The organism is Hyphomonas atlantica corrig. (genome assembly GCF_000682715.1).
In the GTDB taxonomy this organism is placed as follows: Bacteria; Pseudomonadota; Alphaproteobacteria; order Caulobacterales; family Hyphomonadaceae; genus Hyphomonas; species Hyphomonas atlantica.
The window spans coordinates 1-56,903 of record NZ_AWFH01000003.1; the positions used below are offsets into that span (position 1 = coordinate 1).

Here is a 56,903-nt window from a genome sequence, read left to right on the forward strand (position 1 = left end):
CGGCGGGCGGTAACGCTCCATTCCGTAGCCACTACAAATCATCAGGCGGAGCGCCACGGGGCCCGCCGCGCTGTCGGTTCCGTGAGGGGCCGAAAACACGAGATACCCGGATGGTTGCGGCCAGTCCGGATGTTTGTGCTGGAAGCGACAGGACAAGACGTGCGCATGCCATCAGGCATGGTCGCAATCGGCGGAACGCGCTAAAGCGCGCAGATGAGCGACGCAAACCAGTTTGACACAATCGTGCTTGGCGCGGGGGCGGCCGGCCTGTTCCATGCGGGCCTTGCCGGCCAGCGCGGGCGGCGCGTGCTCGTTCTGGACCATGCGAAACGCCCCGCTGACAAGGTCCGGATTTCGGGCGGAGGCCGGTGTAACTTCACCAATCTGGAAACCCGCGCAGACCGGTTTCTTGGGCAGAATCTGCATTTTGCGAAATCAGCGCTTGCGCGCTACACGCCCTGGGATTTCATCTCTCTCATGGCCGCCCACGGCCTGACCTATACGGAGAAACACAAGGGGCAGCTATTCTGTGACCAGAAATCCGGCGCGATCATCAAGATGTTGCTGGACGAATGCGAAAAGGGCAGCGCCGAAATTCGCCTGTCTACGGAGATTTCCGGCGTCACCCACCAGGACGGCCGTTTCCTCGTGGAGACACGCTCTGGCGCCGTCAGCGGCCAGCGCCTGGTCGTCGCCACGGGCGGGCTGTCCATTCCCAAAATGGGCGCGACCGCCCTTGCCTATGATATCGCCCGCCAGTTCGGCCATGACATTGTCGAGACGCGCCCCGGCCTTGTGCCGTTTACGTTTTCGGGTGAGCTGGGCGAGAAATTCGCCGCAATTTCCGGCGTTGCCGCGCCTGTCATCGCCTCTGTGCCCGGCGCAAGGTTCGAGGAAGACCTGCTGTTCACCCATCGCGGCCTCTCCGGCCCGGCCGCCCTGCAAACCTCCTCTTACTGGACAAGCGGAGAGCCCCTCTCCCTCTGCCTTCAGACCTCGGAAGACATGAACGCCGCCCTGCGCGCCGCAAAGCAGGACAGCCCGAAACAGACTTTCGTGAAAGCGCTCGAAGCGCACGTCCCTGCCCGGCTCGCAGCACTGCTCGCAGAAGTCGGTCCCATCGCGCAGGATGCCCGGCTGGCGGACCTTTCCCACGCCGCCATCGACGAGTTCGCAGCTTTCCTGAAGGATTGGCGCGTCACCCCGATGGGCACCGAAGGATATCGCACCGCCGAAGTCACCGTCGGCGGCATCTCAACCGATGGCCTCAACCAGAAAACAATGGAAAGCCGGCACGTGCCGGGGCTCTACTTCATTGGCGAATGTGTCGATGTCACTGGCTGGCTTGGGGGGTACAATTTCCAATGGGCCTGGGCAAGCGCCCACGCCGCCGCCCTTGCCTGATCAGGGTGTCCAGCGCGGGCGCGGCAGCAGCCAGTCCCGCTTGCGTTGAGAAACAAGGTCCGGATGGTCCAGCGGAACGGGCTTGCCGCCAATAGGTGTATCTATTGCCTGCATCGCCTCGGCAAGGCGCTGATGAAACAGGGCATCTGTTTCAACACGTATCGGATACGGATGGTCCAGAATCCGGGAATTGTTCGGATTGGTGTTGATCTCGTAGACCTCCACCCGACCTCCAACAAGCGTGAAATCCGCCCGCCCGTATGAAATTCCTGCAGCCTCAAAATGTTTCTTCAGCGCGTCGGAATAGCGATTGTCCCGAACGGCTTCGTATTCGTCCTGATACAAATCGGCATCCGCCGCCCCTTCCTTGCCGAACTTTGCATGCCAGCTCTCATCATGCACCGACATGCCGGTGACAATTTGCCCATTCACACAATAGGCCGCCAGTTTGCGAAACAAGCCGTCCTTGATCGGTTCCGCGCAATACTCAACAAACATCAGGTCTGACTTGCAAAGGCCTGACGCAACCAGACGCTCCAGCGCCATACTGGCCTGCTCTGCATTTCCGAGCAGTTCAGTCTGCGTTCCGCGATGTGCAGAGCGCGTGCGCAGGAAAACCGGGTATCGGTCAGGCAGAGAATCGGTTTCGGCATCCCAGACGGCAAAACTGTTCAAGCCCCTGCGGTTCAAAACCTTCAACAAGGGAAGCCGCGTCAAGGCCGTAGCCGGATCGTTCAGAACCCGAACACCCGCGTCTGACAGGCACCGGAATGCCTTGGCTGCAAGCTCCCTTTGCCAGAAATCGAGCCGGTCGAAATCCGTGAACACATAAGTTGCTCTGCGAAGAGATTTGGACCGGAACATCTGATTGTACGAGAGCAAGTCGACCTTCGGCATTCCCGGAACGTCGCGAAGCTCCCTGACCGCATATTTATGCGAACCCGACGTCACAAAACAGATCATACGCGTCCCTCTTGCAATCCCCCTAGGCGGGCTCGACTGCACCGTCATGATGATTGCGGAACCAGCCTATTCCCTCCCGGATTTCACGAACCTGCCCGGCTCCAACCACGAACATGAGGCCAGTATAAGAAAGTATGCCTGAAATGATCATTACCGCTACGCGTGCAATTTCAGACCAGTGCGCTGGCATATGGAAATTCACCAGCAACACGATCGCAACCATTCCAAGAGAGGCGATAAGCGCGCGCCATCCAATTACAATCTGGCGAATTGCAGAGTACCCAGCCGCTCTTTGAACCAACCATGCCGAGACCGGCCATGTCAGGAATGTACGCAAAGCGATCAAAGTCGCGATCCCTGCAACTCCGTACGGCAAGAGCAAAGGTGCCAGAATGAAGAGAAACAGGATTCCGAGCGACAGGATGATCAGGGGAGACCGGCTGTCTCCCACCCCTCTGAGAATGGCGATGTTGAACGTGCCCGTTGCATCCCGAATTCCAAGCACCAGGAAAATCTGCAACGGCACCACCGCCGCTATCCACTCGTCCCCGATAACGAGCGGGATCAGGAGTGGCGAAACAATAGCCAGTCCCAATGTCGCCGGATAAATCACTGCGGTCGTCATTGCGAATACGCGGTCGAGCAATTCGTGAACTGTCCTCCGACTGGATTGCAGACGCGCAACCACATTCATCGCGATTTCGTTGAACGGCCCCATCAGGAGACCTGTCAGGCTTCCGGAGATTGTGCCCGCGATAGACAGCAGCCCTACAGCCCGCTCTCCCCCAACGAGGCTCAACAGGAAACGCGGGATGGCATCGTCCACATAGCCCAGGAAATAGGTTCCCACCGTATCGCGATTGAACGCGAACAGCTCTCGGAAAGCAGTCACGCTAACCGAAAATCCCGGCCGCCATTTCGACGCGTAGAAGCACCCTGCGACCGAAATGAGCGTACCCGCTGCCATGGAAATCACCAGCGACCAAACACCAAAGCCGAGAAGGGCCAGTACGAGAGCCAAACCCGTCGTCAGAAGTTCAGATGCAGTCTCAATCCAGACCAGTTTGTCGTTCTCAAGCTCTCGCTGCAATAGCGCGCCCGGCACGCCTTCGAGGCTACTGAAAAGCATGATCACGCTAAGCGCGGGCAAAACCTCCGCCACCGCTGGCGCACCTATCAGCGCGGAGATTGGCTCTGCGAGCAGGGCAATCACGACTGCGAAAACCAAGGTAAGCCCTGAATTCAACCAGAATGTCGTATCAAGGTGTACGTTCGTTATCTCGTCTCTCTGCTGAATGCTTTCGGTAAGGGGGGCCCCGACGAATACACCTGCAACTCCGAAGACCAACGCGGCCAAGGCCATGATGCCGTAGGGCTCCGGGCCCAGTATTCGCGCCATGACAGCGAACGTTGCAAGGCCAAATACGGCCGAGGCCCAAGAGTGCGCGAACATCCAGACGAGATTTCGAATGGCGCGTCGAATGATTTGAGACGTGCTCATGTCAGACGGGCTTCAACGCCCGGCCCAACCCATCCATGAACCCCATCATGGCTTCAAGGACAGCCCGGCCCGTTTCTGTCAAACGGCCCTCTCGCTGCACAATCTCTGCCGAGTCTTGCTGAATCGCGTGAGCTTCCTTGAGAATTTTCTTCAACCGGCGGCGTTCCAGCCAGCCAAAGTCGCCCGTCTCAAGCATTTTCCCGATCACCCAGACCATTCTTGCCGAGACAAACGACGCATGGAAGATTCCCTCCAGAGGTCGCTCGGTCTTTCTGATTGGCGACCAATATAGCTCCGAGTCCGGATTCTCGACGAGCATCTCACGCGTGCAGGCGCCGAACAGAGCGGCATGGCCCTCTTCATGCGCCAATGTGACGATCAAATCAGCAACAGACGCCTTACGCTCTGCGTTGAGTGCAACCGCGCCCCACAGGCGAAAGCACGTCCCTCCCTCGAATTCGAGCGCACCTTCTGCGGGGCCAACGAGGATAAGTTCGCCAAGCAAGGCGTTCATTTCATCATGAAGCTCAGGAACGTGAATCTGGATCCAGTCGATTGCTGCGGATAGCTTTGTTTCGAACTGGGTCGCCAGAACGCGATCTGGCTGGGTTACGCCCGCTGCACCTGTTTCAGGTGCTCCCATGAAGCGCTCAATCCGGCGTGTGTCAGTCTCTGAATGATCGCGACCAAGCACCGTAATCCGAGTTTTTTCAGGAATGCATTCCGATGACGCAATACGCTTCACTAGTTCAGACGCTGTTGCGATATCCGTCGCCTGCAACGCCTCCACTGCATCGTAATATGCGCCAAACACCGCCGCGGGAACTCGCATTCCTGACCTGGCTGATTGTGTCCAATTTTTGAGGTGCCGGGATAGTTCTGGATCCTCTGATTTCAGAACATCCGCAATATGTTCAAGGCTTTCGAACAAGCCCTCATGCATGACCTGATTGGTTCTGATCGCATCTGCCTTGTGTGGGATAAACCGGAACTGCGCCATGCTTGCATCTCCCGTCCTGCGGATCAGAGTGAGGTGTGCACCGCCTGCGAACAGGCAGTGCACCAATGTTCGTTCCGGAAAACTACCAGAACTTGAAGAAGAACTTCTTACCGCCGCGCTTTTTATTGCGACGACCGCCGCCCTTGCAGCCGACCATCGTGTCGTTTTTCTCGTCACGACGATTGCTGAAGCCAAGCAGCATTTCAGTCTTAAGGTTCATTTTCTACTCCCTAGAGTCCCACCACCATTGGCGGTGCCAACCATCTTGCAGATTCCATGCAAGTTTCCGATCTGATTCTACTAATTCGCGAATTTCCATTCGCGCGACTTCGCCCGACGCACGATTGGGCGAGGAAAATCAAGCGTCGGCAGGGAGATTGCCGAGCCTGGCGTCCGGAAAAGTCGAATACACTCTAGGTTTGGATTACTTCAGCAGGCCCAAATCAGGACATGAAAACCCGGCCTGGCTCGAATTGGCCGGCCCGAATTTCCCCCAGTGCAACCGCCTTGCCCTCGCACACCGCGATTGCAGACCGATCTTCAGGGTCTTCTGATTTCTGTCCCTGCCAAGCCTCGATGAGATGCGGGAGCAAAACAATGGAGCGGCCATGTCTAATGTGTCCGGCTTCTTCGCGCGTGATGTCCACACTTGGCACACCTTCAAGCACAGCATGGATTGGCTGCAGAAAGCCCATCAATGTCTCAGGATCTTCCGTTTCCTCGATGCGCGACAAGGGTATCGCTGTTGCTGCACCGAACTGTCCGACCCGCGTACGGCGCAGCTGACTGATATGACCTTCGCATTCAAGATCAAACGCGAGATCCCGTGCCATGGCGCGTACGTAAAAGCCTTTGCCGGACGTGACGTGAATAACGGTATGGTCTGCATCAGGCATACCGATGACATCTGCTGTAAAGACATCCACTTCGCGTGAGGTCAATTCAAACTCCTCGCCTTCCCGCGCGAGGTCATAGGCGCGTTGGCCATCTACCTTAATCGCTGAAAACCGCGGCGGAACCTGTTCGATTGTGCCAATATAGCCTTTCAGCAACTCTTCGACTTGCTCCCGTGTGGGACGAGCGTCAGACGTTCCCGTGACGTCTCCTTCGGCATCCTGGCTCTCGGTCGATACGCCCCAGCGAATGGTGAAGACATATTCTTTCCGGGCGTCCATTGCCCACTGCACGGTTTTGGTCGCTTCCCCGAATGCTATCGGCAGAATGCCATCGGCCAGTGGATCGAGCGTCCCGCCGTGTCCGACTTTTTGGGCGTTGTACTTTTTCTTGAGGATGGCCACCGCTTGGGTGGAGGTGATGTCGACTGGTTTGAAAAGGTTCAGCCACCCGGTGACCGGGTCGCCTTTGCGTTTTCTTTGACGGGCCAAGATACGAGACTTTCAGATTGCGCGGCCCGGCGGTTCGAACGCGGACGGCGGAGAGAGATTGAGATTAAGGCGGGGCCATACGAAGCGGGGTCAAACCCGTCAAGGCGAGAGGGTCAGCCCGAAATGTCGCGGATCAGGTCACGCTACGCAGATCACCTGATGGCTCGTCAAACAGAACTTCAGCTTCAGCCTTTGACGAGCCTCCCACCTCTTCTGACGACGTTACCTCGGAGGTAAGCTCGCGCGTCTCGTTTGGCTTGCTGATGTTCACGAGATCCAGGTCCAGATCGAAATCGCCTTGAACCTCCCGGTCACCGGAATCCATTTTGCGTCGCACAATGTCGCGAATGCGCAGCAGTACAGCGCGATTGTCATCCACCAGAGGAATCTGTCGCCCATCGGATGCGCCAATCACGAGCCGATAGTAGGGCTGCCGCTTCTTCATCCGGCGCGCGAACATTGCAGCACGAACACCGAGGATCACCGCAAGCACGGTCAGCACGCATCCGACGATCAGCGCGATCATGCTGGAGCCGCTACCGGGAAACAAACCTCCCCATGCAAGCGCGAGCAGACCAAAGAACAGGCTGATCACAAAGAACGACGCGTAGAGGCTCTTCGTGCGGCGGTTCGTTTCCGTATCCCAAGGCGCAAATTCCATAGATTCCACAGACATCGTCGCGATGCGCTGAATAGCAATCGTATCATCGCCGAGCTGTAGAGACGCTGGCGTGATTTCACCACGCCGCGCGCCTTCCATGTCCAAGGTCTGACGGTCCATCACGCTTGCCCTTGATTAAACTCAGAAAACGCTCGCAGCACGTGCTGAGTGAGTCAACTTACAACCTGTCCAGAGGCGTAGATTCGACTGTTATTCCGGATCGAGATCGCGCCTTACGCGAGGATCTGCCAGCAAGCGGTCGATTGCGGTGGCCTCATCGTAGGATTTGTCTGCGATGAAATGCAGTTGAGGCGTGAACTTCATGTCAATCTCGCGGCCGAGGCGCCCGCGCAAGAAACCCGCTGCGCGATTCAGGGCTTCGGCCAGTTTGCCGCGCCCGGCTTCACTATCATCACCCAGTGGGGAAACGAAAATATTGGCATGGCGCAAATCAGGAGAACATCGCACCTCCCCGACCGTCACGATGACGCCGACAAGATCCGGATCACGCAAGTCTTCCCGCGCAAGGATATCCGACACGGCATGCCGGATCAGTTCGCCTGCACGCAATTGGCGTTGACTGGGAAGTCCAGGAGCATTTGTTTTACGTGCCATCAGACACCTGCTTTCTGTTTCAGACGCTCAACAAACTGTTTGCGCGCCACTCTATCATTATCGAACCACGCGTCCGGGATCAGCAAGGGCTCTGCCCCCTGCACTTCAACGGTCGTGTATCCTCGGCGGGTTTTGACCGACACTACGTTTGCCCAGTCGATCCGAATTTCTACGCCACCGCGACGCACTTGCATGCGCTCCTCCAGCAGCTGGACGTCCATCTCCGCTCTGCCATCGCCCACAACGTCCCTTGGCGACCGATACGACCATCGAATGAAGATCAGATACCATGATATCCCGGCAAGGGCCGCCACGAGCGCGGACAAGAACCATTGCCAATAGGCGCTCAGGCCCACCATCTCTATCGCATTGCGCACCATCACCGACATGCTGGCAGAAATGATTGGCGCCGTAACGCCCGCATAATAAATCGCAGTCGGACCGACCGTCCCGCGTCTGGAAAGACGGATCAGGCGCTTCTGGTCTTTTTCGTCCAGAAAGCCGGAGATCTTGTCAGACACGGGCCTTCACCGCCGTCCTAGTCGAGCGACCTGGCGATCTCTTCAACCTGGAAGCACTCGATCTTGTCGCCGGGGCGAATATCATCATAGCGCTCAAACGCCATGCCGCATTCCATTCCGGCGTTCACCTCGTTCACTTCGTCCTTGAAGCGCTTCAGCGTCTTCAGATTGCCTTCATGGATCACAACGTCGTCGCGCAGCAGGCGTACACCACAACCACGAAGAACCTTGCCTTCGCTGATACGACAGCCAGCGACCTTGCCGACCTTCGTGATGTTGAACACTTCGAGGATTTCGGCGTAACCGATGAAGGTTTCGCGTTTCTCCGGTGCGAGCATGCCCGACAGGGTTGCCTTCACGTCGTCAATCAGATCGTAGATCACGGAATAGTAGCGGATCTCAACGCCTTCTTTCTCCGCCAGATCACGTGCTTGCTTGTTGGCACGCACGTTAAAGGCAAAGATTGGCGCTTCAGACGACTGGGCCAGAAGAACGTCGCTTTCCGAAATACCACCAACCGCGCCATGAATGACGCGTGCACGCACTTCTTCAGTTGAAAGCTTGTCCAGAGACTGGCTGATCGCCTCGACTGAGCCTTGAACATCGCCCTTGACGACAACTGGCAGCTCGGAAGTCTCAACCGAGCCATCCTTCAGCTTGCTGAGCAATTGATCGAGCGACGCGCGCGCTGCCGCGCCGGCCTTACCAGCAACCTGGCGCTTCTGGCGCACGCGGTACTCGGTAACTTCCCGAGCACGCGCTTCACTGTCGACAACAACAAACTCATCACCAGGCTCCGGCGCACCGTCCAGACCGAGCACCTCGACCGGAAGGGCTGGACCAGCCTCCTTGAGTTGTTGACCGCGCTCGTCGACCAGAGCGCGGACCTTGCCCCACTGAGCGCCAGCTACGACGATGTCGCCGCGCTTGAGCGTGCCGCGTTTAACCAGCACGGTGGCAACCGGACCACGGCCCTTGTCGAGTTGGCTTTCAATCACGGATCCGTCTGCCGGACGGCTTGGATTGGCTTTCAATTCGAGAAGTTCGGCTTGCAGAGAAATAGCATCCGTCAGCGCGTCCAGCCCCTCACCCGTCAGCGCAGACACCTTCACGGACTGGGTTTCGCCGCCCATGCTTTCGACCTGAACATCATGTTGCAGAAGATCGGTCAGCACCTTGTCCGGATTGGCATCCGGCAGGTCGGATTTGTTCACCGCAACGATGATCGGAACACCCGCCGCCTTGGCGTGATTGATGGACTCGATCGTCTGCGGCATGACGGAGTCATCTGCCGCGACAACAAGGATAGCAATATCTGTCGCCGTGGCGCCGCGTGCGCGCATGGCGGTAAAGGCCGCGTGGCCAGGCGTATCAAGGAACGTAATCCGTTCGCCAGATTTCAGTTTCACCTGGTACGCACCGATGTGCTGGGTAATGCCGCCAGCCTCGCCGGACACAACGTCCGTCTTGCGAAGGGCATCCAGAAGCGAGGTCTTGCCGTGGTCAACGTGGCCCATGATCGTCACGATCGGCGCACGTGGCTTCAGATCCTTTGGATCATCCTCAGCGCCTTCCAAGCCGATTTCAACGTCGGATTCGGAGACGCGCTTCACCGTGTGGCCGAATTCCTCGGCAATCAGTTCTGCCGTGTCAGCATCGATGATGTCGTTTCCACGGAGCATCTCGCCCTGCTGGATCATGAACTTCACGACATCAGCGACGCGCTCATTCATCCGCTGGGCAAGATCCTGCAATGTAATGGTCTCTGGCAGGGTGACCTCAATCGAGACTTTCTCACGCTGGTCGTTGCCGCCGGTGCGGCGCTCGCGCTCGCGTTCCCGCGCGCGGCGAACCGATGCCAGCGAACGCTGACGATCCGCATCATCGCCCAAAGCGGAAGAGATGGTCAGCTTGCCGCGGCGACGCTCACCGCCACCACCGCCGCGTGAGCCACGGCCCTGAGAATCCCGACCGGAGCGATCCCGATCGTCGCGGCCAGACTTGCCACGTTTGGCACGGCTTGGCGCCTCTTCAACCGGTTGTGCAGCCGCTGGCGACGCATCAGCCTTGGTGCGTGTCTTCTGTGACCGTTCGGCGCGCTCCTTGGCAGCAGCTTCCTCAACCTTGCGGGCTTCCTCTTCGGCCTTGCGACGGGCTTCGGCCTCTTCGCGTTCCTTGGCTTCCTGAAGCTTTTTCTCCTGTTCGGAGCGCAGGCGATCTTGCGCTGCTTTCTGGTTCTCTTCTTCCTTGGCGCGCGCGGCTTCTTCCTGCTTGCGCTCATAGAGCGCTTTCTGACGAGCTTTCAGCTCGTTGACCGTAATGCCAAGTTTCTTGGCTGTTGCGATCAGGCGCGCTTCCATCGAGTCCGCAGACGGTTTCGCTTTCGAGGTATCCCCTGCTGGCGCAGCAGACGAACCGCTCGGCCCAACTGACCGACGTTTCTTGGTTTCAACAACCACCTGCTTGGAGCGGCCATGACTGAAGCTCTGCTTCACCGTACCGGAAGATTTCCGAGAAACGGTGAGCGGCTTGCGTCCGCCCGTATTACCACCAGTGTCTTTCGTATCGCTCATACGTTCTTCATACCACGTTTCTTGCCGATGTGCGCCAATGCACTTCGGCTTTGTTTTCCGCTACCGATCCTGATCCGGGAACCAGTCCAGTTCGGGTCTTGCTCGAAATCCGGCCAGCCGCTGATAGGCCAGCTCTATCGTCTTCGCAAACGGACCCTTGCGGACGAGACCGTGTATCACACGCTCACGTCCAAACGCCATGCCCAATTCTTCGGAACTGAGCGCACCGGCAATTTTCACGTTGCTATATAATGCTTTGGCGAGAAAATACACCTTTGAACGGCCATCTTCTGCACCATCAGTGGCTTCCAGCAGCAAACCGGGCCGCTTCTTCTGCAGGGCTTCTCGCACCTGATCGAAGCCGAGAACAATGTCCCCCGCTTTCCTCGCCATCCCCATCAGGCTGATCACCCGCTGAAGCAGCAAATTCTCCACCAGTTCCGGCAAATCTGTCGGGACCGTGGCTTGTTGCTTGAATCCACGGGCGAAAGCGCCCTTGCGCATGGCAATCTCAAGCGTATCCCTGTCGGCCCGCAGCCAGACACCCCGGCCCGGCAGCTTGCCAAGAATATCTGGCGTCACAACCTGATCAGGTGACAGCACGAAGCGAACCATCTCCTCCTGTGAGAGATGGTCTCTGGACACAATGCATTGCCGGACGGGGCCTGCCCCGTCCGCAACACGGCCTTCAGTGTCGGTTACCCGCGCTTCACTCTTGCGGTGCGGCCTCGTCATCGCCGCCCTCCGCTGCCAGGGCATCGAGATCAAACTCGAGCTCTTCGAGGGCCTCATCCACCGCGTCCGGAGACGGGTTGCTGCCAAGTTCGCCGAGCGCCAGCAGCGCGCGTTCCTCTTCGGTCAGCTCAGGCTCTTCTTCCTTCGCTTGTTCAGCCAGCATCTGCTCAAGGGCGTCCGGCTCGATCCAGCCTGCGGCGACACGCGCGCGCATGATGAACATTTGCGCGTCATCCTTGCGCATTTCGCCCTTCTTCAGAACGCCTTCGACCCAGACCGGCTTTCCATCCGGGCCCGGCTCGCGCCAACCCGTGATGTCATCCGGCACGAGACCAGCCACATCGTCCAGCGTCTGCACGCCTTCTTCACCAAGACGCACGGCGAAAGATGGCGACATGCCTTCCAACTCCATGACAGCGTCTTCAACACCCAGTTCACGGCGCTTGGCATCGTTTTCGGCAGCCAGTCGCTCAAGGAATTCGCGAGCACGTTCCTGAAGTTCTTCGGCTACGTCCTCGTCAAAACCTTCAATCGTGATGAAGTCTTCCGGCGCCACATAAGCGATCTCTTCGACCGTCTCAAAGCCTTCCGAAGCCAGCAGCTGAGCCAGCGTCTCGTCGGCATCCAGCGCCTTCATGAAGAGGTCCGTCCGCTCCTGGAATTCGCGCTGGTAGCGCTCGGAGTCGGCGGTCTCTGTCACCAGGTCGATCTGCCACCCCGTAAGCTGGGACGCGAGACGCACATTCTGACCACGGCGGCCAATCGCCAGAGGGAACTGGTCGTCCGCCACAACAACTTCGACGCGGCGCTCTTCCTCATCCAGCACGACTTTCGACACTTCGGCCGGCTGCAGTGCATTCACAATGAAGGTCGCATCGTCATAATTCCACGGAATGATGTCGATCTTCTCGCCCGACAGTTCGCCGACCACAGCCTGAACACGCGCACCGCGCATACCGACACAGGCGCCGACGGGATCAATCGAGGAATCATTGGAGATCACACCGATCTTCGCACGGCTGCCCGGATCGCGGGAACATGCCTTGATCTCGATGACACCTTCATAAACTTCCGGCACTTCCTGCGCGAACAGGCGCACCATGAAATCCGGTGCGGCGCGGGACAGGAAGATTTGCGGACCCTTGGTCTCGCGGCTCACCTTGTAAAGATAGGCACGAACGCGGTCATTGGTTTGGAAATTCTCGCGCGGGATGCCGTCATTGCGACGGATGATGCCTTCGGCGCGACCCAGATCGACAATGACGTGACCGTATTCCACACGCTTTACAACACCGGAGATAACTTCGCCGACGCGATCCTTGTATTCGTTGTACTGGCGCTCGCGCTCGGCATCGCGCACCTTCTGCATGATGACCTGTTTGGCGGTCTGCGCTGCGACACGGCCAAAATCGAAGGGCGGCAGCTCTTCTTTCAGCTCGTCGCCAGCTTCCAGCGTTTCGTCCAGCTTCTTCGCTTCGGACAGACGCAGCTCCTTGGCCTCATCCTCGAACGCGTCGTCAGCGACAACGGTCTGAACACGCCATAGCGTCTGCTCGCCGGTCGTTGCGTCGATCTTCGCACGGATGTCGTGCTCTTGGCCGTATTTCGCTTTTGCGGCCTTTTCGATCGCTTCCTGCATGGCCTCGATGACAATCGTCTGATCGATTGCCTTCTCTTCGGCGACCGCTTTCGCGATCTGCAGGATTTCCAGCCTGTTGGCTGAAACGCCGATGGTGCTCATTTGACGTCTCCCGTCTCTTCGTTTGTATCGGTGTCTTCGTCTGTCTCGTCGATCTCAAGATCGCCGAGGTCATCTTCATCCGGCTGTGGCGGCAATGTGCCGTCTGCGCGAGCCGCCTCAATCAGTTCGTCCGTCAGGATCAGGCTGGCCTTACTCATCTCGTGAACGTGAGCCACCAGCTCGGTTTCGTCATCCAGCTCCAAATGCGCGCCGTCTTCATCCTCTCCGGTGATCATTCCGGAGAAGCGGCGACGGCCATCAATCGGTCGCACAAGTTCCACTTTGGCAGCATGGCCCACCCAGCGGCCAAAATCACCTTCCCGGGTCAGTGGACGGTCAATGCCCGGCGTGGAGACTTCCAGCGTGTACGCCTCCTTGATGGGGTCTGCCTCATCCAGCATCGGCGCGATGGCCCGCGAAAGGCTGGCGCAATCTTCGACATTCGTCGGGGCGCCCCCTGCCCTCTCAGCCATGATCTGGAGGTGCGGACGCCGCCCACCCTGAATGCGCAGGCGAACGATTTCCATGCCAATCTGCTCGGCCACCGGCGTGACGAGCGAAAGAATTTGGCGTTCCTGTTCGGTCAGAGCAATCATCTGAGGTGCGGACTATTCCAATAAAGAAAAGCGGCGGCCCCGTTTCCGGAACCGCCGCCGATATGTTTCGACTTGAGAGACGTATACCCCTGCGTGCGGCAGATGTCGAGCGTCGCTTGCTGTAGAACGAAAGACGGCGACTTCGTTCCCAAAGCCGCCGTCCTGAATCCTGTACGGATACGCGTCTTAGAGAATCTTCAGATCCACAGCCGAGGTCTTGCCGCGGCGTTCGTCCTTGTAGAGTTCGTAAGAGATAGCCTGGTCTTCTGCCAGTGTGCGAAGGCCGGAGCGTTCAACGGCCGAAATGTGCACAAAAACGTCAGAGCCGCCCTCATCAGGTTTGATGAAGCCAAAGCCTTTCTGGTCATTGAACCATTTCACTTTGCCAGTTGCCATTACTTGTAGTCCTTTACGTTAAGTAGAAGCGTCCCGGTTCGGGATTTGAACCAGATCCGCCTATCGAAACGGGAGGGAAGGAAAGTCATGGCCGCCGGTCTGACGGGGTCTTGATATTTCAGACCGACCGAATTCGATGCCGCTATTAAGCGCATGGGTGCGACAATCGGTCAAGTGAATGTCTTGTGTCAGCTGCGCACGAAGTCGAACCAGACCGGTGCACAATCACCCAATTGCTTGCTTTCGTACCGTGTCGTCAGATGGTCACCGGGAGGGCAGCGCCAGTCATCCGCCGTGTTCGCGTGCCACTCGAAACCGCCCTGCCGGAGGAACCGCAACAGCGCCTCATCTGCATAGGATTTCACATCCGTCGCAAACCGGACACGCGCGCCCGGACGGCAGATGCGATGGAGACTCTCGAGAAACTCCGGCTGGATCAATCGACGCTTCTGCTGGCGTTTCTTTGGCCACGGATCTGGAAACAGAATAAAGGCCCGCGCAATGGACTGATCCTGCAAAGACGCCATCACGGGCCGCACATCGTCCATGACCAATCGCACATTCTGCAGCTGGTCTGCTTCAATTCCTGTAAGAGCCTTCGCCATGCCTTCAATGAATGGCTCGCAGCCAATGTACCCAATATCTGGATTTCGCCCTGCCTGACCCACCAGATGCTCTCCACCGCCGAAGCCGATCTCCAACCAGACATCACGATCATCACCGAACAGGTCTCTGCCAGACAGTGTCCCGTCTGCAGCCGTTGGGACGGCCAGTTCGGGTAGGCGTGTATCGATCAATGATTGCTGGCGGGCCGACAGGCCACGGCCCCCGGTGCGGCCGAATGTGCGCAATGGGCGAGACTTGTTGGCGGCGTTTTCTTCGGTCATGGCGCTGTCAGATGCACCAGCACCGGGGCGGGATCAATCCTCGTCCTGCTGCTTGCCTTCAAAGGCTGTCGCGGCGGCCTGCACTGTCGCCAACAGCGATTTCCGGAGAGAATGATCTTCAATCTTCTGGAATGCGGCAATCAGGTCGAGAACTTCAGACGTCATGACAGGCGCGTGAACACCTTCGCTGTCTTCGGCCACACCGGAATCGCCCTTTGCGAAGAACGTCTCCGCGCCGTCAAAGAAATAGGTTATGGGCACGCCCATGGCACTCGACATCTCGAACAGGCGGCCAGCCGAGACTCGATTGACGCCTTTTTCGTATTTCTGGACTTGCTGAAAGGTCAGGCCAAGCAGATCCCCAAGTTTCTCCTGGGTGAGCTTCAGCTCCTTGCGTCGCCACCGGATGCGCTGGCCTACGACCCGATCAATGCCGCTAGGAAGCTTGTTATCGGCCATATTCCCCCTTCCTGTCTGGGTATTCTCCGTGTGCTCTGTCTATCTTCGCCACGTAACGAAGGCCAGACCCGCAAATAAGAACAGGCTGAGCCAGAAGAGCATAAGACCGATTCGGGTTTGAAACAGGGTTACCCTCTCGGGGAGGGGCAGCTTTCCACGGCCGAAGCTGGTATCCCAACCGCTTGGCGCATCCGCCACAGGCGCTGCGCGCAACACCTCGCGTCCTCGACCGTCCACAATGCCCGACGCGCCGCGACTGGCAACGCGTGCAAGCGGCAACCCCGTTTCGATCGCGCGGTATCGGTTCTGCGCATAGTGCTGTGCGGGGCCCATCCCACCGCCGAACCAGGCGTCATTCGAAATCAGGACCAGCCAATCGGCCCGCGCGCCAATATTCGCGCTGCGTGGAATGGAGGGGTAGAGCCCCTCATAGCAGATCATCGCCACGAATGGGGGAATGTCCTCCGCGAAAATAACGGCCGGCCCCGGACCTGGTCGGAAGCCATCGCTCGCCATGCGCTGGATTGCGCCAGGCAAAATGCCGGACAAGGCCTCCCCGAAAGGAATGATCCGCGTTGCCGGCAACTCACCGAAAGGTACCAGACGATGTTTGTCGTAAAGCGCGATAGGGCCAGACCGGATCGCGTTCTCATCCATGACGGTCAGGCTGTTGTAATAGTCGCGCGTGTCCTTGCCGGTTATCTCGTATCGCGTCGTCCCGGCGATCAAGTCGCGACTGCCAAGATAGGCTCCCACCGCGTCCAGCGCATTCGCATCCTGCAGGAGTGTTGTTGGCAGCGCGCCCTCTGGCCAGAGGATAATATCGCCCGGCTCACCTTCCTGATTTGCCAACATGCGCAAATATTCGATGAGGATCGGGTCGGGGCCAATCTCCCATTTCTCATCCTGTGGCACGCCGGAATCCATCAACACAACTGATTGCTCTGATAGCTCCGCTGGCTGCGCTATGCGCTGTGCGCCCCAGGACCATCCAAGCGCAACAAGGATCACCGCCGCAAAGGATGGTGCAATGCGGACAGCCAATTGACGAGACTCGCGCGTATCCACCAGAGCGGCGGGCGCAGACATAACAAACACGGTCAGCAAGGTCAGCCAATACACGCCGCCTATCGACGCGCTCTGAGACAGGGCCCCACCCGGCACCCAAGTCGTACCCGGCAGGTTCCAGGGAAACCCTCCAAACAGGTGTCCTCGCACAAATTCTGCCAAAGCGAAGAAAAGCGCGAACACAAAAATGCGAGAGGGCGACGACGACCAGAAGGCCCCCGCCATGGCGCCGAATACTCCCCAGATGATCGCCATGCCACCGGGCAGCAGGATCAACGGCATCCATAGGAAAATGGCGTGCTTTTCAGGCTCCACCAGGAAGGGAGCGGCCGTCCAGTGCATGCTGATGAGGAAAAAACCCGTTCCGAAAGCCCAGGTGCGCAGGAACACAGCCCTTCCCCACCGGCGATGACCGCGCGCGCCATCCAGCATCCAGATCAGACCCGTGAATGAAATCACCAACACGGCGCTGAAATGAAACGGCGCAAACGCAACAGCCGAAAAGGCACCCAAAAGCAGGCTGGTGATCACGGCCAGCCAGCCTGTCAGGCGCGCAAAGGCTTCATGCAAGGGTCCAAGCGCCGTGAACCCATGGCTACGCACAGCGTGGCTCATGATTTACTCCTGCGCAGCAGGCGCGGGCTGTTCGGGCGTTCGCAGCCGCACACGACGAATGCGCCGGGCGTCTGCATCCATGATCTCGATTTCGACACCGGCCGGGTGCTTGAGCACTTCTCCGCGCACCGGCACTTTCCCGGCCAGCGCGAAGGCGACACCGCCGAGCGTGTCGAAATCCGTGTCGTTGTCCTCAATGGCGAGATCAATGCCCGTTTCCTCTGCAAAATCGTCGATTTCCGTCCGGGCGTCCGCTTCCCAGATTCTCTGGCTGCGGCGAACGAACATAGCCTCTTCATCATCGTGTTCGTCTTCGATGTCACCGACGATTTCTTCAACCAGATCTTCCAGACTGACGAGACCATCCGTTCCGCCGTACTCGTCTACGACAAGCGCGAGGTGAATACGGGTGGACTGCATTTTCACAAGCAAATCAGTCAATTTCATGGAGGGCGGCACATACAACACGTCGCGGTGCAGCCGCTCCAGCGGACGCTTGGCTGGCTCCTCCCCCTTGGCCAGTTCGCTGACCACATCCTTGATGTGTACAAAGCCAATCGGATCATCGAGAGATTCACGAAACACTGGCAGGCGGGAATGCGTCACTTCCGCGAAGTATTTCAGCAGCTCCGGAAACTCCATCCCGACTTCAACAGCCTTGATTTCAGCACGCGGCACCATGACGTCGTCCACACGCAGGTCTTGGAACTCTGCGAGCCGCAAGCGCATCTCGTTCGGATTGTGCTGGGGCATCTCACCATTTGCCTCGGGAGACACCGCCTCCACAGGATCAGTTTTCCGGCCGAAACCGAAAAGGCTACGCAATCGGCCGCTTGGCGGCGCATTAGAAGGGTCGGGGTCGCTCATAGCCTCAGATGATTCAGTCGGTCGAATATGGATTATCTATGCCCAGCGATGCAAGCGCCTTTATTTCCAGACCCTCCATCTTCTCGGCTTCGTGATCGGTTTCATGATCATGGCCCAGCAAATGCAGATAGCCATGAATGAGAAGATGCGTCAGGTGATCGGCAAGTGTCTTGTTCTGCGCAGTAGCGTCTTCTTTCGCAACACCCAGAGCGACGGCAATATCCCCCAGCATGGGTCGGTCCATGGGATCCGCTGGAAAGGACAGCACATCCGTCGGCTTGTCCTTGCTTCGGAACTGGTGATTCAAGCTGTGAAGCACATCATTGTCAGCCAGCAGAAGCGCAACGATACCCTCGGCCGGCTCCACCTTCACGGCAGCATCGAAGGCAGTCTGGCAGACAGATTCCAGATCGGGAATCTCTGACCACGCGTCCTCTTCGACTATCAGATCAAGTTCGACCATGCGCCCTGCGCTCAACCCTCGCCATGCGCGGCATATGCATCAATGATGCGGCTGACGAGGCCGTGACGCACGACATCCGCTGCCGTCAGCTTGTGCACATTCACACCCTCGACATCCGACAGGATCTCAAGTGCGTGGCGCATGCCAGATGGTTGGCTGCCTTGCAGATCCACTTGCCCCGGGTCTCCTGTGATCACCATTCGGCTGTCCCGACCCAGGCGCGTCAGCACCATCTTCATCTGCGGAATGGTCGTATTCTGAGCTTCGTCCACAATGACAAATGCATTCTTTAGTGTGCGTCCACGCATGAAGGCGAGCGGCGCGACTTCAATCTCCCCGCGCGCCATGCGGCGCTCCATCTGTTCCTGCCCCATCAACTCGCGAAGCGAGTCCCAGATCGGCAGCATGTAGGGATCGACTTTCTCTTCAAGTGTCCCCGGCAGGAAGCCCAGCTTTTCCCCCGCTTCCACTGCGGGTCGTGTCACGATCAAGCGCTGACGCGCCCCGGACAGAAGCTCTGAAACACCGGCAGCAACTGCCAGGAATGTCTTGCCAGTACCCGCCGGCCCGACACCAAAGATCATTGCATTGTCAGGATTTGCCAACAAATCGATATAGCGTGATTGTCCACGCGTCTGCGGTGTTATCGGCTTCTTCAGGGAGCGGAATGTACCGAAGGTCTGTTGCGGTGTTCTCGCGGCTTCCAAAGCGCCATCCACATCCATGTCCGAGATGTCGGCACCTTTTCGCAGGCGCCGCTCCAGCTCAGCCAGAACTGCCTCAGCGATGGATACGCCTTCGGCTTTCCCGACCAGGAGAATACCGCCACCCTGACTTTCCGCTTTCAGCCCATATTCATCCAACCGCGTCTCCAGCAATTGGAGATGACGATGATGCGGCCCGCACAAATCACGCAGGGTTTCTGCGTTGCTGACCTCATAGATACGGCTGACCGGCGCCTCGGGCGAGGCAGATGGACGACGTTTCACGCTCAAAGGGCAACCTCTCTTGCCCGGATCAATTCACCAGATAGCGAACTCATCGTCGCGCCGTTAACTTTCACATCCACAATCTTCCCCGTCAGTTCAGCTGGCCCATCGAAATGCACCGCCTGCATCCAGGGCGAGCGACCATGCGCTTGGCCTTCCAAGCGTCCCCGTCCAGTTACCAGAACTGGCACGGTCTGTCCGATCTTGGACTTGTTGAATGCGGTCTGCTGCTCACGCAGCAATTTCTGAAGCGCCTGCAGGCGGGCGTCTTTGACGTCTTCTGGTACGTGTCCAAACATTTCCGCCGCCGGGGTGCCGGGGCGGGGGGAGTATTTGAAGGAATATGCAATCGCGTAGTTCACATCACGCACCAATTGCATCGTTGCTTCAAAATCTTCGTCGCTCTCGCCTGGAAATCCGACGATGAAGTCAGACGCCAGCGCAACATCTGGCTGAGCTTCGCGCACCTTGCGAATAATTTCGCGATACTCGTCTGCCGTGTGGCCACGGTTCATGGCTTTCAGAATCCGGTCCGAGCCGGACTGCACCGGCAAGTGCAGGAAAGGCTGCATTTGTGCCGTGTCACCATGCGCCGCGATCAGGTCATCATCCATGTCACGCGGATGGCTGGTTGTATAACGAATACGTTCAATGCCGCCGATCTTGGCAAGGTGCCGGCAAAGCTGTCCCAAGGTCCAGTCTTCCCCGCCCTCTACCTGAGGAGCTGCGCCATGAAACGCATTGACGTTCTGACCGAGCAACGAAATCTCGCGAACACCTTGCGCCGCCAAATTCCGCGCTTCCATCACGATATCGTCGACCGGGCGCGACAGCTCAGCGCCGCGCGTATATGGCACAACGCAGAAGGTGCAGAACTTGTCGCAACCCTCCTGCACCGACAGGAAGGCCGTCGGCCCATCGGCTTCACGCGTCTTCGGCAAAGCGTCGAATTTTTCCAGAGTCTCGAAATCCGTTTCGAGACGATCCCCAACAGCGCGGCTGGCCCGCGCGATCATCTCAGGCAATTTGTGATAGGCTTGTGGGCCCAGAACCAGATCGACAAGCGGTTGGCGACGCATGATTTCCTCGCCTTCGGCCTGTGCCACACACCCAGCCACAGCGATTGTCATGTTGCTGCCGGTGTTCTGCTTCATCCGCTTGAGTTGGCCGAGCTCTGAATAGACCTTCTCAGTTGCCTTCTCGCGGATATGGCACGTGTTCAACACGACAAGATCAGCCGCCTCGGGCGTGTCCACCGGCGCATAGCCGAGCGGACGCAATACGTCCCGCATGCGCTCGGAGTCATAGACATTCATCTGGCACCCATAGGTCTTGATAAAGAGACCCTTGGTGTTCTGTTTCGCCTCTGGAGTATTCATGGGCGGGCTTATGCCTGAAAATGACTGCCGCTGCCAGAACCTTGTGCGCCTCGCCTGCAGCCACGGCAATCCTGTGCCATCCCTGCGACAAAAGCTTCACACGGCCCGAAAGCTGGCTAGTGTGCGGCCAAGCAATCAAAGGAGCCGGGGAGGCCCATGGATATCATCAAACTCATCGAGAACATCTCTGGATTTATCTGGGGGGGGACCTGGGGAGACGACGTCATCATTCCGGGCCAGATTGGCCCACTCGCCGTGGTCCTTCTAGGCACGGGCCTGTTCATGATGGTCCGTTTGGGCGCGCGTCCCGTGCGCCGTTTCGTGCCTGCGCTGGTGGAAGTCTGGCAAGGCCGCAAGGCTCAGGGCGAAGATGGCGCCATCACACCGTGGCAGGCGCTTTCGACCGCCCTGTCGGGTCAGGTCGGCACCGGAAACCTGGCAGGTGTGGCCACGGCTATCACTCTGGGTGGACCCGGCGCAATCTTCTGGATGTGGGTTGTTGCCCTGTTCGGCATGGCACTCGCCTTCTCCGAAAGCTCTCTCGCAATCAAATATCGCGAAACGGACGAGTATGGCCGCATCAATGGCGGCCCGATGTACTATATCAAGAACGGTCTGGGCAAAGGCTGGGGCTGGCTCGCGATCATTTTCTGTCTCGGAACCCTGTTCTCCGCAATGGCGACCGGGTCAATGATTCAGGCCAATTCCATCACCGAAGCCGCACTGGAAACAGGTTCACATCTCGGCGTCAGCATTCCGAACTGGAGCGTCGGCATCCTGCTTTCTGTTCTGGTGTTTGCGGTCATTATTGGCGGCATCAAGTCGATTGGCTCCTTTGCTGGCAAAGTCGTGCCTGTCATGGCTGGCCTCTATGTTCTGATCGCCTTCCTTGTCCTTGTCGTGAATGCAGACAAGGTGCCTGGCGCCTTCATGCAGATCATCGGCACAGCCTTTGGCTGGAAGGAAGCCGCCGGGGGCGCAGCAGGTTACGGCGTCATGCAAGCGGTGCGCTACGGTATTGCCCGCGGCTTGTTCTCCAACGAAGCCGGTCAGGGCTCCGCCCCGATCGCGCACGCAGCAGCTCAGACCAAGAATCCCGTCATGCAGGGCGAAATCGCCATGATCGGCGTGTTCATCGATACGATCATCATCTGCACCATGACCGCGTTGGTCATTCTGACAGTACAGGGCGACTTCAAGAAGAGCCCCGCCCTGATGGCAGCGAATGCGTGTTTTGATGCGGGCATCGAAATGCCGATAAACCCGGACGCAACCGACGGCGCGAAATATGGCGTATCGGACCTGTTCCCGTCCGCGTATGAAGACGGGCGCGAAGCGAAGATCGCGGCTGTGGGACCAACTGCCCAATCCTACCTCTTGGCCTGTCAGGCGTCGGGCAAGGTTGACGTCTCTCAGGAAGCGCTCGACGCGTCTGGCAATCCTGAGATCCTGATGGATGTGGACCATGCCTGGGAAACGGACGCGAATTCGGCGGCTGTCACGACGCGCGCCTACGCTGCCGCCATTCCGGTCATCGGGCCCTGGATCGTGCCGGTTGCACTGTTCTTCTTCGCCTTCACCACCATCATTGGCTGGTCTTATTACGGCGAGCAGGCCGTGACCTATCTCATTGGCGAATGGGCGACACATCCATTCCGCTACATCTGGGTTGTTGTCGTGTTCCTTGGCACGGTGGCCGCAGCTGATTGGCTCTGGCTACTCGGCGACATCGCGAACGCCTCGATGGCTTTCCCGAACCTGATCGCCATCCTGGCGCTTTCGGGCGTCGTAGCTGCCATGCACAAGTCGAACGGAGATCCTGACAAGGGCCATCCGGTGCACGACTATCGCGAAGAGTCGCGCCACCCCGAACAGGACTAGACGCGACATACAACCAAGACGATAAAGCCCCGCCTGGTTCACACCGGGCGGGGCTTTTCTATTCCACTTTGTGCCGTCTACCAGACGCCGATATTCTCTGCGCTGGCCCAAGGTTCTTTCGGGGCAAGCGGCTCGCCCTTCTGAAGCAGTTCAACCGATATCCCGTCCGGCGACCGGATGAAGGCCATGCGGCCGTCACGCGGCGGACGGTTGATCGTCACACCGAGATCCTGCAGGCGCTCGACCGCGCCATAGATATCGTCGACAAGGTAAGCGAGGTGGCCAAAATTCCGGCCACCAGAATACTCTTCCGGGTCCCAATTATAGGTCAGCTCCACCATCGGGATGTCGGTCTGGGTCGGGTTTACCCCTTCTGGCATCCCGCCCATGCGAGCCACATCTTCAGGTGTCGCCAGAAACACCAGAGTGAACCGCCCGGCTTCGCTGTCCATCCGACTGACTTCTTTCAGCCCCAGACCCTCGCAGAAGAATTTGAGAGATGCATCAATGTCGCTGACGCGCACCATTGTATGCAGATATTGAATGCTCATGACTGGCCTCCGTTAAGGTCCCGAATGACTTGTTTGAATGTGGGTGGCATCAGCGCATAGTAGCGCCGCATCGCGATCGCCAACAGGCCGATCGTCACGAGCATGAAGGCAAGAAACACGGAAAATGTGTGAATAAGCGTTCCGGTCTCAAAGACTGGGGACTGCCCACTCAGCCGCCAGAATGTCAGCCATAGCTGGTTGAAGCCGGCGACAAATGGCCCGAGAAGTCCGAATACGATGACCGCACAGGCGAAGAAATAGGTTGCGGCCCTCGGCCCTTCGCTACGCAGATAGAGATCTGTGAACTCTACCTCGGTCACATCCTCCGGAATCTCGCCCGATGCCTTGCGCACCGCTAAAACTTCCGGGGCGAAATCGCGCGCCTGTTTCCAACGCCAAGCCAGATGACCGCCCCAGGCAACAAGCGCGGCAAGAATAATCAGGAATGCGAGCATGAGCGTTTTCGGTCCGGGATCTGCGGCGGAATGCCGTCTGCCCGGCGCCTGTATCAGGCCGCGCAGGCACGTTCGAGGGTCAACATGGCACGCTTGCGTGCCACACCCCAATGATAATTATGAAGCCGACCGTCCGCTGCAAGGGCACGGTGACAGGGAATAAACCAGCTTATGGGATTTGCACCCACCGCCGCCCCAACAGCACGTGCTGCCTTGGGGTTACCACTCGCCTTGGCAAGCGCCCCATAGGTCGAGACGGTGCCCATCGGAATATCCAGCAATGCCCGCCAGATCTGCCGCCGGAATGGCGTGCCATAAAGTGCTACGGGCAACGGCTCGCCTGCCTCGAATACACGGCGTGCCATCTGTTCGGCCTCCGCATCATCGCGCCGGATACTCGCCCCCGGATATCGCCCAGCCAAATCTGCAAACGCATTTTCTTCCGTGCGCCCCTGATGCTCGAATCCGGTCCTCTCAGGTGGGTTCTCATCGATAAAGCCAAGCGCCACCAATCCTCGTGGGGAAATGAGCCAAGCCCCTTCTCCAAAAGGTGTTGGCGCGCGTCCGAGTACAAGGTCCGCTCCCTTGCCGCCTGCCTTCGCTTCTCCAGGGGAAAGCCCTTCGTGCGCGATGAAGAGATCGTGCAATCGTCCCGGCCCAGACAGGCCTGTTTCCAGAGTCGCATCCAGTACACTTGCCCCCTCTCGAAGCAGGTCACCGGCTGCCGCATGTGCCAGAGCGGATTGGTATTGCTTCGGGCTTATCCCCGCCCATCGAGTGAACTCGCGCTGGAAATGACTGGGTGACAAACCAACGGACTTCGCAGCCGTCGCCAAGTCTGGCCATTCCTGCCAAGTGTCGCCCAAATAGGACAGGGCATCTGCCATGCGCTCATAGGCGACAGCGCGCTCATCAAGGGAGTGGGAAACAGTCATCATGAAACATGAATGCCGCGCTACAAACTCAAGTGCCACCCGTTTCTTGCGGCACATCTCACCAATTGAGACTTCCCAGCCCAACAAAAGCCCGGCAAGTATAATCCGTAAAAAGTCCTGGGAGACATAAAATGGCTGATGCGCGCAGTATTATCCTGCATGAGTATCCAACCTCACCTTATGCAGAAAAAATCCGGCTCGCATTGCGCCTCAAGAATTTGGCATACAGTCGGGTAGAGATTCCGGTCATCATGCCACGGCCTGACCTAATGCCTCTGACCGGCGGCTATCGACGTACGCCTGTAATGCAGATTGGCGCGGATGTCTTTTGCGACACAGCGATAATCCTGCGGGAGTTGGAGGCACGCTATCCAATGCCTGCGCTGAAGCTGCCCGGCCATGAGGGGCTGGCCCAGATGGTCGCGGGCTGGACCGATGGTCGATGGTTCCAAAGCTCTGTCGCCGTCATCTTCGGGGAAATGGGTGACAAGGTCCCGGAAGCCTTCAGGAAAGATCGCGAAGCTCTTTCCGGGAGACCCTTTGACGTCGATGCGATGAAGGCCGTCGCGCCGATGATGCGCGATCAATGGCGTGCGCGCCTGATGCTGCTGGAAGAACGTCTGCAGGGCGGGCAAGGCGCCGGGGCCGGTATCTACCTTGTCGGAATGAAGCCCGGCCTGGTCGACATCCACGCCTATATGAATGTCTGGTTCATGCACCAGAATGTGCCGGATTTTGTCGCCAAATGCTTCGAAACTGCCGATCTGACAAAAGCGTGGTTTGAGCGACTGCAGGAATTCGAAGGACAAACTCCGGAAACGATTACGTCCAAAGACGCGTTGGAAATCGGGCTGAATTCAGCACCTCGCCTGGTCGCCGCGACGACGCGCAATGAACCACAAGAGTTTGCCCCCGGAGAGAACGTAGCTGTTGCCCCAGACGATTACGGTCAGGTCTGGGTGGAAGGTGAACTCGTGCATGCAGACTCTCAACGCATCATCCTGCAACGTACGTCGCCAGAGGCCGAAACGGTTCATGTTCATTTTCCTCGCGCCGGATTCCTGGTGCGCCGAGCCTAGGCCGCCTTGCCAGAAAGGCCCTGCCCGCTAGTCTCGATACGGCAGCGTTTCGCAACGGAGATGGATCATGGACAGGCGGCTTTGTCTTATCACGGGCGCTTCAGCGGGCATCGGCGCCGAATTCGCCAGACAATATGCAGCACTCGGCTGGGACGTCGCTTTGACTGCCCGCCGCAAAGATCGTCTTGAGGAACTGGCTACCGAGATCGAAAGCAAGTACGGCGTTCACGCTATCTGCATCGTTCAGGATCTCGCCCGGGCGAATTCGGCCGACAAGATTCTGTCCACGCTCTCGGAGCAGGACCGACACGTAGACGCGTTGGTGAACAATGCGGGCTATGGTCTGCCCGGTACTTTCTTCAACACGAGCTGGAAGTCGCAGGCAGAGTTCCTGCGCGTGCTCTATACGGCCCCGATCGAACTCGCGCACAAGGTTCTGCCCGGCATGTCTGATCGCGGATATGGACGCATCATCAATGTCGCCTCGCTGGCGGGCTATGCGCCGGGTAGCAACGGCCATACCCTCTACGCCAGCGTGAAGGCCGGGCTCATAAAGTTCTCTGAAAGCCTGAATGCGGAGTGCGAGGCGCTTGACGGGGCTGACATACATTGCACCGCGTTATGCCCCGGGTTCACCTATAGCGAATTCCACGACGTAAATGGCACACGCGAACAGATGAAAAGCATGAACAAACGGATGTGGATGGAGGCTGGACCTGTTGTAAAAGCAGGCATCGACGCGGTGAACCGGGGACAACCGGTTGTCGTTCCGGGTGTGGTGAACAAAGGCCTCGCGACTCTGACGCGGCTGATGCCTGAACCTCTCGGCCGCGCCATCATGCGTCGCCAAAGCCGCACAATTCGTCGCCAGGATTAGTCGCCGGTCGCCGTAAACTCTTCGCGAATACGGTTGGCGGTCGGTGTCGTATCCGTCTTTCGCCAGTCCTTTGCGGTTCGCTCGCGTACCTTTTCAGGCCGTTTGCCGCGTTTGACCTCAGCGTGTTCTTCGCGGCCTGAGGACACAATGGGGCCCTCGAAAAAGGCCGACCAGTATTTCCCGAGCACTTCCGCGCGGCCCTCAAGCGATCGCAGTTTCCGGCGCTCTTTCCAACTCGTCAGCTTGATGCCTTCCGTCTTGATGCGCTTTTCAGCACCGGCGAACTGAAGACAGCCGGAATAGCGTGTCGGGGCACCACCCGTCAGATCAAACTGGACCTCGCCAAATCCCTCTGCCTGCCGGCCTGACTCAATTGGCAGCGTTTCGCGAAACTTGAAGTCGATACGTGGCCAATTGAACCCTAGATACTCGGCATGCAGGCCGCTCTCGACCTCACCGATGCGCGTAAGGGTGGATGAGGAAATCAGAATGCCGTTACGCGCGGGCTTCAGCGTCACAATCGCGATGCGCGGCCCATTGGGGCCGCCGCGCTCCGCCTGAATCCAGCTTCCTTCGACAAAAGACCGCCCCAGAACCCACCGCCGAGGCCACCCCAGCTTCAACAATCCCGGCAGGATAATACCTGACAACACAGACCAGACGATGAGCAACACAAATCCGGCGCCAACCAAACCACCCCATCGGGCGACCCCACGCTCGCCTGCGACCTGAAAGATTGTCTCGCGAACCGTCGGCCCGAAGGCGACAATTCCTGCAAGAACAATACTCGACGCCAGAAGGCTGGAGATTGCGCTGAAGCGATTGTAGGGGTTCATTTGAAAGGCGGCTCCGTCAGGGTTCGGTGTGCGTGATCCCCTTTCCGGAAATCCGACCTTGAACACCGATTACCGCAACGCCAGTCGTGACGCCACGCATATTCTGTTGTTTCCTGAAAGCGAGACGTATTGTTGCAGCGCACAACTTATCCATGACTTGCCGCCCACTGCGCCCTATAATCAGAAAAAACAGAAATCTCTGGAGGAAGTTCGAATGGATGGTGCTGTTGAGACTGCGGCCCTTGAACCTGTTGTAATCCCAAATCTGGTTGCGTTGATCAGTGACGCATGCACAGCCATTGACGCATATGCCGATGCCGCGAGAGGCAAGTGCCGCGCTGCGCTGACCAATGATGACGGCCGCCCGGACCGCGCCGCACTTGAGCGCGAGCAACATATTGCACATGGCCTTTCCTGGCTGGTGACTTATGCCGAAACCCTGAGGCAGACGGCGGAATGGGCCGCCCGGTTGGATCAGGAAGGAAAGTTCGGCACAACTGAATCCCTTCTGACGCAAATCCTGTTCAGCGATTATTGCGCGCAACTCGCAAGCGGTATTCCGATGAACCAAGGCGAAGTCATTCGCCCGCACGAACTCGGCATTGCTGCCGAAGCGAGCGCACTGGCTGCCGCAAGCCCCATCCAGAAGCTCATTATCGAAGGCAAAACACCTGCCGTGATGGCCGCGGCTGCCGAATGCCTGCCAGATGCACTCAGCCGCAACACGGTCGAGGAAACAGGTCTCGACGAAACCATGAGCATGGTTCGCGAACAGTTTGCGAAATACGCAACGGACAAGATCAAACCGAACGCGCATGAATGGCATCTCAAGAACGAATATATTCCGATGGATGTCGTCAACGAGATGGCAGAACTCGGTGTTTTTGGTCTGACCATTCCCGAAGAGTTCGGCGGTTTCGGCATGGGCAAGACGGCCATGTGTGTCGTCTCGGAAGAATTGTCCCGCGGATACATTGGCACCGGCTCCCTCGGCACACGGTCGGAAATCGCCGCTGAGTTGATCCTGATCGGCGGCACCGATGATCAAAAACAGAAATGGCTGCCGCTGATATCAAGCGGAGAAATCCTGCCCACAGCCGTTTTTACTGAGCCAAACACTGGATCAGACCTCGGCTCCCTGCGTACTCGCGCTGTCAAATCTGAAGATGGCTCGGAGTACAGTGTCACCGGCAACAAGACCTGGATTACTCATCCAGTCCGCGCAGACTTGATGACACTGCTCGCGCGCACAGATCCGTCCACTAATAATTTTTCCGGTCTATCCATGTTGTTGGCTGAAAAGCCGCGGGGCACAGACGAACACCCCTTCCCGGCTGACGGCATGACCGGCGGGGAAATCGAAGTTCTCGGCTATCGCGGCATGAAAGAATATGAAATCGGTTTTGACGATTTCAAAGTCAAAGCCGAAAACCTGCTGGGCGGTGTCGAGGGGCAAGGCTTCAAACACCTCATGGCTACGTTCGAAAGTGCGCGCATCCAGACCGCCGCCCGCGCTATCGGCGTCGCGCAGAACGCTTTCGAAACCGGCCTGCAATACGCGCTAGATCGCAACCAATTCGGCAAGCCGATCTTTGAATTCCCGCGTGTCTCAAACAAGCTGGTCATGATGGCAGCAGAGCTTGTCGGCGTTCGTCAGCTTACATACTATTCCGCGCGCCAGAAGGATGGTGGAAAGCGTTGCGACCTGGAAGCGGGAATGGCGAAGCTGCTTGCCGCCCGCATTGCCTGGGCGGCGGCTGATAATGCCGTTCAAATCCACGGAGGCAATGGTTTTGCGCTGGAGTACCCTGTCAGCCGAATCCTTCAGGACGCACGCATTCTGAATATCTTCGAAGGAGCAGGCGAAGTTCAGGCGATGGTCATCGCGCGTCGCCTGATCGAAAGCGCGAACTGACCACTGTCCCCTTGGGGCCAGCCATAGGTTGGCCCTAGGGAATCTTCTTCTCGTAGACGCGAACCCAGTCAACGAGAAAACGGTCCGGCAGACGCTTGTCGTCAGGCATATTCGACCACCACTGATGTGCGACGGAGGGCTGTGTACTGATTTCTCCGGAGAATTTGATCCATTTGGGCGCTTTCGAAACGCCACCGGCAGAACTTCGCCAAACCTCTTCGCCGTCAACGAACCAGATATACTCTGTCTCGCTCCATTCCAGCGCAAACACATGCCATCCACTGCGAATACCTGGACGAACCACTTTCTTGTTTTCGGTCTTGTGATGCTTGTCGTATCCATCCCAGTGGAGCGCGTGGCTGACCACGTCATTCCAGCCGAAAGCTTCAACGATATCGATTTCTGTGCCGTCTTCACCGGATCCGTCTTCCAAGTGCACCTCATCCGCAAATAGCCAGAAGGCAATCCACCAACCTGGATCCTGAGGCAGTTTGATACGTGCCTCATAGCGACCGAAAGCGGTCTCGAACTTTCCTTCCGTAGACACCATGCCAGACGCATAATCGTGAGGATCGTCATCCTGGTCCGGGTTTCGGTTTGGTATTAGGGTTGCTGTAATTTCCAGCTGTCCGTGACCTGTCAGGCTCACATTATCTTTCAGCCACCACCCGTCCGGACCCTCGGAGTTTTGCTTTCGATTGTATTCGTGAGAAATCCACTTGTCGGGATCTGGCCGCCCCCGACCACTGAACTCATCCCGGAAAACAAGCTTCCAACCCGAGTTGGGATGATCAAGCACTGAATAGGATGTTGTGTTGCTTGAGCATGCGACGCTCAGACAAAATAGAACAGCTGCAGCAAACAAGCGCATTCTGCGCATTAGCGAATCTCTCCTTGCAGCGGATCGATATCCGCTGGTTCATGTTGGATAATGACTTTCGCACCCAAGGCCTCAGCCCGCGCCTCAAATGCTTCCATGGACTCCAGGGTCTGATCTTCGTCTGAATTGAATCTTGGGACGCGCTTCAGGTCGCGGCTTTCTGCCCGATGGTAAAGATCGCCCGTCAGCAGGATGGGCCCCGATTCCGGCATCATCAATTGCAGCGATGTGTGCCCGGGCGTGTGTCCGGGTGTTTCAAATATCACGACACTTCCATCGCCAAACACATCTAATTCGCCGGTGAACACCTGCTTTTCCATAGGCTCGAACAAGGCAAAGAGAGCTTGTTGCTCAGCTGCGATTTCGGCTCCCTCGCCGTCTTCAGGGAACATGGCATCAAGTTCACCCTGGCTAACCAGCCAAGTCGCTCCCGACACCTGATCGGCTTGCCCGATATGGTCGAAATGGCTGTGGGAAATTGCGACATAGTCGATGTCGTCAGGGGTCAAACCCCGATCGGCAAAATGATCGGTCAGAGTCTTGTCCAGCGATACTGTGAAGATCTGCTGCGTCTGGGGTCCTGCAACGGCGAGGATCCCCGGCAGGCCGAGATCCCACAGAAGGTTGCCATCCGGGTGGCGAACCAGAAAACACGCATCAGTGAAGGTGTCGGCTTCGCCTGCATAGTCCCCTGCAGAGGAAAATGCATCAAGATCCGAGACTTCGATCGTGCCGCAATCGAGTACGTCGACACGCAAGGCTGCCGTTTCCGAACTTTCTGAAACCGCCGCATCCGTTGTTGGCACCTCATCCGGCGCGTCCGCGCCACACGCGACCAAGACTACCAGTGAAAATATTGATCCAGCCCAAACCGTCGCGCGCATACTCTACCCCCATGACTGTTTGGGAATTCAATCCCAACTCTCAGTCTTTGGCAACCGTAAGCCCGACGCCATCGCTGTCTGCGATCCGATAAAAACAGCTCGCGCGGCCAGTATGGCAGGCTCCGCCCGTCTGGCGAACCTTGAGCAAAACTGCGTCCTGGTCACAATCAATGCGCACTTCTTCGACGTGTTGCACGTGACCAGATGTTTCCCCCTTTACCCATAGCGACTGACGAGACCGGGACCAATAAGTCGCCCGCCTGGTTTCGAGAGTCGCCTTCAAGGCGTCAGAGTTCATCCAGGCGAGCATCAACACTTCGCCTGAGGCAACGTCCTGGGCGATCGCCGCGATCAGTCCATCGGCATTGAATTTCGGACGCAATTCGGGGCATTCATCCTGTGCGCTGCCGGAAAGAGGTTCGGGGAAGTCAGTCATCCGGGCCACATAGTCGATATAGCAGCCCCCCGCCAGAAGGAATTGGCCCTAAACGACGCCGCGCTCGCGCAACCGCGCTTGTTGATCGGAGTCGTAGCCAAGAGTTGTCAGGATCATATCCGTATGCTCGCCAAGCCCCGGTGAACTGGCTTCAACCCCGCCGGGCGTATCGGTCAGTTTCGGGAAAACACCCTGCATCGGCACATCGCCCAAAACCGGATGCGACACGCGGATGATTGCATCACGAGCGGCTATATGTGCGTCTTCCAGCATTTCCTTGGCCCGGTTCACCGGACCGCACGGAACGCCATTCTCCTCACATGTTGCCAGGACGTGAGCCATTGTGTGCTGCCGGGTCCAGTCAGAGATCATGTCGTCCAACTCCGCCTGGTTCTCACCCCGGGCGTCGTGCGTGGCGTAGCGCGGATCATCCGCCCAGTCGGTGCCGCACATGGCAGACAGGCGGCGAAACAATGTGTCCTGATTGGCCCCAATGATCACGAGACCGTCGCTGCAGGGGTAGACGCCTGACGGAGCAATACGCGGCAATATAGGTCCGCTCCGCTCGCGCGTATGTCCCATGAGTGCATATTCGGGGATCAGGCTCTCCATAAAGGCCATGACGGTTTCGTAGATAGCTGCATCGACCACCTGTCCCTTCCCGGACTTCTCCCGTGCGAACAGAGCCATCATCGTGCCAAGCGCAGCGAATGTGCCGGTCATCGTATCGCCAAGAGAAACCCCTGCCCGCGCAGGCAGGCGATCCGGCTCGCCAATCAGGTAGCGCAGGCCGCCTTTCGCTTCGCCAACGCTGGCATACCCCGCCTTATGGCTTTCCGGGCCGGTCTGGCCGTAGCCGGACACGCGCGCGATCACGAGACGCGGGTTGATCTCGTGCAACACGTCCGGACCGAGCCCCCAGCGCTCCAGCGTTCCGGGGCGAAAATTCTCGACCAGTACGTCAGCCGTCTTCACCAGGTCGCGTAATATTGCCTGTCCTTCTTCCACGCGCAGGTTCAGGGTCAGGGATTTCTTGTTGCGCCCGATGATAGGCCAGAACAAGCCAATGTCGTCCTTCTTCACTGCGCCCCAGCCTCGCGCCGGATCCGGCAGGCCGGGCGCCTCAACCTTGATCACTTCAGCGCCAAAGTCGCCAAGCAATTGTCCGCAGAAGGGGCCGGCAATCAGCTGGCCGAGTTCGATGACGCGCAGGCCATCCAGAGGGCGTTTCGTATCTGTCATTTGACCTCAATGCACACTACATAGGCATCATGACAAGACGTATTGATATTGTGGAAGTCGGCCCACGCGATGGGCTGCAGAATGATCCCGCCGATCTGACCGTCGAGCAGAAGCTTGAATTCATTGCGAGATTGGAAGAAGCGGGCGTCAAACGGATGGAGTCCGGCAGCTTCGTCAGCCCCAAGGCAGTGCCCAAGATGGCCGATTCTGCCGCAGTCTTCGCAGGGCTGGACCGGTCAAAAGGAACGCGCCATATCGCCCTTGCTCTGAACGAGAAAGGTGTACGCCGCGCCATTGACGCCAAAGCTGATGAAATCAACTTCGTCCTCGTGGCCAGCGAGACCTTTGGCAAGCGCAATCAAGGCATGACCCCGCAAGAAAGTGCGGACGCTCTGTTCCAGATTGCGCCTCTCGTGTTCGACGCAGGCATCCCGCTGTCCGCCACAATCTCTGTCGCGTTCGGTGATCCGTTTGACGGGGAAGTCGATGTAAAACTTGTCGGGAATCTCGCCGCGCAGGCGCAACGCGCGGGCGTGGGCGAACTGGCACTCGGCGACACAATCGGCGTAGCGGACCCGTGGGCGGTTCGCCGCGCGATCGAACGGGTACGGATGGAAGCCCCTGACGTGTTCCTGCGCATGCATTTCCATGACACGCGCGGCGCGGCGCTTGCCAATGTCGCGGCCGCCGTGGATGCGGGCGTGGACGTGATCGACGCCAGCTGCGGCGGTATCGGCGGCTGCCCGTTTGCTCCAGCGGCGACAGGCAACGTCGCCACTGAAGACGTTGTGTACATGCTGGAGCGCGGCGGCTTCGAAACGGGATTGGACCTCAGCAAGCTGATCGAAACCGCCAAATGGCTTGAAACCGTTCTGGGCCACCCAGTCGCCTCATCCCTCAGCAAGGCGGGCGGATTTCCCACAACCTGATCGCTACTTCTTCGCGCCCTTCACTTCCTGAAGGCTGGTCTTCTTCACCGCGCGACCGAGATCGACTTTCTTGCCGTAACTGGGCGCGCCGCTCATTGCGCCAGATACTGCGCTACCACCTCCGCGCACGGTGCGGTCCGTCAGTGGCGGGATAGCCATTGCCTTGGGCTCTGGTGCGTTCTCGTCGAACAGGCTGGCCAATTGCTCCGTCATCGCACCGCCGAGTTGCTCGGCGTCCACAATCGTGACGGCGCGCTTGTAGTAGCGCGTCACATCATGGCCGATGCCGATAGCGATCAGCTCCACCGGGCTCTTTGTTTCGATCTCTTCGATTACCTGCCGCAGATGGCGTTCGAGATAATTCCCGACATTCACGTTAAGCGTGGAATCATCCACCGGCGCGCCGTCTGAGATCACCATCAGGATCTTGCGCTGTTCAGGCCGCCCCAGCATCCGGTCATGCGCCCAGAGCAGCGCCTCGCCGTCGATGTTCTCCTTCAGCAAGCCTTCGCGCATCATCAGGCCCAGATTGCGCCGAGCGCGACGCCAAGGCGCGTCAGCCTGTTTGTAGACGATGTGGCGGATATCGTTGAGGCGGCCCGGCCCGGCGGGTTTTCCGGCCTTGACCCAATCCTCCCGAGCAATACCGCCCTTCCACGCCTTCGTCGTAAAGCCGAGAATTTCGGTTTTCACGCCGCAGCGCTCGAGCGTACGCGCCAGAATATCCGCACACAAAGCAGCCACCATGATCGGCCGCCCCCGCATGGAGCCCGAATTATCCAACAGCAAGGTCACGATCGTATCGCGGAATTCGCTATCGTCTTCCTGTTTGAACGAAAGCGGCGCTGTCGGGTCTGTTATGACCCGGGTCAACCGAGCCGTATCCAGAACGCCCTCCTCCAGATCGAAGCTCCAGGACCGGTTCTGTTGCGCCATCAAGCGCCGCTGCAGCTTGTTCGCGAGCTTTGAGACCGCACCCTGAAGACCCTGCAACTGGTGATCCAGATAAGCGCGCAGCCGCGTCAGCTCCTCAGCGTCGCAAAGGTCTGGCGCATTGGCAACTTCGTCATGCTCGGTTGTGAAGACCTTGTAGTTGAAGCGATCCTTGTCGTCGCCGTCCTTGAAGTTCGGGCGTAGCGGTTTTGTGCCCTCTTCCTCATCATCGGGCGTATCATCCGCTTCGGCATCAACATCCATGTCGACGCTGACGTTCGATTCCTCGCCCTCCATCTCCTCCGTATCGCCAGCATCCATCTGCTCGGCAGAGGCGCCCATCTGCTCCTCGGACTCCATCTCCTGGTCGCCTTCGGAGGGCTGTTCATTCTCTTCGCTTTGCTCTGACTCTTCTTGTTCCTGCGTTTCAACGTCTTCGCCGGGCGCATCAGAAGTTGTCAGGTCCCGGATCATATCACGAACGGTGCGGGCAAATTCCGGCTGGTCATGCAGCTGCTCAATCAGGCGCTCGATCGCGCCGCCCGTTTCGGTTTCAACGCGTTCGCGCCAAACGTCAGCTACGCGCTTGGCACTATCCGGCAATGCCCGCCCTGTCAGCTTCTCGCGCAGCAGGAATTCCAGCGCTGGCGCCAGAACGGCGTCTGCGTCTTCGCTGCCCATTGCAAACTCGCCGGACTGGCATCGTTGATCCAGAACAGCGTCGAGGTTTTCCGCCGTGCCACGCATTGCGTTCGCGCCGAGACTTTCGATCCGCGCCTGTTCCGCCGCATCATAAACCTTGCGCGGCAAATCACCGGACGGACGATGCGCGAAATGGGCCGCCGGATTGTGGTGAGCCCGGCGCAAGGCTACCGCATCCGCTTCCCCACGAATACGCGCTGCAACAACCGGGTCCAGCTGCTGGGGCGGCGGACGGAGAGTGATTGTCTCCCCATCACTGCCCACATCATTGCCGAAGCCAACCTCCACGTCCCGGTCTGCGCTCATCGCCTTGGTCGTGGTGGCCAGCGCCTGCTTGAACAATTCCTGAGGAGAGGTGTCTTTTGACATGTATCAGCCCTGGCGCATGGCGCGGGTTCAGGCGACCCTCACCATGATCGCGCTTTCCGGAAGTTCTTCTGCGAAACAGCGCTGGTACATTTCTGCCACCAACGGCCGCTCCAGCTCGTCGCATTTGTTCAGGAACGTCATGCGGAACGCGTGACCAAGATCACCAAAGATCGCAAAGTTTTCTGCCCATGTGATCACCGTCCGGGGGCTCATCACCGTGGAGAGGTCGCCGCTCATGAACGCGTTGCGGGTCAAATCCGCCAAGGTGACCATTTTGGAGAGCGTATCCTCGTCGACGCCTGTCGCTTTGGATTTCACAATCTCGACTTCAGCATCGTGCTCAAGATAGTTCAGCGTGGTCACGATACTCCAGCGGTCCATCTGACCCTGGTTCAACTGTTGCGTCCCGTGGTAGAGGCCCGTCGTATCGCCCAAGCCGACCGTGTTCGTTGTAGCAAACAGGCGGAAATATGGATTTGGCTCGATCACGCGGTTCTGGTCCAGCAATGTCAGCTTGCCAGACGCTTCCAGTACACGCTGGATCACAAACATCACATCCGGGCGGCCCGCATCATATTCGTCAAAAGTGATCGCGACCGGACGCTGCAATGCCCATGGCAGGATACCCTCGCGGAATTCCGTCACTTGCGCGCCATCCTTCAGGACGATGGCATCCTTGCCGACCATGTCGATCCGGCTGACATGGCTGTCCAGGTTCACCCGGATCATCGGCCAGTTCAGCCGAGCAGCAATCTGTTCGATATGGGTCGACTTACCTGTCCCGTGATACCCCTGCACCATGACGCGGCGATTGTGCTCGAACCCGGCGAGAACGGCCAGCGTGGTCTGCGGATCGAAGCGATAGGCCTCGTCGATCGCGGGCACATATTCTGTCCGAGTCTTGAACCCATGCACGACCATGTCGGTATCGAGGCCGAATACCTCGCGAACATTGATCTCTTCCGTCGGCTCCAGGCCGTCCAGCACATCGGTATCACTCATCACAGTCATGGCATGCGTCTCGTCATCTATTGCAGAATTGGACCTATCACACCTGACGCTTCCGCCAAGCGTGACATTGGGTCAAATGTGGGTTTGGCGGGCCGCGCGGCAAATCATTCTGCAGCCTGCCACACAATTTCACCGCCAATCACCGTCATTATGGGCTTCGCTTTGAGAATGTCCGCTTCAGGTATCGTCATCAAATCCCGGTCGAACACCGAGAAATCGGCAATCTTGCCAATCTCGATCGTGCCCAAATCGTCCTCCTGAAACGAGGCATAGGCTGCAGCTGATGTGAACAAGGCCAAGGCTTCTTGCCGCGACAGGGCCTGTTCCGGATGCCACCCCTCCCCTGCGCGCCCCTCAAGGTCCTTCCGGGCAATTGCGGCATAGAATTCAATAAGGGGAGAGCCGACCTCGACCGGCGCGTCGGATCCTCCGGCCACCACAGCGCCACCGGACAGCATATCCTGCCACGCGTACGCACCGGCAAGCCGGTCAACGCCCAACCTGTCCGGTGCAAACTTCAGATCTCCAATCGCGTGAGATGGTTGCATGGAGGCAATCAGGCCGAGCGCCCCGACTTGAGCTACATCGTCTGGCGCGAGGATCTGCGCATGCTCAATCCGCCAGCGTTTTTCGGGACCGTAACCAAGCGCGCTGAATGTCTCGAGAATGTGGCGGTTCGCGAGATCTCCGATTGCGTGAATTGCCAGCTGAACATCGTCCTCAGCCGCGTCCATCATCAGATTGTGCAGTGCATTCGTGTCCAACAGTTCGAGACCGCTTGTGTCCGGCCGATCAGAGTATGGCTCAATCAATAGCGCACCGCGGCTACCGAGAGCACCATCCATGTAGAGCTTTACCGCGCGATTGGTGATGGTGCCCGTTTCATGTCGGCGACTTTTGGCGACATCAAACGCGCTCTCATCGAAGGCGTTATAGATGCGCAGCGGCAACCGGCCCTCCTTGGCGAGACCCGCCATGATGGGCGCCTCAATTCGCCCAACGCTCATATTATGGACGCCGGTCCACCCACGGCTCACATAAGTTTGTGTCCCAGTCTCCAGAGCCAGAGAGATGTCGTCCTCCGACGGCGCAGATAGCAACTCGAGAACGGGCGCCATCGCATAGTCGATCACTATCCCCGTTGCTTTACCGTCATCCCCTCTTTCAACACGCCCGCCGGTCGGATCTTCATTCAGATCATAGACATCAGCCGCCTTGAGGGCAGCGGTGTTTGCCACGAGAGCGTGCCCATCGGCGCGCACATAGATGACAGGGTTATCTGGGCTGACCTGATCCAGATCCGCTGCGGAGGGCATGCGCCCTTCGGGCCAACCTGTCTCGATCCAACCTCGACCGAACAGGATTTCGCCGGGTTCCTTTTCCCAGACTTCGATCTCTGTCCGAGTGACAAGCTCGTCGATAGATGCCGTGCCCTCAAGATTAAGTGTAAGTTCTCGTTGCCCAATGCCAAGCAAATGCGCGTGGGAGTCAGTAAAACCAGGGAACATCGCGCTACCGTCCAAGTTGACAATCGTGACGTCCTCGTCGCCCCAATCTGCCGATGTCGGCGGCACCATGGCGACTATTCTTCCGTCAGAACCGACAGCGACCGCATCAATAACAGGCTGGTCAGCGTTGCCAGTATAGATCGTGCCGCCCGTGAATACCGTAACCGGTCCGGTCTTATCACTTGCAGGGGGTTGCCCGTCTTTGGGAGCGCATCCGGCGACCAGCGCCCCTAAGAGCGCTGTGGCCAACAGCATTTGACGCATGAGATATTCCTCCACCTATGCTCCCTGTCTGGCACGCGGAGGGAAGGACTTCCAGATTTCGGGTACAAAAAAGCGCGCGCAGCCAGTGCCGCGCGCGCTTTTCTAAATCAGCAGGCCCGGTAGGGGCTTATGCTCAGGCGACAGCTTTCTTTTCGATGTCGCGCTTGATCTTCAGGGCCTTGGAAGACAGGCGGTCTTCTTTTGCCTTCGCCAGAAACGCATCCAGACCGCCGAGCTTGTCGACAGTACGCAGGGCCTTGGCCGCGATGCGCATGCGGAAATTCTGGTTCAGTGCCTCAGACCGCAGAGTCACCTGAACGAGGTTAGGGCGGAAAATCCGCTTGGTTTTGATTTGCGAGTGGCTCACATTGTGGCCAGTCATCGGCTTGGTGCCGGTAAGTTCACATTCGCGGGACATGGCCTCGCTCCGAATAAATATCTAAGGATCTCGAAGGCGCGTCGTTACAGTCCTCAATGCCCTCATGTCAACTGCGAGGATCAGGCATTCGGCAGTTTTCCGGTTGCGACTGTCATTGCCGGTCATACTTGTACACTGCGACCCAATCCAGAATGGGGCATGATCAGGGCATACCTGTTCAGCTCGTGTTGGGCGATACTGAGCTAGAGGAATATGGTAACCTAGCGCTCCGGAAAGGATTCAGGTTCTTATGAAACGCGCCCTCTTCATTGCATCTGCTACAGGACTCGCCCTCGCGGGTATCTCGGTAGCCGATACTGCGCCCAGCTCTGCCGCGCCAGCTGTACTTGCCAATGTGAAGGCAGGTGAAACCACGCGCATGGTCTATGAACTGGAAGCAAAGGCTTATGTCCTGTTCATCCCCGCCACAGGCCGCGCTCATTTTGACGTGGAAATGCGCCCGGACACCTACAACATCAAGTCTCGCGTTAAAGTCACAGGCATCGCTGACTGGTTCGTGAACTATGACATGCACCTTCAAGCCTCTGGCTACACGCGCGGCGATGAATTGAAGACTTACAATTACGTTTCCCAGAACCGTGACGGCAAAAAGAACCGCCGCGTGAACCTGACCATTACCGACAAAGATTTTTCCATGACCGCCAATCCGGTCTTCGGAAATCTCGGAGAGCCTCCTGCAACAACCGAGCAGGTATTGAAGACCAACGATCCCATCACCGCATTGATTACCTTTGCGCTAGAGCCACGCGCTCCCGACGCTGATCCATGCGGAGGTCCACTTCGTATCTTTGATGGGCGCCAACTGACCTATTTGCACCTCAAGAATGCCGGTACGAAGCAGATCGACGTCAAAGCCTGGTCTGGTGAGGCCATCGAGTGCCACATCACGATGGAAAAAGTTGCAGGCTACAAGAAGGACAAATCTGACAAAGACAATTTGTCGGGCATCGACGGCCCACTTCGCATGTGGCTGGCCCCGCTGGAAAATGGCGCGACCGTTCCTGTGAAGATACAAGCCGACACCGACAAGATCGGAAAGGTCACGCTACAGGCGTCGAAACTCTACTTTGAGCCCGTTGTAACGTCAGAAGCTGCGTTGAACCCTGGCGGGGGCTGATCCCATCAGTCGCCCATTGGCAATTGGCGCAGCGCGGCAATCAATTCCGCCATGTCATTTGGAAGAGGCGCTTCGAACCGGAGCGCCTCTTTCGTTATGGGGTGCACGAAGCCGAGCATCGCGGCATGGAGGGCCTGACGAGGGAACTTTCGCGCAGCTTTCGTACCTGCGATGTGGGCCTCGCCGTGGCCATATGAGCTGATACCCTTGTGGCGCCCATAGACTGGATCCCCAATCAGCGGCGCGCCAATATGGGCCATGTGAACTCGGATCTGGTGGGTCCGACCAGTCTCCAACTGGCACTCCATCAAAGCTGCGGCCGGGAGAGCAGTGCCCTTGTCGCGAACGCCAAAGGTCTCGATGGCGCGATAATGCGTAACGGCATTCCGCCCAACGCCGCTCTCCGGATTGCGCACGACAGCCATTTTCTTCCGGTCGCCAGTCGACCGGGCGATCGGCAGGTCCACGGTACCCGACAAGGGTCGCGGTGCGCCCCGTGTCACTGCCAAGTATTTGCGTTCAATGTCGTGCTTCTGGAAAAGTTCCGACAGGCCAAGATGTGCCGGCTCGGTCTTCGCGGCGACAAGCACGCCAGTGGTCAGTTTGTCAATCCGGTGCACGATTCCAGGTCGCTCCACACCGCCAATGCCGGAAAGCGACCCTCTGCAATGATGCAATAGCGCATTGACCAGAGTGCCATTCCAACTTCCCGGCGCCGGGTGAACCGCCATACCGGACGGCTTGTTGATCAAGATCAGGTGCTCGTCCTCGAACAGAACTTCGAGCGCAATATCTTCCGGCTCCGGAGTGGCCGGCACCGGCTCGGGAAGCCGAATGTGATAAGTTGCGCCTTCGGCCACGCTGCGTCTTGGATCAAGCACGGCTTCATCGTCCTGCGCGACGGCGCCTTCCAAAATCAATGCCTTGACGCGCGAGCGGGACAATTGCTCCGCCTTTGATGCCAGAAAGGTGTCGAGCCGAATGCCAGCATCTTCGGCAGCTGCGCGAATTGAGAGCGTTTCCATAAACAGACTTATAGACGCACTTCCCGCCAATCGTCATGCTATTGTCAACACACTTGACTAGGGGAAGTCAGGCAAGACCGGAGAGAAGCATGACCAAGATCACCCGCCGCGGACTGTTGGGCGCAGCCGCAACTGGAACCTTAAGCGTTGCCGCATGCGCGACACCTGCCAAAACAGTACAATCCCAGACTGAAGCTTATGACGGCGAAGTGGAGTTTCTGCACGGAGTCGCGTCCGGCGACCCGTTGAGTGATCGTGTCATTATCTGGACACGCGTTACCCCGCAATCAGGCACGGCCCCTATTCCAGTCACATATGAAGTCACAGATCCCGCGAACCCGTCAGCGCCAGCGATTACAGGCTCGGCTATGGCAAGCGAATCCCGTGACTTCTGCGTCAAAGTAGATGTCCCCGGCCTGAAGCCGGGAACAGTTTACAATTACAAATTCACGGTCAGAACCAATGCTGGCGAGGTTAGCTCGCCGCAGGGGCGCACCAAGACCACCTCAGAGAGTGGCAATACGCCCGTTCGGATGGGCGTCATCTCGTGCTCGAACTGGCAATTCGGTTACTTCAATGCATATGAAGCGCTGTCCAATGAGGACGATCTAGACGTCATCGTCCATCTGGGAGACTATTTGTACGAGTACGGTGTCGACGGATACGGCGCTGAAGTTGCCACCAAGCTGGGCCGTGTACACGATCCGATCACGGAAATGGTGACCCTGACCGACTATCGAATGCGCCACGCCCAGTACAAGACAGATCCGGACCTTCAAGCTGCTCATGCGGCCGCGCCGTGGATTTGCACATGGGACGACCATGAGAGCACCAACAATTCTTATCGGACAGGCGCTCAAAATCACAACCCTGAAGAGGGTGAAGGCGACTGGTCAGATCGCAAGCAAGCCGCCATCCAAGCCTATTTCGAATGGCTTCCCCTTCGCGAGCCCGTAGCGGGCGACGTCACATCTGCGGTGTGGAGAAGTTTCACCTTTGGCGATATCGCAACCGTACACGCCCTTGAAAGCCGCCTGACAGGGCGTTCTCCGGACGTCAGCTGGTTCGATGCACTGGCTGGCGTGACCGATCAGCAAGTGATGATGCAGCGCGTTTCAGAAACACTTCAGACCATAAACGACCCTGCCCGCACCATGCTCGGCACGGAACAGGAAGCCTGGCTGGCTGGCGAGCTGAAATCTTCAACCAAGGCCGGAAAAGCGTGGCAGGTTCTGGCCAACCAGGTCGTCATGGCTCGAACGACCCTGCCAAACTTCCAGGAAGCCCTGACATCAGAGCAACTTGCTGCCCAGCAGAACGGCTTTGTTCAGACGATGATTGGCTTCTCCACACTCGGCCTGCCCTTTAATCTGGATGCCTGGGACGGCTTTCCTGCCGCGCGGGAGCGCCTGTATGAGGGTGCGGCAGCAGCGAACGCCAAACTCGTCACGCTTGCAGGCGACACGCACACGGCTTGGGTAAACACACTCACAGATGCGAATGGGAACCGGCGCGGTGTAGAATTCGGATGCACCTCAATCACCTCTCCAGGAAGCGGCGCTTACGTAACTGACATTCCAAATCTCGGTGACCTGACGACCGAAGCGAACCCGGACGTGATCTGGCACGATCCATTCAATCGAGGTTACACGATTGTGTCGCTCACTCCGGACACGGCGCGCGCCGAATACCGAGTTGTTTCAAACATCCTCAGCAAGGAGTTTGTGACGGAAACGGCGGCAGTTTACGAAAGCCGGCAACAGGGTGACAGTGTGACAGACCCTGTCCGAGTCGCTTAATCCAGAACACCGGCGAGGCTGGAGCGACCACCGTCCAGCTTCAGCAACTCGCCGGTGATAATGGCCGCGTCAGGAGACGAAAGATATCGAGCCGCGTCCGCAATCTCGTCGGCAATCGCGGCCCGTCCCCAAGGCGTTCGGCGCGTTGTCCAGTTTTCTATACGCTCTTCCCGCGGACGGATTGCAACGATGCCGTTGACGCGTATTTGTCGGTCGGCAAGTTCCACCGCGCCCGCCTTGATGACACCAAGCACGGCTGATTGTGTTATGGTTTCGGTAAAGCGACCCGGCATGGTTGCCACTGCTGAGTAAGACAAGACAAAGGTAACTGTCCCCTTCTGTCGAATACGTTCAACAGCCGCTTCAGGGAGATCTTCCTGTTCTGCAATGCGTTCCGAAAAGACACGTAATGCGAGCGCGGCGCCGCGTGTTGCCTTTGCAACCGCTTTGTCAAATTTGTCTTGATCAAACTCATCTAGACTGTCTGCCGCTTCGATGTCGGGGATAACGACAAGATTGTCGACCCGCCCGAAGGCTTCGACGGCCACAGTAAGTGCATTGCGGAGACCGAGGCGCGTATGCAAATCGCCATGATGGAGCAAGACATCATCCGGCACAGCATTCCTGGCTGTAGCGATCCGATCATCCGAGGGATCAGCGGCTACGACATGATGACCAAACTTGCTGAAGCGGCGCGCAACAGCGTCTCCTACCTCGCGACCAAGACCGAGGATAACGGTAACTGGTTGAGCCATGACGCCCTAAACCTTCGTGTTTTCAGAAGAGGGCGTGGGCGGGCTGGATACCCGCCGCGCTCGGAGATCATCTCCGACGATGGATAAACGATCATTCAATCGATGAAGCGCGGCGAGAATCTCAGCGAGCAGTCGGATCGTCAGATACAAGAAGCCGAGACCCGCCAAACTGGCCAGTATACGACCAATGCCGTGAATAATATGTCCGCTGAATATCTGCCCAAGTCCGGACAGTATCGCGAAAACCGCCAGTACGAGGAACAAGATTGCGAGGACGCCCGTCGCCTGTTTAACGGCCCCAAGCGTCATCGCTCTGTCCTGATCAAATATCTCCCGCATGCCTTATCCTTACGCCTGCTTGTTTCAGGCTAGGACACAAAGATGAAGGCGAAGTTTCAAGGTCCTAGCTCGCTTTGAGCAATTGCAGCTCTTCCTTGATGTGAAGCTTCTCTCGCTTAAGGCGTTTCAATCGAAGGGCATCTGCCGACGGTCGTTTCTGTTCTTCATGAATAGTCTCGTCGAGTTTGCGGTGCTTGTTGGCGAGTTCGTTGATCCGGCCTTTAAGCGACATGGCAGTCTCCTTCTTGCTGTTAAGTGAGTGTGTCTTAACGGCCACAGTTAAGCACAGGAGATTTGAAGCGTCACGGGGGGCCAAGGCCGGATTCGACGGAATCCGGATAAATTATTGTTTATCTGCCTGAAGACTGGATTTCCTGCGCGCTTTCTGGGCGAACATGGCTTGGTCAGCCAACGCGATGAGGGCTTGAGCATCCTGCCCGACTTGCCATTCAACCACGCCGCACGACGCCCCTATACGCACTTCAGGGCCTGATCCGTCGGGTCCGCTCGTGACAACCAACTGGTCAACTTCCTTCGCCAACTGCTCCGCCTTCAACAGGCTGTCTTCTGCCGTCGCTTGGGCAAGTACTATTCCGAATTCGTCTCCGCCCAAGCGACCAACAATATCGGTGTCTCGCGTATGACGCAGCAACAATTCAGAGATTCGAATAAGCACTTCATCACCCGCGGCATGTCCGAAGGCATCGTTCACCTGCTTGAAGTGGTCCAAATCGATGTAAATCACCGACAGCGGCGTTCGAAAGCGAGCCGCAAGCGCGATTTCACGGTGAATTTCCCGTTCAAAGGCCCTGCGATTGAAAACGGGACAAAGCGCGTCATTATCGGCCAGAGACTCCGCTTCGCTAAGCGCATCACGCAATCGGTCGACATCTTCTCTGAGAAACAGAACTTCGTCGCACAGTGCTTCAATGGCGGCACGTGTGCGCACATCAAGCATATCGAGATCCACCCCAAGGACATTGAGGAGCGCGGCTCGCCCCGCGGGCCTGGGTGCATGGAAATCATCCGCCATGGCGCGAGGTTAAGCAATTATTGAGCCGAGATACAGCGGTTCCTGCCGCGCCTTGGTACACACGAGAGTTGACGCGCCTTCCGGCATACCTATGTTGCGCGCTTTCCAGCGACGAGGCCTTCTATGACGGACAATAGCGCTCCCAAAGTCGGAATAATAATGGGCAGCCAGTCCGACTGGCCTGTCATGCGACTGGCGGCTGAAATTCTGGAAGAGCTCGGCGTATCGCACGAAACGCGAATTGTCTCAGCGCACCGCACACCAGACCGACTGGTCGAGTATGCAAAGACCGCGCGAGGCCGGGGATTGAAAGTTATCATTGCCGGCGCTGGTGGCGCGGCTCACCTGCCTGGTATGACAGCGTCCATGACACCCCTGCCAGTTCTTGGCGTGCCAGTTCAATCGCGCGCTCTATCCGGTATGGACAGCCTTCTTTCCATTGTTCAAATGCCAAAAGGCGTACCCGTGGGCACCTTGGCAATCGGCGAAGCGGGCGCGACCAATGCAGGATTGCTGGCTGCCTCGATTGTGGCGTTGGAAGATCCGTCGGTCGCCAAAAAACTGGACCAGTTCCGTCAGGCCCAGACTGACAAGATTGGCGAGTCTCCCGAAGCATGAGCATGATCGCCCCCGGTAGCACGATCGGGATACTTGGCGGCGGCCAGTTGGGCCGCATGCTTGCCAGTGCCGCAAATCAGCTAGGCTTTGACGTTCACATTTTTTGCCCGGAAGACGACGCACCCGCCTCCCGCGCGGCGCGTCAAACCTGGATCGCTGATTACTCGGATGATGCAGCGCTTCGCGCTTTCGCGAAAAGTTGCGACGTTGTCACGCTTGAGTTCGAAAACATCCCAGCATCCACCGCAAAGGCAATCGCTGATTGCGGAGTAGCGCTACACCCCGGCCCTAAAGCTCTCGCAATCTCTCAGGATCGTGCCGAAGAAAAGGCCTTTCTCAACAGCATTGATATCCCCACTGCGCCTTATGAGATAATTTCTGCGGCTGCCGACATTCCAGGGGCTCTTGAACGCGTTGGTGGCACCGGCGTTCTGAAAACACGTCGCGATGGCTATGACGGCAAGGGACAATCATGGGTCCGCTCATCAGGAGATGCCGATATCGCTTGGGACGCTATTGGCGCGGCACCTGCCGTTCTTGAAGCAGCGATCCCCTTCGAGTGTGAAATTTCAGTCATTGTTGCACGCTCCAGCGTGGGAGAAACACTTAGCTGGGCGCCCCCTCGCAACGCGCATGTCGACGGCATCCTATCGCGTTCAATTGTTCCATCCGGACTCGATAAGAACGTAGAGACGCGCGCGCGCGAACAAGCTATGAAACTGGTCGAAGCGCTCGACTATGTGGGCGTTCTTGCCCTTGAATTCTTTGTCCTTTCTGACGGGTCCCTGCTGGCGAACGAGTTCGCACCGCGCGTCCATAATTCTGGTCACTGGACGCCCGAAGCGTGCCAGACCGGTCAATTCGAACAGCACATTCGTGCAATCTCTGGATGGCCACTCGGAAATACGCGGCGCCTGTTCGACGCCGAGATGCGCAATCTGATTGGTGATCAAGGCCTTGTTGACCCGACCAGCCTTAAGCCCGATGAGACTCTGACCCTATATGGCAAGAGAGATGCGCGGCCGGGGCGGAAGATGGGACACATCACCCGCAGGATCGCGCCCCGAAAGGACTGACCGCATGCTGCTTCCTGTTTCGACCTGGACCGACATCGAAGCTTGGCTGAAAAAATCCAGAACAATCGTGATCCCGATTGGATCAATGGAGCAGCATGGGCCGAACGGCTTTATCGGCACAGATGCGCTCTGCCCCGAAATAGTCGCCCGCGAAGCGGAAAAGCTCGCACCTGACGACATATTGGTCGGCCCAACGTTCAGCGTGGGTTGCGCCCAGCACCATCTTGGTTTTCCTGGCACAATCACATTGCGCCCCACTACGATGATTGCCGCAATGGCCGATTGGACGGAGAGTCTGATGAGGCATGGCTTCGAGCGTATATACTGGCTGAACGGTCATGGTGGGAATATCGCCACCATCGAAGCCGCCTTTTCCGAGATTCACGCCCGGCGCAGTTTTGATCCGCGCGGTGAAACCAATTTCCCCGGACTGACCTTGAAACGCCGGGATTGGTGGGACTTCAAATCGGTAATGACGCTGTGCAACCAACTTTATCCTGTCGGGCATGGCAGCCACGCTACGGCGTCTGAAGTCTCGGTCACTTACTATGGTTTTCCCGATCATGCGCGAACTGACGTGGAAATGTCGCCGAAGATCGCGCCGACTGGAACGATTGGCGACGCCGTCCAATATCGCCGGGACTTCCCCGATGGGCGGATCGGATCGGACCCGACCCAATCAAGCGTTGAAGATGGCGGAAAAATCGTGGACGCAGCCGCAAAAGCCGTACTCGATGAGGTTCGCCGCTTTTCGGCGTGACGACTGATCCGGCTGGTGCCTTGGCTCTGGCCAGAATCACCCAACAACGTTATCAGAGGGCTCCCGGGAAAGGACCTGTTTGAAGAATGCTGGACATTCAGAAGCTGGAAAAATCCTTTGGTGAAAAGCGGGCTGTACAAGGCCTGTCCTTCACCGTTGAGAAGGGAACGGTGCTTGGATTTCTCGGTCCGAACGGCGCAGGCAAATCAACATCAATGCGCATGATCTCAGGCGTGCTGGAACCCGATTCCGGAGACGCGCTCATCGACGGCAAATCGATCGTATCCGCAAGACGAGAAGCGCAGGCCGCGCTTGGCTATTTGCCAGAAGGCGCACCCCTATATGACGACATGACCCCGCCGGAGTTTCTGGCGTTCATGGCATCGGCCCGCGCTATCCCGCGCTCTCAACGCAAGCAAGCCATAGAACGTGCCATTGCGGACTCCAGAATTTCCACCGTTTGCGGACAACGGATTGGCTCTCTTTCAAAGGGATACCGCCGCCGGGTGGGACTGGCTGGCGCCATCCTGCACGATCCGCCAGTATTGCTGCTTGACGAACCTACCGACGGGCTCGATCCGAACCAGAAGCGGGCCGTCCGAGCCCTGATTGCCCGAATGGCGCCTCGCAAGGCAATCGTGATCTCAACGCACACCTTGACCGAGGTGCCCGCGATGTGCACACGCGCAATTATCGTGGACCGAGGGCGCATTGTCGCTGACGATACACCTGACGGACTTTTGAAATTATCGGCGGACGGCACACTTGAGAGCGCGTTTACCAGACTGACCGATCAGGCGGAGGCTGAATCCGCATGAATCGCTTCCGTCAGCAATTTGACAGTTTCCTTCCGACCTACCGGCGCGAACTAGGGGCGTATTTCGCGACACCGATGGCTTATGTCTTCCTGGGAGTGTTCCTTCTGTCTTTAGGGATGTTCACGTGGGAGGCTGCACGCTTCTTCGACACAGGCACGGCCGACTTGTCACCATTCTTTGTTTGGCATCCATGGATCTACATGATCTTCCTGCCCGCACTCGCCATGCGTCTATGGGCGGATGAAGCAAGTGCAGGAACCGATGAACTCCTCCTGTCACTTCCACTTGGAATGCCGGGGCTTGTACTGGGTAAACTGTTCGCGGCATGGAGCGTTGCCGCCGCAGGGCTCATCTTCACGCTGCCAATGTGGGTGACAGTCAACTATCTGGGCGCCCCGGACAATGCGGCGATTGCCCTGACATATTTTGTCAGCCTCCTGATGGCCGGTTCCTATCTTTCGATTGGAGCAGCGATTTCAGCCCTGACCGGAAGCCAGGTCACGGCTTTTGTGATCAGTGTGGTCATTGCATTCGTATTCACGGCTGCCGGTTGGCCATTGGTCCTCTCCGGTGTGAAAAGCCTGTTCGGCGCCGGAATGGCAGAACTCGTCGCGCATTTTTCATTCCTCTCTCATTTTGAGGCTGCACAACGAGGCGTTCTGGAATTCCGTTCGGTGTTGTTCTTTCTCGGCGTTATTACGCTATGGACCATATTGAATGGTTTGTGGGCCTCCCGGCAGAGGCTTGGCTGACATGAAGGTAAAGCACTATCTCATCGCCGCCTCCGTGCTCACCGCGATTACATTCATAGCGGCAAACCTGCTCGTGCAGAAAATGTTCACTGGCGCGCGGATCGATTTCACCGAAAACAATCTATACACGCTGTCAGACGCGACGAAATCGACGTTGGATTCCGTGGCAGAACCCGTGGACATAACCTTCGTCTACACACGGTCCACCGGTCAGGATTTTCCGACCATTCGCGCCTACGCAGCCCGTGTCCGTGAGTTGCTGCAAGTCTATGAAAGCCAGTCTGGTGGGAAAGTACGCGTCACTGAGATAGACCCCGTCCCCTTTTCGCCTGCAGAAGACCAGGCCCTCGCCGCCGGCATCACCGCAATTGATACGAACGGAAATGATCCTCTCTACTTTGGGATCATTGGGCGAAACTCAATCGATGACCAACGCGTGATACCATTTCTGGCCCCAGAGCGAGAAGTCACGCTGGAATATGATTTGACTCGCATGGTCGCCCGACTGGATGATCCGGACCCGGCCAGAGTCGGCATACTCTCTTCACTCCCAGGCATGACCGCGCCGGGTGGTGAGGGCGGCTACACATTACTACGCGATATTCACAAATCATTTGACGTAGAACCCATCTCCGAGACCTTTCAGTCCTTGCCTGAAGACCTAGATGTGTTGCTCGTCGTACAGCCACCAGACCTGTCGGACAGACAGCAATGGCTGATAGACCAATTCATCCTGCGAAAAGGCCGCGCGGTATTCCTGCTTGATCCGGCCGCAAAAACTGCGGCAAGCGCTGGCATGTTCCAAACCAGCGAAACCGGGACGTCCGCGACGTTGGGCAGGTTTGGGGAAGCTTGGGGTATCTCACTATCCAATGACGCGGTGGCGGACGCTGCCAGCGCCCTAACCGTACCAGTCGACACAGGCGGTGGACGTATCGAAGAGCTGGCCCATCCGCTGTTCCTGGGCATTCCGGCGGGTGATATGAATCAGGATGATTTGATCACGGCGGACCTCGCCCGATCTGTGAACTTCGGCGCGCCGGGTGCGTTTGAGGTTGGCACGTTGAGCGATGAGGTGGAGTTTACGCCACTTGTAATGACGGGGCCCAGCCCCTCCTTCATCAAGGCGGAAAATGCGGTCACGGACATGTCGCCTCAGCAAGTTTTACGTCAGTATCAAACCGAACCAGAAGCATTGGTCCTTGCCGCTCGCCTCTCTGGGCAACTCACAACAGCTTACCCGCAAGGTGCCCCTGCTTTTGATGAGCCATCGGACCCGCTGTTGGCCGAGATTGCCCGAGCAGAAGCGGCGAACGCCCTGCCGCATGTTTCCGAAAGCGAAACGGACGCTCAACTTGTCCTGATCGCCGACGTAGATTTTGTCGCGGACGATTTTTACATCATTCCGAATGAACAGATCATCGTTGCGGACAATGGCGCGCTGGTACTGAACGCGCTGGACGCCTTGGCAGGAGGTGGTGAGCTTTCCCGGCTAAGGTCTCGCGCACCAAGTCTGCGGCGGATGGAGCGAGTTGATCGTATGCGTGAGAACGCCGAGGCCATCTATTTCCGTCAACAGGCTGCCCTTCAAGACAATCTCCAAACGGCCCAAGCGCGGCTTGAAGAATTACAGGCGATCGGCGCGGCGGATGGCTTCTTCTCAGGCGACTTGGAAGCAGACCTGACGGAAGCAGAGCGTACTGAGTTGCTGGATTTGAGACAGCGCATTGTGGACCTGCGCGCGCAATTGCGAGAGATCGAACGCAATTATCGCCGAGATATTGATCGCCTGGAGGGCACGTTAAAAGCCATCAACATCTGGGGCGGCCCGATGTTGGTCTGCTTGATCGGTCTGTTTGTCTGGTATCGCCAAAGGCGCAGGGGAGCGGCATGAGCGATCTTCGCACCAAACAACGGATACGGCGACTTCAGATCATGGGAGGAATCGCCGCTGGCCTGACCCTGCTGAGCCTGGCTGCCTATAGTTTTGATGGCCCGTCAATGCGCGCGTCAGAGCGCGACGGCCAAAAAGTGATTCCTGACTTCGCTGCTATTCGCGCTGAGGCCAGCGCCATCCGCGTCTCACTCTCCGATGAAGCTTATACATTGGTGAATACCCAAGAGGGCTGGAAAATGGGCGACGAGGATGGATATCCAGTCCGTCCCGACCGGCTCGCTGAACTAGCAACCGGTCTGGAAGCTTTGAGTTGGGGAGAGGGCCGGACCCGTGACCCGGACAAGCTAAACAGGATTGGCCTAGGTGATCCACGCGATGGCGGAACAGGCGCTTTGATTGAGATCATCGACGATAACGGTCAGGTGGCCGCATCGCTTATCACAGGTCGTAAAGACAGCCAGCTATACGGACGGCTGCCTGATCAGGAACAAGCGTTTCAGGTCGTGGGAGATCTGCCTCCCTTCTACAATCATGATGCGTGGCTGGACTTTGACATCTTCGAGATCAATTCCGACGCCATCTCGGCGGTGAGAATATTCGATTCCGTTGGCGAGAGCTTGTACCTCCAACGCTCCGTAGGTTCGAGCGATAGAAGCTTTATTCCCGGTCCGCCCTTTCAGAACTTCAAATTGGTTAGCCGGATGGCAGCCTCCACCCCCGCCCTGGCGCTCACCCGGTTTGACCCGATAGGCGTAAAACCCGCCAGTGAGCTGCAAACGCGCTTCGTTGGTCGACACATCACCGAAACGCATGACGGGCTTGAAGTAGACGTACACGCGTTCAGGGAGCCGGACGGCTATTTCGTTACGATCCGCGCCATCGAGGCTGGCGAAGGCGCCCATCGCGGCAGCACGATCAATGACAAAGCGGAAGGCTGGGCTTTTCAACTGGCTGAATATGACTGGAACGAATTTACGCCGCGCGTTTCTTCGATTGTCAGGCCCCCTGCCCTCGCGCTCGAGGCAGATCAGCCTAATTAGCTTCGAAGATTGCGCTAAGGCGCAATGACCATCGTCGCCAGGACCGGGCCGAATCCAGACTCCTGAACAATGACGGCGCAGCCCGAATCACAAACCGGTATGTCCAGCTCAACTGAATTCCCGAGCCACGGGCCGAGCGCTGTCACGCGAGTAACAGGGTTTACCATGTCCGTCGTATTTGCGTCGCCGGACAGATAGTCTACGAGCCAGATGTCTGCGAGATCCGGAACACGACCCGATAGTCGAAGCTTGTTGCCCTTGCGGACCAGGTCGACACTCAGTGCCTCTCTCGCTTCCAGCCGCTCCAGCGCACGGTCCACATTATGACGCTTGCTTCCCGCACACTGCTCCAAGCCATTATAGACGGTTTGAGGCGTGTAAGGACCGCGCAGGCCAAATCGATCAGTGTATCCTCTCTGGCGATCCTTCGATTCCTTCATCGCCATCGGGTCCTTGTCTCCAAGATAATCCCAATAATCGACTGACCAGGTAAGTACGAGCAGATCTTCCCGCTCCGCGCTGACGGCCTTGAGCGTGCGATGGGCCTTGGGACAGGAACGACAATTCTGGGAAGAAAAAAGTTCAACCAGCACCGGGCCTTCGGCAATGGCCGGCGAGGTCCAGAGACCTGCGATCAATACAAGGGAAGCAAAAAAGCGTTTCATTTCAGGTCCAGCTTATAGGCCCATCTTAGATCGCGCGACAGTCACAGGGATGTGAGGCCTGTAAAAAAGCCCCCTCGGCATACCGAAGGGGCTTTTGGAGCGTATCAAAGTGCCGGATCAGGCGGCAGCAGCCTCACGGGCGAGATTTCGGAGCACATAGTGCAGAATGCCGCCATTTCGATAATAGTCGAGTTCATTCTCGGTATCGACCCGAACAATTGTCTTCGCGACAATCTTTGAACCGTCTTCGCGAGTTATTTCCACGTCCATGGTCTGGCGTGGTGTAATCGATTCCACGCCTTTGATGGTCACGATCTCCTTGCCGGTAAGCCCAAGCTCCTTCGCACTTTGGCCATCGGCAAACTCCAGTGGAAGCACGCCCATACCAATCAGGTTCGACCGGTGGATACGCTCAAAGCTTCCGGCGATGACAGCGCGGACGCCCAGGAGGATCGTGCCTTTGGCTGCCCAGTCACGTGACGAACCGTTACCGTAGAGATCGCCCGCGAACACTACCAGTGGCGTGCCTTCGGCCTCATACTTCATGGCCGCGTCATAGATCGGCATCTGTTCGCCGTCTGGATAGTGTACTGTCACGCCGCCTTCGACGCCTGGGACCATCTGGTTCTTGATACGGATGTTTGCAAAGGTACCGCGCATCATGACTTCATGATTGCCGCGCCGAGAGCCGTAGGAGTTGAAGTCGAGTGGCGACACCTGGTGTTCCTGCAGATAGATGCCCGCCGGGCTGGACGCCTTTATGGAGCCAGCCGGGGAGATGTGATCTGTCGTAATGGAATCGCCGAATACAGCGAGAACACGCGCTTCTTCCACATCTTTCGGGGCGTCGAGATCCAGCCCCATCCCCTCAAAGTATGGAGGGTTCTGAACGTAGGTGGAGGCTGGCGGCCAACTGTAAGTTTGTCCGCCAGACACTTCGATACCTTTCCAATGTTCATCACCTTTGAACACGTCGGAATAGCGCTCGGCGAACATTTGCGGCGTAACTGCCGCTGTCATGATTTCCGCAATTTCGTGCGATGTTGGCCAGAGATCCTTGAGATAAACATCATTGCCATTTTTATCTTTGCCAAGAGGATCCTTGGTCAGATTGATCCGCAGCGATCCAGCAATAGCGTATGCAACGACCAATGGCGGTGACGCCAGATAGTTTGCCTTGATATCAGGACCAATACGCCCCTCAAAATTGCGGTTTCCGGAAAGGACGGAGCAGGAAACAAGGTCTCCATCCGCAATCGCCTTTGCGAGCGCGGGCGGCAACGGCCCGGAATTGCCGATACACGTCGTACATCCGTAACCGACCAAATTGAATCCAAGTGCGTCGAGATCATCCTGCAGACCAGCCTTTTCCAGATAATCCGTGACCACTTGAGATCCTGGTGCCAGTGACGTCTTGACCCATGGCTTGCGGTCGAGACCCAGTTCGCGGGCCTTGCGTGCGACCAGTCCCGCTGCGATCAACACTGATGGATTCGATGTGTTCGTGCAGGATGTAATCGCTGCGATGAATACGTCGCCATGCGTGACGGTGTAGTCTTCACCGTCGACAGAAATCGGCTCTGCGGCGTCGGACGCTTTGCCAAATTCTTTTGCCATGGCATCGGCGAAGGCCGTGTCGCCTTCGGAAAGCAATACGCGATCCTGAGGGCGCTTTGGCCCCGAAATCGATGGGACAACAGTGCCAAGATCCAGCTCAAGTGTATCCGTAAAAATGGGCTCAACCTGTTCCGGGCGCCAATAGCCCTGCGCCTTGGCGTAAGCCTCGACAAGCTCAACGCGGTCCGCGTCACGACCTGTATTGGTCAAATACTTTACCGTATCTTCGTCGACCGGGAAGAACCCACACGTCGCTCCGTACTCAGGCGCCATGTTGGAAATGGTTGCCTGATCTTCGAGCGTCAGATTGGACAAGCCCGGACCGTAGAATTCTACGAACTTCCCGACCACACCCTTCTGGCGCAGCATCTGGACGACGGTCAGCACCAAATCGGTTGCGGTGGCACCCTCAGCCATCTTGCCGTCGAGACGGAAACCAATGACTTCCGGGATAAGCATGGACACCGGCTGGCCAAGCATGGCGGCCTCTGCCTCAATGCCTCCTACACCCCAGCCGAGTACGGAAAGGGCGTTGATCATGGTGGTATGAGAGTCCGTACCGACACATGTATCCGGATAAGCCACGGTTTCCCCGTCTTCTTCCTTGGTCCAGACGGTTTGTCCCAGATATTCGAGGTTCACCTGGTGACAGATTCCGGTGCCCGGCGGGACCACACGGAAATTCTTGAATGCGGTAGAACCCCAGCGGAGGAATTCATAACGTTCCTGATTACGCTTGTACTCGATTTCTACGTTTTTTTCGAAACTGTCCGGGCCCGCAAAACTATCGACCATGACAGAGTGATCAATGACGAGATCAACCGGAACCTGGGGATTAATTGCCTCGGCCGACGCGCCAAGTTTTTCCGCCGCATCTCTCATGGCGGCCAAGTCAACAACGGCTGGAACACCGGTAAAGTCCTGCATCAGAACGCGCGCCGGGCGATAGGCAATCTCGTGGCTGATATCACCCTTGTTGTCGAGCCAGGTCTTAAACGCCAGAATATCTTCCTTGGTGACGGTTTTACCGTCCTCAAACCTAAGCATGTTCTCTAGCAACACCTTGAGTGAGGCTGGCAAGCGTGAAACATCACCCAAACCATTTTCTCCTGCCGCCGACAGAGAGTAATAGGTGTAGGATTTATTGCCGACAGAGAGTGTGCGTTTGGAGTTGAAGCTGTCGAGGGAAGTCATAAGAGGGAACCTCGCGTCTGAATTATCATCTGCGGCGAAGAGCCGCCGCGTTGGCCTGTCTCATATAAGCGCATAATGGATTGAAGCAATTGAGACAAAGGGTCTAAACGGGTCAGATGAGCGTTGGTTCACTCCTTTACGGAAACAATATCGGCATAATGCGTGGCGAACGCGTACTTTTTCGTGATGTGTCGCTTTCCCTGTCCCCCGGAGAAGCAATTGTCCTCAGAGGTGCGAACGGTGCCGGCAAGACTACGCTGTTGAGAATTCTGGCCGGCCTGACGCAAGCTGAAACGGGCGAGGTTTCCAAGCAAGGCGCGCATCATTGGATTGCTCACCGAGAGGGATTGAAACCTCATGAGACGCCAGCGGATCACCTCCGCCTGTGGGCGCGCGCCTGGGGGCAGACCGTAGAGGTCCGGCAATTGCTTGCCGACATGGGCCTGTCTAAGCCTGCAGATGTACCGGCAAAGTATCTCTCGGCAGGGCAGCGACGCCGTACAGCGCTGGCGCGTTTGCGACTGGAAGACCGCCCAATCTGGCTTCTCGACGAGCCGTTCACGGCACTCGACGCGGACGGAAAGTCTTTGTTGCAGGCCATGATATCAAATCATCGCACTCAGGGAGGCGGCGTAATCGCGGCCATACATGGCGAGGCTGGGTTTGAATTCGATACACAGGTGGAGATTTGAGCGGCGCACCGATCCTCTCGGCTTTCCGGCAGGCGCTGGGTGAGGCCTGGGCCGGTGGCGCGGGAGCGCTGCTGCCACTCGGCTTCTTCGCAGGCACTACTGTTCTCGTTCCCTTGGGAGTCGGGACGGAACCAGCGACATTGCGCGCCATCGGTCCCGGGATCCTTTGGGTATCCCTTGCCCTATCCAGTCTGGTTACCCTTGAGCGGGTTTTTCAGGCTGACACAGAAGACGGCGCTTTGGACCTCTGGCTGCAGACGGGTGCCCCCGCGGCGGCCATTGCCGCGGCCAAGACTTTCGCGCATTGGCTGACCGCAGGTTTGCCTCTGGCCCTACTCTCCCCCATGCTGCTGCTCATGTTCCAAGCGAGGGCTAGCGGCGCTCTTCTTGAAAATATGGGCCTCTACGCCATCGGCGGTATCGCCTTCTACTTCTGGGGCGGCGTTGGCGCAGCGCTGTCAGCAACAGTTCGAAGAGGCGGCCTACTGATCAGCCTGATCGCGTTGCCCCTGTACGTTCCCACCGCCATATTCGGCGCGCTGGCCATGGGCGATGGTCCCAGCAGCGCTTCAGCTCCATTGTTTCTCGCAGCAACAACGCTTTTTGCTTTGGCTGCAGCTCCGTTCGCAATGGGTGCAGCCCTACGCTTGGCGGCAGACTGACAGAAGGGTATTTCGAACACGATGTTTTCTTGGTTTGCAAACCCACACCGATTCGTAAAGCTGTCGGACTGGCTCGTTCCCGCGTGCTACGTGCTTGCGG

General features: G+C 57.7%; 57 protein-coding genes (1 of these 57 running past the window's edge). 18 read left to right on the plus strand and 39 right to left on the minus strand.

Annotation, left to right across the window (positions count from 1 at the left end):
• Positions 1-213: 213 nt before the first annotated feature.
• A complete protein-coding gene (locus HY36_RS03785) occupies positions 214-1,404 on the plus strand; it encodes an NAD(P)/FAD-dependent oxidoreductase (protein ID WP_035548762.1) in 1,191 nt (396 codons plus the stop codon).
• Here HY36_RS03785 and HY36_RS03790 read toward each other — a convergent pair whose 3' ends face one another.
• The 20 genes from HY36_RS03790 to miaB form a co-directional block, all read right to left on the minus strand.
• Positions 1,405-2,367, minus strand: coding sequence for a hypothetical protein (locus HY36_RS03790; protein ID WP_035548764.1), 963 nt, complete (start codon positions 2,365-2,367; stop codon positions 1,405-1,407).
• Between the two features lie 22 nt (positions 2,368-2,389).
• A complete protein-coding gene (locus tag HY36_RS03795; RefSeq protein WP_035548767.1) occupies positions 2,390-3,868 on the minus strand; it encodes an oligosaccharide flippase family protein in 1,479 nt (492 codons plus the stop codon).
• 1 nt (position 3,869) lies between these two features.
• Positions 3,870-4,868 carry an aKG-HExxH-type peptide beta-hydroxylase gene (locus HY36_RS03800; protein WP_035548770.1) on the minus strand — a complete coding sequence of 333 codons (999 nt, stop codon included), beginning with the start codon at positions 4,866-4,868 and terminating at the stop codon, positions 3,870-3,872.
• Between the two features lie 82 nt (positions 4,869-4,950).
• Complete coding sequence (locus HY36_RS18330; protein ID WP_155841693.1) at positions 4,951-5,088, minus strand: hypothetical protein; 138 nt, start codon at positions 5,086-5,088, stop codon at positions 4,951-4,953.
• A 223-nt stretch (positions 5,089-5,311) separates the two neighbouring features.
• A complete protein-coding gene (truB, locus tag HY36_RS03805) occupies positions 5,312-6,253 on the minus strand; it encodes a tRNA pseudouridine(55) synthase TruB (RefSeq protein ID WP_035548772.1) in 942 nt (313 codons plus the stop codon).
• Between the two features lie 133 nt (positions 6,254-6,386).
• Positions 6,387-7,034, minus strand: a complete 648-nt coding sequence (locus HY36_RS03810) for a DUF308 domain-containing protein (RefSeq protein ID WP_035548775.1) — start codon at positions 7,032-7,034, stop codon at positions 6,387-6,389.
• 90 nt (positions 7,035-7,124) lie between these two features.
• Positions 7,125-7,529, minus strand: coding sequence for a 30S ribosome-binding factor RbfA (gene rbfA, locus HY36_RS03815; RefSeq protein WP_035548778.1), 405 nt, complete (start codon positions 7,527-7,529; stop codon positions 7,125-7,127).
• Positions 7,529-8,050, minus strand: coding sequence for a hypothetical protein (locus HY36_RS17630; RefSeq protein WP_051602491.1), 522 nt, complete (start codon positions 8,048-8,050; stop codon positions 7,529-7,531). The genes rbfA and HY36_RS17630 overlap by 1 nt, the downstream gene beginning before the upstream one ends.
• A gap of 17 nt (positions 8,051-8,067) precedes the next feature.
• A complete protein-coding gene (infB, locus tag HY36_RS03825; protein ID WP_035548782.1) occupies positions 8,068-10,623 on the minus strand; it encodes a translation initiation factor IF-2 in 2,556 nt (851 codons plus the stop codon).
• A 60-nt stretch (positions 10,624-10,683) separates the two neighbouring features.
• Positions 10,684-11,358, minus strand: a complete 675-nt coding sequence (locus HY36_RS03830; protein WP_035548785.1) for an RNA-binding protein — start codon at positions 11,356-11,358, stop codon at positions 10,684-10,686.
• Positions 11,333-13,099, minus strand: a complete 1,767-nt coding sequence (nusA, locus tag HY36_RS03835; RefSeq protein ID WP_035548788.1) for a transcription termination factor NusA — start codon at positions 13,097-13,099, stop codon at positions 11,333-11,335. Before nusA ends, HY36_RS03830 begins: the two co-directional genes overlap by 26 nt.
• A complete protein-coding gene (gene rimP, locus HY36_RS03840) occupies positions 13,096-13,695 on the minus strand; it encodes a ribosome maturation factor RimP (RefSeq protein ID WP_035548791.1) in 600 nt (199 codons plus the stop codon). Before rimP ends, nusA begins: the two co-directional genes overlap by 4 nt.
• Before the next feature lie 186 nt (positions 13,696-13,881).
• The gene (locus HY36_RS03845; protein WP_035548793.1) at positions 13,882-14,091 is read right to left on the minus strand and encodes a cold-shock protein; all 210 of its coding nucleotides are present in this window, start codon (positions 14,089-14,091) and stop codon (positions 13,882-13,884) included.
• A 188-nt stretch (positions 14,092-14,279) separates the two neighbouring features.
• Positions 14,280-14,978, minus strand: coding sequence for a tRNA (guanosine(46)-N7)-methyltransferase TrmB (gene trmB / locus HY36_RS03850; protein WP_035548795.1), 699 nt, complete (start codon positions 14,976-14,978; stop codon positions 14,280-14,282).
• A 33-nt stretch (positions 14,979-15,011) separates the two neighbouring features.
• Complete coding sequence (locus HY36_RS03855; protein WP_035548798.1) at positions 15,012-15,437, minus strand: helix-turn-helix domain-containing protein; 426 nt, start codon at positions 15,435-15,437, stop codon at positions 15,012-15,014.
• A 39-nt stretch (positions 15,438-15,476) separates the two neighbouring features.
• Entirely contained in the window at positions 15,477-17,120 is a 1,644-nt protein-coding gene (lnt, locus tag HY36_RS03860; protein WP_035548801.1) for an apolipoprotein N-acyltransferase, read from the minus strand.
• A gap of 3 nt (positions 17,121-17,123) precedes the next feature.
• Positions 17,124-17,987 carry a transporter associated domain-containing protein gene (locus HY36_RS03865; RefSeq protein WP_035548802.1) on the minus strand — a complete coding sequence of 288 codons (864 nt, stop codon included), beginning with the start codon at positions 17,985-17,987 and terminating at the stop codon, positions 17,124-17,126.
• 13 nt (positions 17,988-18,000) lie between these two features.
• Positions 18,001-18,450, minus strand: coding sequence for an rRNA maturation RNase YbeY (gene ybeY, locus HY36_RS03870; RefSeq protein WP_035548804.1), 450 nt, complete (start codon positions 18,448-18,450; stop codon positions 18,001-18,003).
• Positions 18,451-18,461: 11 nt separating this feature from the next.
• A complete protein-coding gene (locus tag HY36_RS03875; protein ID WP_051602499.1) occupies positions 18,462-19,439 on the minus strand; it encodes a PhoH family protein in 978 nt (325 codons plus the stop codon).
• 2 nt (positions 19,440-19,441) lie between these two features.
• Positions 19,442-20,818 (minus strand): tRNA (N6-isopentenyl adenosine(37)-C2)-methylthiotransferase MiaB, encoded by a 1,377-nt coding sequence (gene miaB, locus HY36_RS03880; protein WP_035548808.1) that lies wholly within the window; start codon positions 20,816-20,818, stop codon positions 19,442-19,444.
• 156 nt (positions 20,819-20,974) lie between these two features.
• Between miaB and HY36_RS03885 the strand changes: the two genes are divergently transcribed.
• On the plus strand, positions 20,975-22,699 hold the full coding sequence (locus HY36_RS03885) for an alanine/glycine:cation symporter family protein (RefSeq protein WP_035548812.1): 1,725 nt from the start codon (positions 20,975-20,977) through the stop codon (positions 22,697-22,699).
• A gap of 77 nt (positions 22,700-22,776) precedes the next feature.
• On the opposite strand, the gene HY36_RS03890 is transcribed toward HY36_RS03885, so the two are convergent.
• From HY36_RS03890 to HY36_RS03900, 3 genes are read right to left on the minus strand one after another with little or no spacing between them, the layout of a single operon-like run.
• Complete coding sequence (locus HY36_RS03890; protein WP_081806033.1) at positions 22,777-23,244, minus strand: VOC family protein; 468 nt, start codon at positions 23,242-23,244, stop codon at positions 22,777-22,779.
• Positions 23,245-23,246: 2 nt separating this feature from the next.
• Entirely contained in the window at positions 23,247-23,705 is a 459-nt protein-coding gene (locus HY36_RS03895; RefSeq protein ID WP_035548818.1) for a hypothetical protein, read from the minus strand.
• A 53-nt stretch (positions 23,706-23,758) separates the two neighbouring features.
• Positions 23,759-24,643 carry a methylated-DNA--[protein]-cysteine S-methyltransferase gene (locus tag HY36_RS03900; protein ID WP_035549036.1) on the minus strand — a complete coding sequence of 295 codons (885 nt, stop codon included), beginning with the start codon at positions 24,641-24,643 and terminating at the stop codon, positions 23,759-23,761.
• Positions 24,644-24,771: 128 nt separating this feature from the next.
• Here HY36_RS03900 and HY36_RS03905 point away from each other — a divergent pair, with 128 nt between their 5' ends.
• Together HY36_RS03905 and HY36_RS03910 are read left to right on the plus strand one after the other, a co-directional pair.
• Positions 24,772-25,719: a glutathione S-transferase family protein gene (locus HY36_RS03905; protein WP_035548821.1), complete on the plus strand. Its 948-nt coding sequence runs from the start codon at positions 24,772-24,774 to the stop codon at positions 25,717-25,719.
• A gap of 67 nt (positions 25,720-25,786) precedes the next feature.
• On the plus strand, positions 25,787-26,596 hold the full coding sequence (locus HY36_RS03910) for an SDR family NAD(P)-dependent oxidoreductase (RefSeq protein WP_035548824.1): 810 nt from the start codon (positions 25,787-25,789) through the stop codon (positions 26,594-26,596).
• Here HY36_RS03910 and HY36_RS03915 read toward each other — a convergent pair.
• The gene (locus HY36_RS03915; RefSeq protein ID WP_035548827.1) at positions 26,593-27,432 is read right to left on the minus strand and encodes a hypothetical protein; all 840 of its coding nucleotides are present in this window, start codon (positions 27,430-27,432) and stop codon (positions 26,593-26,595) included. The genes HY36_RS03910 and HY36_RS03915 overlap by 4 nt on opposite strands.
• Positions 27,433-27,646: 214 nt before the next feature.
• Between HY36_RS03915 and HY36_RS03920 the strand changes: the two genes are divergently transcribed.
• Positions 27,647-29,347, plus strand: coding sequence for an acyl-CoA dehydrogenase family protein (locus HY36_RS03920; RefSeq protein ID WP_035549038.1), 1,701 nt, complete (start codon positions 27,647-27,649; stop codon positions 29,345-29,347).
• Positions 29,348-29,381: 34 nt separating this feature from the next.
• Here HY36_RS03920 and HY36_RS03925 read toward each other — a convergent pair whose 3' ends face one another.
• From HY36_RS03925 to HY36_RS03940, 4 genes are all read right to left on the minus strand, one after another.
• Positions 29,382-29,996 (minus strand): glycoside hydrolase family 16 protein, encoded by a 615-nt coding sequence (locus tag HY36_RS03925; RefSeq protein WP_162175944.1) that lies wholly within the window; start codon positions 29,994-29,996, stop codon positions 29,382-29,384.
• Between the two features lie 230 nt (positions 29,997-30,226).
• Positions 30,227-31,111 (minus strand): N-acyl homoserine lactonase family protein, encoded by an 885-nt coding sequence (locus HY36_RS03930; RefSeq protein WP_035548833.1) that lies wholly within the window; start codon positions 31,109-31,111, stop codon positions 30,227-30,229.
• Between the two features lie 40 nt (positions 31,112-31,151).
• Positions 31,152-31,547 (minus strand): phosphoribosyl-AMP cyclohydrolase, encoded by a 396-nt coding sequence (hisI, locus tag HY36_RS03935; protein ID WP_035548836.1) that lies wholly within the window; start codon positions 31,545-31,547, stop codon positions 31,152-31,154.
• A 48-nt stretch (positions 31,548-31,595) separates the two neighbouring features.
• Positions 31,596-32,789 carry a CaiB/BaiF CoA transferase family protein gene (locus HY36_RS03940; protein WP_035548839.1) on the minus strand — a complete coding sequence of 398 codons (1,194 nt, stop codon included), beginning with the start codon at positions 32,787-32,789 and terminating at the stop codon, positions 31,596-31,598.
• A 29-nt stretch (positions 32,790-32,818) separates the two neighbouring features.
• On the opposite strand from HY36_RS03940, the gene HY36_RS03945 reads away from it, so the two are divergent.
• A complete protein-coding gene (locus tag HY36_RS03945) occupies positions 32,819-33,718 on the plus strand; it encodes a hydroxymethylglutaryl-CoA lyase (protein WP_035548842.1) in 900 nt (299 codons plus the stop codon).
• Positions 33,719-33,721: 3 nt separating this feature from the next.
• Here HY36_RS03945 and cobT read toward each other — a convergent pair whose 3' ends face one another.
• From cobT to rpmB, 4 genes are all read right to left on the minus strand, one after another.
• Positions 33,722-35,722, minus strand: coding sequence for a cobaltochelatase subunit CobT (cobT, locus tag HY36_RS03950; protein WP_035548843.1), 2,001 nt, complete (start codon positions 35,720-35,722; stop codon positions 33,722-33,724).
• Positions 35,723-35,749: 27 nt separating this feature from the next.
• Positions 35,750-36,733 carry a cobaltochelatase subunit CobS gene (cobS, locus tag HY36_RS03955; RefSeq protein WP_199285765.1) on the minus strand — a complete coding sequence of 328 codons (984 nt, stop codon included), beginning with the start codon at positions 36,731-36,733 and terminating at the stop codon, positions 35,750-35,752.
• Between the two features lie 104 nt (positions 36,734-36,837).
• Entirely contained in the window at positions 36,838-38,505 is a 1,668-nt protein-coding gene (locus tag HY36_RS03960) for an amidohydrolase (RefSeq protein WP_035548846.1), read from the minus strand.
• Positions 38,506-38,638: 133 nt separating this feature from the next.
• The gene (gene rpmB, locus HY36_RS03965; protein ID WP_035548848.1) at positions 38,639-38,923 is read right to left on the minus strand and encodes a 50S ribosomal protein L28; all 285 of its coding nucleotides are present in this window, start codon (positions 38,921-38,923) and stop codon (positions 38,639-38,641) included.
• Between the two features lie 250 nt (positions 38,924-39,173).
• On the opposite strand from rpmB, the gene HY36_RS03970 reads away from it, so the two are divergent.
• Entirely contained in the window at positions 39,174-40,061 is an 888-nt protein-coding gene (locus HY36_RS03970; RefSeq protein WP_035548850.1) for a DUF3108 domain-containing protein, read from the plus strand.
• 5 nt (positions 40,062-40,066) lie between these two features.
• On the opposite strand, the gene HY36_RS03975 is transcribed toward HY36_RS03970, so the two are convergent.
• Entirely contained in the window at positions 40,067-41,086 is a 1,020-nt protein-coding gene (locus tag HY36_RS03975) for an RluA family pseudouridine synthase (protein WP_035548853.1), read from the minus strand.
• 89 nt (positions 41,087-41,175) lie between these two features.
• Between HY36_RS03975 and HY36_RS03980 the strand changes: the two genes are divergently transcribed.
• Positions 41,176-42,885: an alkaline phosphatase D family protein gene (locus HY36_RS03980; protein WP_035548856.1), complete on the plus strand. Its 1,710-nt coding sequence runs from the start codon at positions 41,176-41,178 to the stop codon at positions 42,883-42,885.
• Here the strand turns inward: HY36_RS03980 and HY36_RS03985 are convergent.
• The 4 genes from HY36_RS03985 to HY36_RS04000 form a co-directional block, all read right to left on the minus strand.
• Positions 42,882-43,640, minus strand: coding sequence for an SDR family oxidoreductase (locus HY36_RS03985; RefSeq protein WP_035548858.1), 759 nt, complete (start codon positions 43,638-43,640; stop codon positions 42,882-42,884). The genes HY36_RS03980 and HY36_RS03985 overlap by 4 nt on opposite strands.
• Positions 43,641-43,646: 6 nt before the next feature.
• Positions 43,647-43,979, minus strand: coding sequence for a hypothetical protein (locus HY36_RS03990; RefSeq protein ID WP_035548860.1), 333 nt, complete (start codon positions 43,977-43,979; stop codon positions 43,647-43,649).
• A gap of 64 nt (positions 43,980-44,043) precedes the next feature.
• A complete protein-coding gene (locus tag HY36_RS03995) occupies positions 44,044-44,211 on the minus strand; it encodes a YdcH family protein (RefSeq protein ID WP_035548862.1) in 168 nt (55 codons plus the stop codon).
• A gap of 111 nt (positions 44,212-44,322) precedes the next feature.
• Entirely contained in the window at positions 44,323-45,012 is a 690-nt protein-coding gene (locus tag HY36_RS04000; protein ID WP_081806029.1) for a GGDEF domain-containing protein, read from the minus strand.
• Between the two features lie 123 nt (positions 45,013-45,135).
• Here HY36_RS04000 and purE point away from each other — a divergent pair, with 123 nt between their 5' ends.
• The 7 genes from purE (at position 45,136) to HY36_RS04035 (ending at position 51,973) form a co-directional block, all read left to right on the plus strand.
• Positions 45,136-45,630, plus strand: a complete 495-nt coding sequence (purE, locus tag HY36_RS04005; RefSeq protein ID WP_035548867.1) for a 5-(carboxyamino)imidazole ribonucleotide mutase — start codon at positions 45,136-45,138, stop codon at positions 45,628-45,630.
• Complete coding sequence (locus tag HY36_RS04010; RefSeq protein WP_035548870.1) at positions 45,627-46,706, plus strand: 5-(carboxyamino)imidazole ribonucleotide synthase; 1,080 nt, start codon at positions 45,627-45,629, stop codon at positions 46,704-46,706. Before purE ends, HY36_RS04010 begins: the two co-directional genes overlap by 4 nt.
• Before the next feature lie 4 nt (positions 46,707-46,710).
• On the plus strand, positions 46,711-47,466 hold the full coding sequence (locus tag HY36_RS04015) for a creatininase family protein (RefSeq protein ID WP_035548871.1): 756 nt from the start codon (positions 46,711-46,713) through the stop codon (positions 47,464-47,466).
• A gap of 86 nt (positions 47,467-47,552) precedes the next feature.
• On the plus strand, positions 47,553-48,284 hold the full coding sequence (locus HY36_RS04020; protein ID WP_035548874.1) for an ABC transporter ATP-binding protein: 732 nt from the start codon (positions 47,553-47,555) through the stop codon (positions 48,282-48,284).
• On the plus strand, positions 48,281-49,036 hold the full coding sequence (locus HY36_RS04025; protein WP_051602492.1) for an ABC transporter permease subunit: 756 nt from the start codon (positions 48,281-48,283) through the stop codon (positions 49,034-49,036). The genes HY36_RS04020 and HY36_RS04025 overlap by 4 nt, the downstream gene beginning before the upstream one ends.
• Position 49,037: 1 nt before the next feature.
• Positions 49,038-50,930 (plus strand): GldG family protein, encoded by a 1,893-nt coding sequence (locus tag HY36_RS04030; RefSeq protein WP_035548878.1) that lies wholly within the window; start codon positions 49,038-49,040, stop codon positions 50,928-50,930.
• Positions 50,927-51,973: a DUF4340 domain-containing protein gene (locus HY36_RS04035; RefSeq protein ID WP_035548880.1), complete on the plus strand. Its 1,047-nt coding sequence runs from the start codon at positions 50,927-50,929 to the stop codon at positions 51,971-51,973. Before HY36_RS04030 ends, HY36_RS04035 begins: the two co-directional genes overlap by 4 nt.
• Before the next feature lie 14 nt (positions 51,974-51,987).
• Here the strand turns inward: HY36_RS04035 and HY36_RS04040 are convergent, their stop codons facing one another.
• Complete coding sequence (locus HY36_RS04040; RefSeq protein ID WP_051602493.1) at positions 51,988-52,638, minus strand: DUF1223 domain-containing protein; 651 nt, start codon at positions 52,636-52,638, stop codon at positions 51,988-51,990.
• A gap of 117 nt (positions 52,639-52,755) precedes the next feature.
• Entirely contained in the window at positions 52,756-55,449 is a 2,694-nt protein-coding gene (gene acnA / locus HY36_RS04045; RefSeq protein WP_035548883.1) for an aconitate hydratase AcnA, read from the minus strand.
• Positions 55,450-55,565: 116 nt separating this feature from the next.
• On the opposite strand from acnA, the gene ccmA reads away from it, so the two are divergent.
• The 3 genes in view from ccmA to ccmC are tightly spaced (at most 21 nt apart) and all read left to right on the plus strand, a layout consistent with a single transcriptional unit that may run on beyond the window.
• Positions 55,566-56,141, plus strand: coding sequence for a heme ABC exporter ATP-binding protein CcmA (gene ccmA, locus HY36_RS04050; protein ID WP_035548886.1), 576 nt, complete (start codon positions 55,566-55,568; stop codon positions 56,139-56,141).
• The gene (gene ccmB, locus HY36_RS04055; protein ID WP_051602494.1) at positions 56,138-56,803 is read left to right on the plus strand and encodes a heme exporter protein CcmB; all 666 of its coding nucleotides are present in this window, start codon (positions 56,138-56,140) and stop codon (positions 56,801-56,803) included. Before ccmA ends, ccmB begins: the two co-directional genes overlap by 4 nt.
• A 21-nt stretch (positions 56,804-56,824) precedes the next feature.
• Positions 56,825-56,903: the 5' end (the start) of a heme ABC transporter permease CcmC gene (gene ccmC / locus HY36_RS04060; RefSeq protein WP_035548889.1), read on the plus strand. 653 nt of this gene lie beyond the right edge of the window; the window shows 79 of its 732 coding nt (coding positions 1-79); the start codon lies at positions 56,825-56,827; its stop codon lies off the right edge, out of view.

What these genes read in the sequence shown, in the direction of transcription:
- HY36_RS03785 (WP_035548762.1), top strand. Translation starts at nt 214, where the DNA reads ATGAGCGACGCAAACCAGTTTGACACAATCGTGCTTGGCGCGGGGGCG.
- HY36_RS03790 (WP_035548764.1), bottom strand. Translation starts at nt 2,367, where the DNA reads ATGATCTGTTTTGTGACGTCGGGTTCGCATAAATATGCGGTCAGGGAG.
- HY36_RS03795 (WP_035548767.1), bottom strand. Translation starts at nt 3,868, where the DNA reads ATGAGCACGTCTCAAATCATTCGACGCGCCATTCGAAATCTCGTCTGG.
- HY36_RS03800 (WP_035548770.1), bottom strand. Translation starts at nt 4,868, where the DNA reads ATGGCGCAGTTCCGGTTTATCCCACACAAGGCAGATGCGATCAGAACC.
- HY36_RS18330 (WP_155841693.1), bottom strand. Translation starts at nt 5,088, where the DNA reads ATGAACCTTAAGACTGAAATGCTGCTTGGCTTCAGCAATCGTCGTGAC.
- HY36_RS03810 (WP_035548775.1), bottom strand. Translation starts at nt 7,034, where the DNA reads ATGGACCGTCAGACCTTGGACATGGAAGGCGCGCGGCGTGGTGAAATC.
- rbfA (WP_035548778.1), bottom strand. Translation starts at nt 7,529, where the DNA reads ATGGCACGTAAAACAAATGCTCCTGGACTTCCCAGTCAACGCCAATTG.
- infB (WP_035548782.1), bottom strand. Translation starts at nt 10,623, where the DNA reads ATGAGCGATACGAAAGACACTGGTGGTAATACGGGCGGACGCAAGCCG.
- HY36_RS03830 (WP_035548785.1), bottom strand. Translation starts at nt 11,358, where the DNA reads ATGACGAGGCCGCACCGCAAGAGTGAAGCGCGGGTAACCGACACTGAA.
- nusA (WP_035548788.1), bottom strand. Translation starts at nt 13,099, where the DNA reads ATGAGCACCATCGGCGTTTCAGCCAACAGGCTGGAAATCCTGCAGATC.
- rimP (WP_035548791.1), bottom strand. Translation starts at nt 13,695, where the DNA reads ATGATTGCTCTGACCGAACAGGAACGCCAAATTCTTTCGCTCGTCACG.
- HY36_RS03845 (WP_035548793.1), bottom strand. Translation starts at nt 14,091, where the DNA reads ATGGCAACTGGCAAAGTGAAATGGTTCAATGACCAGAAAGGCTTTGGC.
- trmB (WP_035548795.1), bottom strand. Translation starts at nt 14,978, where the DNA reads ATGACCGAAGAAAACGCCGCCAACAAGTCTCGCCCATTGCGCACATTC.
- HY36_RS03855 (WP_035548798.1), bottom strand. Translation starts at nt 15,437, where the DNA reads ATGGCCGATAACAAGCTTCCTAGCGGCATTGATCGGGTCGTAGGCCAG.
- lnt (WP_035548801.1), bottom strand. Translation starts at nt 17,120, where the DNA reads ATGAGCCACGCTGTGCGTAGCCATGGGTTCACGGCGCTTGGACCCTTG.
- HY36_RS03865 (WP_035548802.1), bottom strand. Translation starts at nt 17,987, where the DNA reads ATGAGCGACCCCGACCCTTCTAATGCGCCGCCAAGCGGCCGATTGCGT.
- ybeY (WP_035548804.1), bottom strand. Translation starts at nt 18,450, where the DNA reads ATGGTCGAACTTGATCTGATAGTCGAAGAGGACGCGTGGTCAGAGATT.
- miaB (WP_035548808.1), bottom strand. Translation starts at nt 20,818, where the DNA reads ATGAATACTCCAGAGGCGAAACAGAACACCAAGGGTCTCTTTATCAAG.
- HY36_RS03885 (WP_035548812.1), top strand. Translation starts at nt 20,975, where the DNA reads ATGGATATCATCAAACTCATCGAGAACATCTCTGGATTTATCTGGGGG.
- HY36_RS03895 (WP_035548818.1), bottom strand. Translation starts at nt 23,705, where the DNA reads ATGCTCGCATTCCTGATTATTCTTGCCGCGCTTGTTGCCTGGGGCGGT.
- HY36_RS03900 (WP_035549036.1), bottom strand. Translation starts at nt 24,643, where the DNA reads ATGATGACTGTTTCCCACTCCCTTGATGAGCGCGCTGTCGCCTATGAG.
- HY36_RS03905 (WP_035548821.1), top strand. Translation starts at nt 24,772, where the DNA reads ATGGCTGATGCGCGCAGTATTATCCTGCATGAGTATCCAACCTCACCT.
- HY36_RS03910 (WP_035548824.1), top strand. Translation starts at nt 25,787, where the DNA reads ATGGACAGGCGGCTTTGTCTTATCACGGGCGCTTCAGCGGGCATCGGC.
- HY36_RS03915 (WP_035548827.1), bottom strand. Translation starts at nt 27,432, where the DNA reads ATGAACCCCTACAATCGCTTCAGCGCAATCTCCAGCCTTCTGGCGTCG.
- HY36_RS03920 (WP_035549038.1), top strand. Translation starts at nt 27,647, where the DNA reads ATGGATGGTGCTGTTGAGACTGCGGCCCTTGAACCTGTTGTAATCCCA.
- HY36_RS03930 (WP_035548833.1), bottom strand. Translation starts at nt 31,111, where the DNA reads ATGCGCGCGACGGTTTGGGCTGGATCAATATTTTCACTGGTAGTCTTG.
- hisI (WP_035548836.1), bottom strand. Translation starts at nt 31,547, where the DNA reads ATGACTGACTTCCCCGAACCTCTTTCCGGCAGCGCACAGGATGAATGC.
- HY36_RS03940 (WP_035548839.1), bottom strand. Translation starts at nt 32,789, where the DNA reads ATGACAGATACGAAACGCCCTCTGGATGGCCTGCGCGTCATCGAACTC.
- HY36_RS03945 (WP_035548842.1), top strand. Translation starts at nt 32,819, where the DNA reads ATGACAAGACGTATTGATATTGTGGAAGTCGGCCCACGCGATGGGCTG.
- cobT (WP_035548843.1), bottom strand. Translation starts at nt 35,722, where the DNA reads ATGTCAAAAGACACCTCTCCTCAGGAATTGTTCAAGCAGGCGCTGGCC.
- cobS (WP_199285765.1), bottom strand. Translation starts at nt 36,733, where the DNA reads ATGACTGTGATGAGTGATACCGATGTGCTGGACGGCCTGGAGCCGACG.
- HY36_RS03960 (WP_035548846.1), bottom strand. Translation starts at nt 38,505, where the DNA reads ATGCGTCAAATGCTGTTGGCCACAGCGCTCTTAGGGGCGCTGGTCGCC.
- rpmB (WP_035548848.1), bottom strand. Translation starts at nt 38,923, where the DNA reads ATGTCCCGCGAATGTGAACTTACCGGCACCAAGCCGATGACTGGCCAC.
- HY36_RS03970 (WP_035548850.1), top strand. Translation starts at nt 39,174, where the DNA reads ATGAAACGCGCCCTCTTCATTGCATCTGCTACAGGACTCGCCCTCGCG.
- HY36_RS03975 (WP_035548853.1), bottom strand. Translation starts at nt 41,086, where the DNA reads ATGGAAACGCTCTCAATTCGCGCAGCTGCCGAAGATGCTGGCATTCGG.
- HY36_RS03980 (WP_035548856.1), top strand. Translation starts at nt 41,176, where the DNA reads ATGACCAAGATCACCCGCCGCGGACTGTTGGGCGCAGCCGCAACTGGA.
- HY36_RS03985 (WP_035548858.1), bottom strand. Translation starts at nt 43,640, where the DNA reads ATGGCTCAACCAGTTACCGTTATCCTCGGTCTTGGTCGCGAGGTAGGA.
- HY36_RS03990 (WP_035548860.1), bottom strand. Translation starts at nt 43,979, where the DNA reads ATGCGGGAGATATTTGATCAGGACAGAGCGATGACGCTTGGGGCCGTT.
- HY36_RS03995 (WP_035548862.1), bottom strand. Translation starts at nt 44,211, where the DNA reads ATGTCGCTTAAAGGCCGGATCAACGAACTCGCCAACAAGCACCGCAAA.
- HY36_RS04000 (WP_081806029.1), bottom strand. Translation starts at nt 45,012, where the DNA reads ATGGCGGATGATTTCCATGCACCCAGGCCCGCGGGGCGAGCCGCGCTC.
- purE (WP_035548867.1), top strand. Translation starts at nt 45,136, where the DNA reads ATGACGGACAATAGCGCTCCCAAAGTCGGAATAATAATGGGCAGCCAG.
- HY36_RS04010 (WP_035548870.1), top strand. Translation starts at nt 45,627, where the DNA reads ATGAGCATGATCGCCCCCGGTAGCACGATCGGGATACTTGGCGGCGGC.
- HY36_RS04015 (WP_035548871.1), top strand. Translation starts at nt 46,711, where the DNA reads ATGCTGCTTCCTGTTTCGACCTGGACCGACATCGAAGCTTGGCTGAAA.
- HY36_RS04020 (WP_035548874.1), top strand. Translation starts at nt 47,553, where the DNA reads ATGCTGGACATTCAGAAGCTGGAAAAATCCTTTGGTGAAAAGCGGGCT.
- HY36_RS04025 (WP_051602492.1), top strand. Translation starts at nt 48,281, where the DNA reads ATGAATCGCTTCCGTCAGCAATTTGACAGTTTCCTTCCGACCTACCGG.
- HY36_RS04030 (WP_035548878.1), top strand. Translation starts at nt 49,038, where the DNA reads ATGAAGGTAAAGCACTATCTCATCGCCGCCTCCGTGCTCACCGCGATT.
- HY36_RS04035 (WP_035548880.1), top strand. Translation starts at nt 50,927, where the DNA reads ATGAGCGATCTTCGCACCAAACAACGGATACGGCGACTTCAGATCATG.
- HY36_RS04040 (WP_051602493.1), bottom strand. Translation starts at nt 52,638, where the DNA reads ATGAAACGCTTTTTTGCTTCCCTTGTATTGATCGCAGGTCTCTGGACC.
- acnA (WP_035548883.1), bottom strand. Translation starts at nt 55,449, where the DNA reads ATGACTTCCCTCGACAGCTTCAACTCCAAACGCACACTCTCTGTCGGC.
- ccmA (WP_035548886.1), top strand. Translation starts at nt 55,566, where the DNA reads ATGAGCGTTGGTTCACTCCTTTACGGAAACAATATCGGCATAATGCGT.